The organism is Acinetobacter sp. 802_lipA, from assembly GCF_058242885.1.
The window spans coordinates 2,823,266-2,880,936 of the sequence record NZ_JBZAYP010000001.1; the positions used below are offsets into that span (position 1 = coordinate 2,823,266).

A 57,671-nucleotide genomic window follows, 5' to 3' on the forward strand; every position below is an offset into this window, starting at 1 on the left:
ATTTTAATGACATTTTGATTTTCATCTTTGGCCATTTGAATGACTTGTAAAACTGCGACACGGGCTTCTTCAACGGTGCAACCATGCAAGTCGACTGCTTCAAACCAACGAATGTTACCCGCTTTTAAATCTTCAAATACTTTGTGTTGTAGTGTAGCAATGCGATAACTGAGTGTGGCTTGGCTCGCTACAGGGTTGAGCATCGCTTGAGTATCGGACAGCTCAGTTGCATCTGTATGCATTGGGCCTTCAGCCGCTGCACGTTTTGCTAAAGTTTGTGCATCGATTTTTTTCTTTGGATTTTTTTCTATTTTGGCAATGTTCGCGGTCTCCATTTTTTGGACACCTTGCATTTGTTTTTGAAACAACGCGAAATCATCTTCTGGCTCGGGCGGAGCAACTTGAGCTTGGGCTTCAGACTGTTTGATGGCAGTCGAATGCGGATTGGTGATTTGCTTTTTAAAGTCTTTCAGTAAATTAAACTGTTCTTTAGAAAGCGATGAATCATGTTTGCTCATAGTGTCAGAAAAATACGCAAAATAAGAAATTAGGCGATAATTATAGTCTGATTTTCCCTATATTTGAACTGAATTGCATTCATAGAGATTTGCAAAAAATTGCATGTCAAATGGTGAATAGTATTCTGCGCGGTGCTCAAGAGCACTGCTGTTCTGGAAGAACCTCAAATGATTGAACCCGAGCAACCATTCTATCTAGAGAGACAAATGATGTACTCGGGTTCAGGTTTGGCATGCTAAGTCAGTCGTGACTTAACTTGCACGTAAATTACTGAGAATTTTATCCAGTTTCTTGTCGATTTGACCACGGAAGGTATTCGGTAGTAAACGCGATACTTTAATAAGAAGACGTACTTGTGTACCTAGAATGATCATGAAATCAGAAGATAAAATACCGTTGTAAATTTCTTTAGATGCCTTATCTAGAGGCATACTACCACCCAGCTGTTTCAAAGCAGCTGTTACAGGCGAGCCGTGTTTACGCTCTTCAGTCACCAACGGCGTATCAATTTCAGGTGGGCATACCACGGCAATATCAATGTTTTGGCTGCGTAGCTCCATACGGAGTACTTCAGCTAGGCCAACCACACCAAATTTAGAAGAACAATAACCTGTATAGCCATAACAACCGAGCAGCCCAGATGCTGAAGCAATGAAGACAACTTTAGGGCGTCTGCCTTGTTGGGTAGTTTGTTTTAAATAAGGTAATGCAGCATGAGCAACATTGCGACTACCAACAAGGTTAATATTGATTTGGCGTAAAAACTCTTCAGAACTCATGTCTTCAAAAGATTTTGCAATCACAATACCAGCAGAATTGATTACAAGATCAGGTGTACCTGCTGCAGTAACTACTTCAGCAAATGCCTTTTCCAAATTACTTTCATTTTGTACATCAATTTCAAAACCATGTACCGATGGTGACTGTTTTTTTAATTCAGTTACTGCTTGCTCAATCCCCGCATGGGCAAAAATACAAACCTGATATTTATCTTTTAGTAACAGTTTGCTTAATGCAAGACCGATACCGCTGCTGCCGCCTGTAACCCATGCTGTTTTCATATTTTTTTTCATCACAATATCCTTTTGAATGTTTCGAATGAGCCTTAAACAACTTCTTCTTTTAGCAAAACATCGCTAAATTTTGTACGAAGTTCAGCCTTGACAATTTTGCCTGTGCCATTGACTGGCAGTGCATCTACAAAAATGACTACGTCCGGAATCTGCCAGCGTGCAATTTTATTTTCAAAATAAGCTCGGGCTTCATCTTCAGTCAGTGTTGAATTTTCCTGTTTTACTACAATTAAGATTGGACGCTCGTCCCACTTTGGATGACGTGCTGCAATTGCGGCAGCCATGCGAATTTCAGGATGTCCAACTGCAATTTTTTCAATTTCAACCGAAGAAATCCATTCACCGCCTGACTTGATCAAATCTTTAGCACGGTCACAAATGGTCATATAGCCGTCTGCATTTAATGTTGCAATATCGCCCGTGTCGAACCAACCATCGGCTGTGGTGGCACTTTTTTCTTGGTTGAAGTAATGATCAACAATCCAAGGCCCGCGGATTTGAAGATTACCTTGAGTATGACCATCGTTTGGTAAAGGATTTAGGCTATCGCCATCCACGATGCGAAGTTCAACGCCAAAAGGCGGGCGACCTTGGGTTAAGCGTAGTTTTTCAAAGTCTTCAGCGCTTAAAGCTGAATGTTTTGCTTTCGGTTGGTTGATCGTGCCGAGTGGACTGGTTTCAGACATCCCCCAAGCATGAATGGTGTCGCATGCATAGTTATCTTTGAAATCGCGAATAATCGACGGTGGGCACGCAGCGCCACCCACAACATTGCGGTTCATACTGTCTAAGGTTGTGCCACGTTTTTTTGCAGCAGCAAGTAAACCTTGCCAGATGGTTGGCACACCTAAAGCGATGGTTACTTTATAGTCATCAATTAAGCTGGCTAAGCTATCACCATCCAGATTTGGCCCTGGAAGGACAATAGTACAGCCCACCATTGCTGCTGAGTAAGGAACACCCCATGCATTTACATGGAACATGGGTACGACAAGCATGACGATATCTGATGCAGACAAGTTGAGTGAGTCTGGGAAACACGTTGCCATGCTGTGTAATAAGGTTGAGCGGTGGCTATACAACACCCCTTTAGGATTGCCTGTAGTGCCAGAAGTGTAGCAAAGCGAACTTGGCGTTTCTTCGCCGAATTGCGGCCAGTTAAATTCAGCAGATTGGTTTTGAATTAAATCATCATAGAAAATAACATCTGGAAGTGCTGCAATGACTTTTTCATCACGCGCACCGTAACAGATAAATTTTTCAACGGTTGGTACTTTGCCTTGGATTGCGACAATTAACGGTAGAAAAGTTGAATCAAAGAAAATCGCTTTATCTTGTGCATCGTTAATAATGAACACCAGTTGTTCTGGGAATAAGCGAGGGTTGATGGTGTGGCAAACATAACCACTCCCTGAAATAGCATACCAAGACTCTAAATGACGGTGGTTGTTCCACGCGATCGTTGCAAGACGATCACCTTGGTTAAGATTAAATGACGTGAAAGCATTGGCTAAACGTTTGCTATTCTGTTGGACCTGTAACCAATTGGTGGTGGTCATTTGACCATTTACTTCACGTGAAAAAATAGAAGTATCTGCGTGGTACTTTGCCGCATGTTCGATTAAATTACTAATCAATAAAGATTGGTGCATCATTTTGCCAAACATTTCATTCATCCTTGGTGGCTATTTTTCTAATAAAAAAGGCTATTAGCCGAGGCCAAAAGCCTTTTGGAATTTATTTGTCGCTAAATACAACATACGAGCCCGGTTTAATATAACGCGGCATTTTTTGCCCTGTATGTTCAGCCACGACGTGAAGAGTGCGCTCGATCCAACCGGCATCCATAATAAACATCAGTGAATCATCATCATTTAAGTTGACGTTCGCACCATTAATGACCATAAAGCCTTCAGCACCTTCTGGGGTTGCTAAAGTATGGATCGAACCTGCTGGTTCAAATAAATAGCTGCCAGCCGTTTGAACATCTTCAGGATATTCGACATAATGCCATGAACCTGCTGTTGTATAGAAATGTACAACACCGGTATGGAAGTGACGTGGAAGTATAGTACCTGGTTCAAAACGGGCATGAATGACCCAGACGCCATTATCGGGGTCTAAAAAGCAAGGTGTGACATGCACACCCGGTAGTGCATTTTTGATTTCGCCATCTTTGATGTTAATCGTTAATAATCGATCCTGATGTTTAACTGATTGTGCGATGCTCATGACAAACTCCTTGTATGTCTTGGAATCAGAATATGATATGAGATATCAATATCTAAGATTTACTTAAGCCTGAGCATAACAATGTTTCAGAAAATGCAAACCACTCGAAAGAATGGAATTCACATTGTTTGATAAATGCGCGAATGAACAGTTTAAAATAGGGATTGGAATGGTTTTTGATGCTATTTCATATTGCTTAACTGCGGTGCCCCTACTAATTTATAAGTGTTTTAGACTGATGAATGGCATAACATGATTCGTAGAGGATGATGTTTTGCCAAATGCAAAATTCAGGGAAATGAGTGTTGCAGATGTAATTGAATAAAAAGATTGGATGAATATACATGCAAGTGTTGAAGACTAAACTCAGTCGTCCGAGCATGCTGAATGGCAGGGCAATGCAACGTCCCCAACTGTTAAGTCAGATCGTGGACTATTGTCAGTCTTCTTTGGTTTTTATTCACGCTGCGGCGGGTTATGGAAAAACCACGCTGATGCATTAACTTTCAGAGTCTCTTTTAGCAAAGGGAAAGAAAGTCTGTTGGTTAACTTTGGATGATGATGATAATGATCCGATTCGACTCTATCAATACTTGCGTTTAGCGCTTTTGGATTTAGAACCGCCGCATTCGATCTCTTATGGACAGATCCATAAACAACACATCATTGATCTGACGCAAAAAGTTGCAGAAGAGGATGCTGACACAGTTTTATTTATCGATGAGTTTGAAGCATTAACAAACCCAGAATGTTTAAATATCTTTTGGTGGTTATACCAGTCTTTACCTGAAAATTGTCATTTGGTGATTGCTTCAAGGGTCAAACCCAACTGGAGTTTCGCGAAAGAATATCTATTAGGTCGTTTAAAATGGGTCACAGAGTCTCAGCTGAGTATCAAACAGCAAGAAAGCAGTGCGCTTATTCAGTTTTTACAACAACAAAACTTTGACCAGCTTGCTTTAAGCACTGAGCTTGCAGAACAACTGATTGATAAAACTGAAGGCTGGTTTACAGGCATTCAGTTCACCAATTTATATTTGAAAGAACATCAAGATATTCATGGCTTTATTCAAAAATTAAGTGGTGCGCACCATCAGATTGTAAATTACCTCAGTGAGCAGGTTTTTTACAACAAGACCCTGAAATTCAGCAATTCTTATTGCAAATTAGTGTACTGAGAAAAATTAATCCAGCTTTGGTCATCGCTTTAACGGGTAATCCTGCTGCACAGCAAATTCTCGATGTCATCAGTCAAAAAGGTTTGTTCATTCAAGCGATAGATGAACAGCGTACATGGTATCGCGTGCATCATTTATTTCGAGACTTTTTACAATCGAAGTTTAAACTTTTACAACCTGATGCATATCAGAAAATGCATAGTAAAGCGGCAGAATGGTTCAAACAACAGCGTTATCTGATGGAGGCGATTTATCACGCCCAACAAGCAGAAGATCAGCAGTTGATTTTGTCATTGCTTAACTCGGTGTGTCGTGAACTGATTTTAGAAGGCCGACACTATACTTTCTTGGAGTTGGTCAAACAGATACCAGATTCTGTTTTGGTGCAAAATCCAAATTTGCTCTATGACATTATTTGGACCTTGGTGCTGACCCATCAAGTGACCTTAGCCAATCATTATCTACAGCTCTGGCATAGCGTGGATCAACATGAAACCTTATTACAACATGAGGACCAATTAGGTTTAGCCCCTCTCATTGCAGTTTTAGAAGACAAGTTAGATGTGGCTTATACCTTAGCGCAACAAAACTTAGCACAACTGGCAAGTACGGCTTATTTTGCGCGTGCTCCACTCATAGGAATTGTGGGGTTGTATCACATTTGTTTGGGGCAAATGAGCGAAGCACGAAAGTTGCTGCTACAAACGCGTATTATCTATTTGCAAGGGCATAACCTATATGGTTTGGCAATGGTCGATTGTATTGATGCCCTATGTGATTATTTATTAGGAGATTTGACTCTCGCAGCAGAAAAGTTTGCACAAGTTGGGCAGAGCGAGGAATATCGTAAATTAGGCTTAGATGATGATAATAAAGCAACCATTATGAATATTCTGAGCAGCTTTAAAGCAGACTTGTATTATGAAATGAACCAAATGGCTCAAGTTGAAGCTGCATTATTGGATTTTAATGGCGGCGATCATTTGGCTATGCCTGATATGGTGGTGGTGGGCTATATCTTACAAATGCGTTTAGCTACGTTGCATCAAGATCAAGCCGCGATACAAGTGTGTTTGCATCAAGCCCATACCCGCAGTAGTCAATGGTCGTTACCTCGACTCGCACAAACTACACAAGCCTATGCGCAACAAGCAAGCCCGCTTTCTGCATTAGCTGATACTGTACAGGCAGCATTTCAGCCGTATTTAAATTTCACCCATTTGCTGCGTGGCGATGATTTAATGGTGGTGCGTCAGCAAATTTTCATGGGGCAAGCCGAGCAAGCCAAAGAATATTTAAGCCAGCAGTTAGCATTTTTTAAGATTTATCCGATACGTTTTGCGCGTGTTCAAATCTTGTTTGCACTGGCCCTGTATCAGTTGAAACAGCATGAACAGGCTTTTGAAACGCTACAACAAGCACTTGAAACCCTCATGCCAACTCAAGCGGTGCGGGTGATTCTAGATGAAGACCCTTTAATTTGGGATATGTTAAGTCATTTAAGTCAACATTTAAGTCGACAGAAGCAAAAGCATACAGTTGTATTATTGGATTATATTCAACAACTTCAAAAGCTTAATCAAGTTGAAAACAGCGATGACGTTTTGATCGGTAGTTCTGGCATTGAGGCCTTATCAAAACGTGAAATACAAATTTTAGAAAAATTAAGCCGCGGTTGTACCGATGCTGAAATATCTGAGTCAATCTTTTTGTCCATCAATACGGTGAAATGGCATCTACGTAAAATTTATAACAAGTTGCAAGTTCGTTCTCGAATGGAAGCGGTGAATGAAGCCAAGAAACAGGGTTTAATTGAGTAATTTAAGATTGAATAATTTTTTATGTGTTGCTGTTTAACGAGATCTTCAACAGCTTTTTGAAAGGATATATCACAAAGTATTCAGGGCAAGGGCATGCCTTACCCTGAATATGCCATTAAAGTGATTTAGGTGTTCCAAATAGCTCAGTAAAAGCGTGGTCTGGACGTGGCTGTTTCATAAAACTTTCACCGACCAAGAAAGCATGAATGTCATGCTCTTGCATCATTGCCACATCTGCTGGGGTCGCAATGCCGCTTTCAGTTACCAGTAGACGAGATGGTTCAAGCAGTTTTTTCAGTCGAATCGAGGTGTTTAAGTCCACATCAAAGGTTTTTAAGTTACGGTTATTGACACCCAATACGCAACGCTCAGATAGACGCAAAGCACGTTCAAGCTCTGCTTCATCGTGTACTTCAACCAAGACATCTAAATTCTGCTCAAAAGCCGTTTTAGACATTTCTTCGAGTTGTTGATCGGACAAGCATGCCACAATCAGAAGAATACAGTCCGCATGTAAAGCACGTGCTTCAATCACCCCATAAGGGTCAATCAGAAAGTCTTTGCGTAATGCAGGCAGAGCACAGTGAGAGCGTGCAATTTGAATATTCTCATCGGCACCTTGGAAAAAATCGACATCGGTTAAAACCGATAAACATGCTGCACCTGCGGCTTCATATTGCTGCGCGATTTCAGCAGGATCAAAGTTTTCACGAATAATGCCTTTAGATGGTGATGCTTTCTTAATTTCAGCAATTACACCCGGTTGTTTGCTCAGTAAAGACTTTGCAAAACCACGTACAGGAGTTGCCTCAAGTGCCCATTCTTCAACATCTTTATAGCTACGTTGTTTGAGGCGTGCAGCAAACTCTTCCTGCTTGCGATCCACAATTTTGCCTAAAATCGTATTTGCGATATCTACCATGACAAAATCCTGTCTATCAAGCGTCGTATTGTTTAAGGGTTTTGCTGAATTCAGCAAGGATGCTCATCTTTTCTAAAGCTTGTCCGCCGTAGATGATGTCATGTGCTAAAGCCACGCCTTGTTTATAGCTGGTACAAAGTCCAGAGACATATAAACCGGCACCTGCATTTAAAGCAATCATGTTGGCTGCTTTTTCGCCTTTATCGGATTTGTTTTTACCTAAGGCATCTTTGATTAAGCTTAAACTTTCAGCAGAATCTTGAATGATTAAACCTGTTAAAGTTTGCGATTCGATTCCGACATCTTCAGGTTGAATTTCCCACTCGGTGACGTCGCCATTTTTGAGTTCAGCCACATAGGTGCTTGATGCAAGGCTAATTTCATCTAAACCATCTTTCGAATGAACCACCATGACATGTTCTGCGCCCAGTTGTTTCATCACTTCTGCAATAGGACGGCACAATTCAGTCGAAAACACCCCAATCACTAGACGTTTTACTCCAGCCGGATTCGTAAGCGGGCCAAGTAAATTGAAAATACTGCGAATGCCTAATTCACGACGCGGGCCTACCGCATACTTCATCGCTTTATGATGATTCGGGGCAAACAAGAAACCGACACCCATTTCGCGAATACAGCGTTCAGTTTGTTGCATGTTCAAGTCAAGTTGGATGCCTGCTTGTTCTAACAGGTCCGAGGAACCCGATTTGGTTGAAACACCACGGTTACCATGTTTAGCAATAGTTGCGCCTGCCGCTGCAATCACAAAAGCAGATGCAGTCGAGACGTTAAATAAGTTCTGACCGTCACCACCTGTACCGACGATATCGACTAAATAAGGCACATCACTGACATCAATTTTGATGGCAAACTCGCGCATGACACGAGCCGCTGCGGTAATTTCATCAATACTTTCACCTTTTAAGCGAAGACCCATCATCAGTGCACCAATTTGGGCATCTGTTGCTTCACCATTCATGATGGTGCGCATGACGTCTTCCATTTGCGGCTGCGTCAACTCAATATTTTTAGTGATGTTATTTAAAGCTTGTTGCATATTCATTTTTCACTGCACTCATTTATGCGTAAATTTCTAAAAAGTTCTTAAAGATTTGATGGCCATGCTGACTCAAGATTGATTCAGGGTGAAATTGCACGCCTTCAACGGCAAGCGTCTTATGCTTTACACCCATGATTTCTTCAATTGAGCCATCTGCTTCATTGGTCCAGCAAGTCACTTCTAAGCATTCAGGCAAGCTTTTTTGATCAATCACCAGTGAGTGATAACGCGTTGCTGAAAACGGAGAAGGGAGGTTGCTAAAAATGCCTTTATTCGAGTGGTGCATGTCAGACAAACGCCCATGCATCACTTTTTTGGCACGAATGATTTCGCCGCCAAAAGCCTGACCAATGGCCTGATGTCCTAAGCACACCCCTAATAATGGAATTTTTCCAGCAAAATGCTGAATGGCTGGAATGGAAATTCCTGCTTCCGAAGGTGAGCATGGACCAGGGCCAATCACAAGATACTTAGGTTGCCATCGCTCAATATCCTCCAATGTCACGGCATCATTACGTACTACTTTTACTTCTTGATTTAACTCGCCAAAATACTGGACGATGTTGTATGTAAAAGAGTCATAGTTGTCGATCATTAAAAGCATGAGCTTAACCTATTGAAATTTATGCACATAAATGTGCTTGAAGAGTCCCGTAGTATTCGTGCGATTACATTATAAAGCTATAAGTAAATTATTTTTCTCATTCAATGACTTGAATGGAGGCACAAAACCGAAATTATCATAGCAAAAAATACACAGCTAGGGCGCGACATTTTTTTGTGGGTCTAAAAATTACAATGGGTTTTGTTACTAACTGATATAGAGTTTATGAATATCTCAGATTCAAATCCTAACGAGAAACCTCGTGGACTATGTGTAAATGTCATGAAGCATGCACATTCAAGGAATATAAAAGAATATTTCTTAATGCAGTGAGCCAAAAACTCCCCTAATGTCACCAAAACAGAGCATCTTTATTTGCTTGCTCACATCTGAGATGTCGGCTTTATATTTAGTTTGAAAGGAGAGGTTTTTTATTTTTTAAAAATCAAATAAAAACAGTTAATTATGCTGCTTATATTTGATTTCAGGTATATCGCTCGCCGTGATATGAGGTGTTGAAGTCAAATCAAGGCGAAAATAACAGCTTAAACAGCGCTCTAATTTATAAAAAACGGGTGGAAATTGCACAGTGAAATTTAAAAATGCACCATTATGATCCACACTCAAAATCTTTTAGATTAAATGTGAAGAAGCATGCTTGAATATGGTGCATTTACTTTTTAGCTCAGTATAATAGAGCCAAAGCAAACAGCTTAAAACTGTTATTCTGATAATGAATTCAATATTTTAGCTAAGCTTTTTAAAGTTGGTACGGTAATTGCTTTAGAACAACCAACTACTAACACGCACTAAAGAGTGCAACAAAAATTCATCGGAGCAAAATGAGCATGGCGAACAAGGTCCTACAACTCATCCAAGAAAGTGGCGCAAAATGGGTCGATTTCCGTTTTACGGATACTAAGGGTAAAGAACAACACGTAACTTACCCAGCAGATACTATCGACGAAGATACTTTTGAAGACGGTAAAATGTTTGATGGTTCTTCTATTGCTGGTTGGAAAGGCATTGAAGCATCTGACATGATCTTACGTCCAGATGCTGCAACTGGTTTTATCGACCCGTTCTTCGCTGAGCCGACAGTAGTTGTTACTTGTGACGTTATTGAGCCATCAACAGGTCAAGGTTATGACCGTGACCCGCGTTCGATTGCTCGCCGTGCTGAAGAATACCTAAAATCGACAGGTATTGGTGATACTGCATTCTTTGGTCCAGAACCAGAATTCTTCGTATTTGACGAAGTAAAATGGGAAATTGATATGTCTGGCGCGCGCCATACATTGATTGCTGAAGAAGCTGCTTGGTCAACAAACAAAGACTACGAAGGCGGAAACTCTGGTCACCGTCCACGTGTTAAAGGCGGTTACTTCCCAGTTCCTCCAGTTGACTCTTCACATGACATGCGTGCTGATATGTGTGCGCGTATTGAAGACATCATGGGCCCAGGTCGTGTAGAAGTACATCACCACGAAGTAGCATCTTGCCAATTAGAAATTGGTGTAAGCTTCAACACAATGGTTCGTAAAGCTGACGAAGTACAACAGTTCAAATATGCTGTTTGGAACGTTGCGCACCAATATGCAAAAACTGCGACTTTCATGCCTAAGCCAATGGTTGGTGATAACGGTTCTGGTATGCACGTTCATATGTCAATCTCTAAAGATGGCAAGAACTTGTTTGCTGGTGATGAATACGCTGGTCTTTCAGAAATGGCGCTTTACTTCATCGGTGGTGTAATTAAACACGCTCGTGCATTGAACGCAATTACGAACCCATCTACAAACTCGTATAAGCGTTTAGTTCCACACTTCGAAGCGCCGATTATGTTGGCTTACTCAGCACGTAACCGTTCTGCTTCTATCCGTATTCCTTACGTTTCTAGCCCGAAAGGCAAACGTATCGAAGCTCGCTTCCCAGATCCAATGATGAACCCGTACTTAGGTTTCGCAGCATTGTTAATGGCGGGTCTTGATGGTATCCAAAACAAGATTCACCCAGGTGAAGCAGCTGACAAAAACTTATACGACCTTCCTCCTGAAGAAGAAGCGAAAATCCCTACAGTTGCGCACAGCCTAGATATGGCTCTTGAAGCGCTTCAAGCGGATCACGAGTTCCTTCTTAAAGGTGGTGTATTCACTAAAGAAATGCTTGATGCATATATCGAACTTAAAACTGAAGAAGTGCGTCGTTTGAACACGACAACTCACCCAGTTGAATTTGATATGTACTACAGCTTGTAATTCTGAACTGAATTTCACTGCAAAAAACCCGCGCTAGTCGCGGGTTTTTTTGTATCATCTGTTTAACTTGAAAAAAATTGATGAGAGCAATGGCACAGCGTAAGAAGCACACCAGTTTTTATCCTTGGATTGACCCTAAAGATCACGACAAAGGATTTAAGCTAAATTTTTCGATGGTGACTTATATTGAAGTTGGTCGCAGCCCTGAAGGTTACAAGCAGGCAGAATTTGTTGCATTGAAAAGCCCAGAGTTGGCACTGGGTTATGATTATCCTCAAAGTTTTTATTTGAGTGCTGAAGGTTTTATTTTGGTGAAAACTCCGCAAGGTAAATTTGAAACCATTGCAAAAACAGATAATTGCTAAAGTTTTATTTTACAATTGAATAAATTCTTCATAACTCAAAAAGCGTTTAAGCGCACAGTAAATCAATGGTACAGGTAGGCTTATGCAGCAGATTCCCGCTGAACTGAAAACATGGTTATATGCTTCAGGTTCACTTACTCAGCAACTGACGGATTTGGCTGATGGGGCGTTTAGGGTTCAACCGACCAAAGAACATTTTCAGCGTCTTCAGTTTATCGATGCAAAATGGATGGGCATGCCGTTTCAGCATACGTCATGGGTACGAGAAAGTTTTTTATATGGCAGTGATGCAGAGCCTTGGGTTAAAGCCAAAAGTATTTTCCCGATCTTAAGTTTGCAAGGCCGCGCTCGGCTTTTTAAACATATTGGTAAAAAACCGATTGGTTGGTTCTTGTTTCAGCGCACCAATCCAGCATGTGAACGTCGTGTGATTTGGCTAGAAGATGGCTGGACTAGACAGAGCTGTTATACTTGGCACGGCTGCAAGTTTATTGTTCAAGAAACCTTTTTGGCGAGTTTTGAGCAATTTTTGCAAAAGCAGAATTCAGCATCTGAAGGACAGTTATGACAACTGCACATCAAATTACTTGGCGTGAACGTTTAGAAGCCTATTATTATTTATGTCGTTTTGATAAGCCTGTTGGCACAGAATTGGTGTTCTGGCCTACCATGTGGGCACTATGGATTGCAGCAGAGGGCATACCGCCAATGGGTATTCTGATTCCGATGGTACTTGGCACGATATTTATGCGTGCGGCTGGGTGTGCAATTAATGATTTTGCTGATCGTAAAGTCGATGCGCATGTAGAGCGCACTAAAACGAGGCCTTTAGCAACAGGGATTATTACGGCCAAAGAAGCCATTTATGTGTTTCTAGCTCTAGTCTTTGCTAGTGCTTGTATGTTGTTGTTTCTACCGATTGAAACGTTTTATTGTGCTTTAGGTGGGCTTTTTCTCGCATTTATATATCCTTTCATGAAGCGCTATACCCATTTGCCTCAGGTTGTTTTAGGCATGGCTTTTTCGTGGGGAATTCCGATGTCATTTACGGCCATGGGCAAACCATTAGATTTAACCTGTTGGTTGCTGTATTTTGGCAATCTAGCTTGGACTGTGGCATACGATACTCAATATGCGATTACCGACCGTGAGTATGATTTAAAAATTGGGGTGAAGTCGACAGCCATTTTGTTTGGTCGTTTTGATATTCAAATTATTTCATTTTTACAGGCGATGAGCGTGGTTTTGATCGGTGCGGCACTTTACCTTGAAAATTTATTGATGCCATTGGGTTTAATCGCATTGCTTGTAGTTGTGGCTGATTTTATTTATCAATGGTCAAAAACCAAAGACAAAGATCCACAGCGTTGTTTTTGGGCATTCCGTCACAATCGTTGGGTGGGACTTATTATTTTTACTGGAATCTTTTTAGAATTAATTATTTAAAGTGATTGTTTGGTTGGAAAGCGTCCTATACAGGGCGCTTTTTTTATGTCTTAATAAAACGGCATGTAGTTTCATGCTTAAAAAAACAACGAATAAAAGGATATTTTATGAAACGCTCGAAAATAGCATTAGCTCTTACAGTTGCCGTTTCAATGCTGTCTTTAACTGCTTGTAATGACGATGATGATTCGCCCGCTTCAAATCAAAAACAGACCTATGTTTCTGAAAGTGCCTATTCAGAAGACACATTAACCACTGCGGCTTCTATTAAGGTAATGACGTATAACATGGAAAATGTTCAAGGTCAGACCGCTAAAGCAACGGCGCTGGTGATGTTCCCTAAAGTAGCACCGCCTACAGATGGTTATCGCGTAGTGGTTTGGGAGCATGGCACGGTTGGGGTAGGTGATAGTTGTGCACCAAGTAATAATATGATTCACCCACGTTTTAAAATTTTAGCAGACAGTCTACTAGCTGCTGGTTATGTGGTTGTTGCGCCAGATTATGAAGGTTTGGGCACGCCAGGGATTCATCCATATTTAAACTTTTCTAGTGCTGCGAAGTCAGCGCTTTCTGCTGTACAAGCAGCAAAAGATCATTATGGTAAGCAGTTGAATGGTGCGTGGATGTCTGTGGGACAATCTCAAGGGGGGCATGCCTCATTAGCGACCGCAGAATACGCAAATACAGATACAACCTATAAAGGTGCTGTGGCAGGTGCACCAGCTTCGAGTTTGGGCAAAATTATTCTTGAGGTTGCGCCTGCTGCATTGGCAGATATTGAAGCACGTGAAACGGCAGCTAATATCCCTCTAGAATTTCGAACATCGGTGGATACTTATGCAACTTTATTGGCTTATGCAGCATTAACAGGGGTGGGTATTAAAGCGTATGAGCCGCGATTTAATTATCAAGATATTTTCCAATCACGTGCCAAATCTTTGGCTGAGTTTGCAGAAGGTTCAACAGGGGATAATGGTCTGTGTTTAGACAATGATAATGACCCAAGTCTAAGTCTAATTAATAAATTTAAAGACGATATTATTCAGTTTATGACAGCAAATTCTGATAAAAAAGTCATGGATTATTCAGGTTTGGATACCAGTGTGTTTGCGACCAATGAAACCGTGAAAAACTTCTTAGTAAGCAGTCAGCCAGGTACTAAACGAATTGATAAACCAGTTTATGTAATACAAGGCACAGCAGATACAAATGTACCCTATCCAATTACCCAAGCTTTGGTTGCAAACTTGAAAACATTGGGTTCACCAAATATCACGCTTGATCCAGTTATGGGTGCATCTCATACTCAAGCCATAGTTTGTCGGAATGCAGAGGCTGTAGACTTTATTCAGACCTATATGTCTGCAGGTACAGGTATTGTATTAACTGATGCACAAAAAGATGCCAGCACCAATGAAAACTGTACAGGTAAAGCACCGACATAAAATGAACCATTTAAACTGAAGACAGAGTCTCATGATTGAGGCTCTTTTTTTGTTATAGTATTGGCCCATCAAAATCTAGATATTGGAAATAGGCTGGCTATGACGAAATCAACTCAAAAACTAACGCCGAAAGTGATGTTTTTGGCGAGTCTTGGTATTGTGATTCCATTGCTTATTTTAGGGATTGCTTTTTTAGCGGTAAAAAGCGATGCAAAAAACCAAGCGGAATATCAGCGTATTAAGGAAGAACAACAGCAGCGTATTCAAGAAAAGTTGGCTGCCGAAAAGCAATTCACACAGCAGGAAGCGAGCAGCGCAGTCTCAAAATAATTCAAGCACGCATTGCAGGCGTGATACCAATGTGTTTATGCAGTTGGCGAATGCTTGGAATTTCAGTAAAACGCAGAACGATGTAACCTGCTTCATTGAGCATGGCATCACGTTCTGCATCTTCTTGTTCTTTGCCGATATGGGAAGGATCATCGAGTTCAATAATCACCACAACCGCTAATTGTTCATCTAATAAAACGAAATCGGTGACTTTACGGTTAAACTTGGCCCGTATTTTATAGTGGTCACTGGTAATCAGTGAGCTAAATGAAACTTGAGCTAGAACATGATGGCGTGGAAAGGCTTCTTTTAAGCGAATAAACATTTTACGTTCAAACGGCGTAATGACGTGTTTGGCATAAAACTTTTGTTTACGGCGAAACAGGTCAGGATAGACCATCATCACTAAAGTAATAGTGGCAAAGCAGCCGATGATAAAAAAGATGATTTGACTCAGATCGAACACAATATTTTCTAGCACAAAGAAAAAACCCACTCGCATGGAGTGGGTTTTTAGAATTTTGGCTCTCCAACCTGGGCTCGAACCAGGGACCTGCGGATTAACAGTCCGTCGCTCTACCGACTGAGCTATTGGAGAATCTGCACGCATTCTATGTGGCAAAGCTCAAAGGGTCAAGTCTTTGGCCTGATATTTTTATATAATCTGCTTTAAATGATTTAAAAATAAACGGTTTAGTTTTTATTGGTGCGATTTGATTCAGTCTTTTTGGTTTTCCATGGAGATATTTGGGAGATTCAAGCTGAGAAGAGCCTGTATGGAAAGCTGCTTTGGAGTGATTTTGAGAGATTGGTTTTACGTATGGGTGAATGTCGTTTTTATAGATAGAAAAAAGCCCAAGTCATAATGCTTGGGCTTCTTAAAATTTGGCTCTCCAACCTGGGCTCGAACCAGGGACCTGCGGATTAACAGTCCGTCGCTCTACCGACTGAGCTATTGGAGAATCTGAAATGCAGTATAGAGAAAATTACACATCGGTCAAGTTACAATGCTAAAAAAAGTCGAATTTTAGATTAAATGTTTTTTTTATAAACAATTTGATATGTCATAGCTGTATACCAGAAGGGTATAGGGTGTGGATCAAAGCAATGAGTGATAAAAAAAGCCCAAGTCACGATGCTTGGGCTTTTTAGAATCTTGGCTCTTCCACCTGGGCTCGAACCAGGGACCTGCGGATTAACAGTCCGTCGCTCTACCGACTGAGCTATGGAAGAATAGTGGCTCTCCAACCTGGGCTCGAACCAGGGACCTGCGGATTAACAGTCCGTCGCTCTACCGACTGAGCTATTGGAGAATCTGATGCGCATTTTAGGGAGGAAAGGAAAATGGGTCAAGCAAAAAATATTGAGAAATGAATTGTTTGCTTTATAAATATGCGTTTAGGCCGCAAAAACAAAAAAACCGCTCAAAAAGAGCGGTTTTTTAAACAAGACGAATCTTATTTTTCAACGCCAGCAGCTTGGCCTGCATATTTCGCGTTTGCATAATCCCAGTTTACAAGACTTTCAAGGAAAGTTTTGATGTAAACAGGACGCGCATTACGGAAGTCGATGTAGTAAGCATGTTCCCAAACGTCAATGGTTAACACTGCAACTTTACCGTGTGCAAGTGGAGTGTCTGCATTTGAAGTTTTAAGGATAGAAAGGTTGCCATTTACTTCGTCAGCAACTAACCAAGCCCAACCTGAACCGAATTGAGTTGTAGCCGCAGCAGCAAATTCTTCAGCGAATTTTTCGTAAGAACCGAATGCTTCATCAATTTTAGCAGCTAAAGCACCTGTTGCTTTACCACCACCGTTTTTAGCCATACAGTTCCAGTAGAATGTGTGGTTCCAAACTTGTGCTGCGTTATTGAAGATACCTGCTTTAGATGCATCACCAGAAGAAGCTGTGATGATTTCTTCTAAAGTTTTACCTTCAAGGTCAGTACCTTTGATTAGGTTGTTTAGGTTAACAACATAAGTATTGTGGTGTTTGTCGTGGTGGAATTCTAAAGTTTCTTTGCTAATGTGCGGAGCAAGATCTTCGTAGCCATATGGAAGTGCAGGTAAAGTAATGGTTGTCATGTTTCATTCCTTGCAGATTTGCTGGGTTTTACTTTAAGTGCATTTATTGTAAATGATTCTATAGACAATAGGGCAGTCTTTTAATACACAAAATATGCAAAAAACTTCGCAAGGAGACATATACGATACACAAGATATCGTTAGAGTCTTTCGTACAGAATATATTCATTTTAAAAGACTCTAAGCTGTAGATGGATTGAGGTGGGCAATTAATTTTTAGTCTGCAACGCAGCATGGTAACGGCGATTTACTTCATCCCAATCGACCACATTATAAAAGGCATTGATATATTCAGGACGGCGGTTTTGGTATTTGAGATAATACGCATGTTCCCATACATCTAAACCGAGAATAGGGGTGTGACCGTGTATAAGAGGGGAATCCTGATTTGCACTGCTTTCAACAATCAGCTGGTGTTCAGGTGTCACGCTCAGCCATGCCCAACCACTGCCAAAACGGCTAATCGCGGCTTTGGTAAATGCCTCTTTAAAAGTATTAAAACCACCGAGTTGCTCATCAATAGCTTTTGCCACAGCTCCAGTTGGTTGCCCACCACCTTGTGGACTCATGACTGTCCAAAACAGTGAGTGGTTGGCATGGCCACCTGCATTATTGATCACCATATTTTTAAGATCAGTAGGGACTTCATTGACTTTGGCAACCAAATCTTCCACAGACAGTTTCTCCCATTCTGTGCCTGCAATCGCGCCATTAATGTTATTGATGTAGGTTTGATGGTGTTTACTGTGGTGAATTTCCATCGTTTTCGCATCAATATTGGGTTCGAGTGCATCATAGGCATATGGAAGAGCGGGTAAAGAATAAGCCATGTGTTTGATTCCTTTAATCATCAAAATTGTTTTATTGGGATTTCTTAAAGCAGTTTCATTATTCACTTAAAAGTTAATGAGAATCAATATGTTTATTATTTTCAATTTTAAGGTGGAAGGTCGCAAGTTTTATTGTTCATATTGGGTTGGAAGTTCAGCAGGTATAACAAAGGTGAGATGCACAGATTTTTTGAGCTGATGCTATATTTTGAGCTAAAAATTTGAAAGGCTAGGAATAATATTTTAGAAATTAATCATTTGCTGAAATGGAAGTGATGTCGGATGCCGTGCGATGTAAGCGCATTGAAAGGACTGGGATGAAAATAGTCTCATCCCAGTAATTGCTTAGATCGGGTTATTTAACTCGAAATAAATATATTCAATATCAAATTGTTCTGAAATGGCTTGACCTAATCGCTGCACGCCATAGCGTTCAGTCGCATGATGTCCGCAAGCAAAATAATGTACGCCTAATTCTTTAGCTTCATAGAAGGTACGTTCACTGACTTCGCCTGAAATATAGGCATCACAGCCCTGTTCAGCGGCTTTTACAATAAAATCTTGTGCACCACCGGTACAAAAACCGACTTTTTCAATCATGGTCTTGTCCGCAGGAAGATGGGTGACATCAAACTTTAATGTCTCGGACACAAACTTTTTAAAGTCTTCCACAGGCATAGGCTGGTTTAAATAACCAATATTGCCAATAGGATGACGCTCAGATGGGTCAAGAGCTTCAATACGTTCTAGTTCGAGTAAATCTGCAATCGCTGCATTATTTCCAAGACTCGGATGGCTGTCGAGGGGGAGGTGATATGCCAACAAAGAAATGTCATGTTGAATCAGACTCTTGATCCGTTTACCGCGCATACCTGTGATGGGATAGGCTTCACCTTTCCAAAAATAACCATGATGCACCAGTAAAAGATCCGCATTTTCTCGGATCGCGGCATCTATGGCATCTTGCGATGCAGTCACCGCAGCTAAAATTTTATGCACTTTGGTCTTTCCTTCAATTTGAAGGCCATTCGGTGCATAGTCCTTAAACTCAGGTGATTTGAGGGTTTGATCACACCACTGAATAATGTCTTGTAATTTTGCCATATCGACTTAAAAACTCTTTTAAATTGATTACATCGGAACCTATTGTTTATTGTAACTAAAGCATGACAAAACTCTTGCTTATTTTTGTGCTTCGGCTTGAATTTCGTTTTACAATAGGCATAAATTACTTAGTCATCAATGAATTAAAACATTTTAGAGGGTGAAATCGTGCGCAGGACCTTTTCCTGGTTACCTTGGGTATTACTCATTTTAGTCATTGCTGGATTTTTTGCTTGGCAGCAGTATCAAAAGCCAAAAGCGCCTGTGGCGTCCGATGGGATTAAGATGCCTGCTGAAAAGGTGGAGCCTTTAATTAACACCACGCGTACAGGTGGGGTGGTTTCTTATAGTGCCGCCGTGAAAGTGGCTGCGCCAGCAGTAGTGAATATTTTTACCACGCAAAAAGTCAAACAACTTGACCATCCATTACTCAATGATCCTGCGTTCCGTGAATTTTTTGGCAATCAAATTCCAGATCAGTTTAGCCAAAATAAAAATGAAAACAGTTTGGGTTCAGGTGTGATTGTTCGCCCTGATGGTTATATTTTGACGAATAATCATGTGATTGCTCAAGCCGATCAAATTGTTGTGGCATTACAAGATGGCCGTCGTGCAGTGGCAAAAGTGATTGGTACCGACCCCGATACCGATTTGGCTGTGATTAAAATTGAGCTGGCGAATCTGCCTGTTTTACCCTTTAAGCTAAGCGGTAACGAAGTGGGTGATGTAGTTTTGGCCATTGGCAACCCATTTGGTGTAGGTCAAACGGTTACGCAAGGTATTGTCTCTGCTACAGGACGCTCTGACCTAGGTATTAATACTTATGAAGACTTCATTCAAACCGATGCTGCAATTAATCCAGGTAATTCTGGTGGTGCTTTGATTGATGTGGCGGGTAATTTGATTGGGGTTAATACAGCAATTTTCTCTCAGTCAGGTGGGTCTTTAGGTATTGGTTTTGCCATTCCTGCAAGAATTTGCCAACAAGTACTGAACTCTATTCTTAAAGACGGTCGCGTGGTACGTGGTTGGCTAGGTATCAGCTTATTGCCTGTTGAACAAGTCAATATCTTAGAGCCTAAAGGGCCAGGTGTGGTTGTCGCGGATGTGTTAAAAACGGGACCTGCTGCAAAAGCTGGTTTAAAGAAAGGCGACAAGATTGTGAAAGTGAATGATGAAGTGATTACTTCAACCTCACATTTGATTAATTTTGTGGCTTTACAACCGCCAAATAGCACCATTCAGATTTTACTTGAGCGCGATGGCAAACCTTTAGATGTTGCTGTGGTTGTTGGGGAAAGAAAAGAGCAAAATCAGGACTCTCAATTTATTCCATTACCAGAATAAGACTAAAAAACGTAAATAAAAATGCCTCTTATATAGAGGCATTTTTTTATGAGTAGATGATTTACAGTGTAAATATTAAATGCAGAGCATGATCAATAGAAAATGCTGTGCATTTTAAATGCCTAAGATTGGTAAATGATGATCTCAGTTTGAGTCGAAAATCAAAGCTCACTTATTTTGAGATATTGCCCAATGGCATCAAGCATTCATAACGCGATGAACTTATTTGCGTGGAGGTATAGGTCGAAGCTAAAAGAAGGCGTGTGATTGAGGATGCATTGTACAGCCTTTCATTACGCTTCTTATTTAACATAGATGTTACAGGAAATGTTGAGCGTAACTTTTAGGACAACCATTGCTGTTATCGTTTTAAATGGTGTTTTTGTTTAAGCGAGTCGTTGATGGCTAGGTTGAATCGACAGGAGGATTTATAAGCACAAAAAAACAGCAACTGAAGTCGCTGTTTTTATATATCTGGAAATTACGCTTCTTGTTGGATACCCGCAACGAGCCAGTCTTGGGTAGAACCTGCAGGTTTTACAAAGTGCCAAACTTCAGCAAAAGGTTGCGGTAAGCTGTTGAGGTCTTCACTTACTGTACCAGTAAAACGTACGCTAACCACGTATTGGCCATTTTCTGTCGCAGAGTCCGCAACCATCGCATTAAGGTTTGAAAACTCAGCTACATCTTGATCTTGGTTTGCCATAATGTCTTGATACATAGACTGGTAAAGATCATGTGTTAAGTAACGTTGAATTTCAGAGATGTTACTTGCCGTGTTCATCGATTGAATATGATTGAAACGTTGACGAGCAATACGTAAGAAAGCCGCAGGTTCTGTACCGTCTGGCAGCTGACTACCACTATTGGTATAGGCAGCGCCAAAAGGTGCGTTGTTTTGTGGTGCAGCAGCTGAACCACCTACAGACTGACCAAAAATATTGCTATTGTCATTTGATGTACGTGGTGCAGCTTGTTGGCCAAACGGTGCTTGAGTTGAACCATTGTTTGGCGCGTATGGATTAGCTGCTACTTTTTTTTTTGCGCCCATTTTACGGAAAATGAAGAAGGCAACAGCAGCGGCAAGAAGAATCCAAATCCAGCTCGGAATACCACCTTTTTCTTCCTGTGCTTGCGCTTGAGAAGCAGAGTTGTCATCTGCCAATGCATTTGCAGCAACAGCACCAATTGCAGCACCAGCTACACCAGCCGCAACCATACCGCCGACGCCTGGACCAGATTTAGCTGGAGCCGTAGCAGGCGCGCTAGGTTGTTGAACTGGAGTTGCTTGACGAGGTTGTTGATAAGACTGAGTTGGTGCAGCTTGACGGCTCATGCCGTGGCTTTTACCACCACCCGCACGTTTAGCTTCTGCGGCTAAGGGTGCAACTAAAAGAGCCGCTGTTAAAAAACCAGCAATCAAACCACGCTGTCGAACTTCCATCAAATTTTCCTACTCTATAAAAAATAAATTTTAACTCTACCTTTATGCAGTCTTTCATCCTAAATTTCAATAAAAAACGTGTTTATTTTATGAGAAATCCAAATGAATGGAATTTAGCTTAGTTGAGTTCGTCACTTAAGCTCATGGCTTCAGTGAGTGCTTCATGTAAGCGCGCTACGGCAATTACCTTCACCCCAGCAATGTCTTTTTGCGGTGCGTTGCCTCGCGGTAGAATAATGTATTTAAAACCATGTTTAATGGCTTCTTTTAAGCGTTCCTGTCCATTGGGGACTGGGCGAATTTCCCCAGAGAGTCCTACTTCACCAAAAACAGCCAGTTGTTGTGGCAGCGCTTTACCTCGCAGGCTAGAGGCACAGGCCAATAGGACGGCCAAGTCAGAGCCTGTTTCCGTGATTTTTAAACCACCGACAACGTTGACATAGACATCTTGTCCAGATGTTTGCACGCCACCATGGCGATGCATTACCGCCAAGAGCATATTTAAACGGTTTTGTTCTAAACCTAAGGCGACTCGACGCGGTTGACCATGTGCATCATCAACCAAAGCTTGAACCTCAACCAACAGAGGACGTGTGCCTTCACGGCTGATCATCACGATTGAGCCTGCAATGGCTTCATCATAACGGCTTAAGAAAATGGCTGAAGGATTCGCCACTTCTCTTAAGCCTTTATCAGTCATGCCAAAAACCCCGAGTTCATTGACTGCACCAAAACGGTTTTTAACAGCTCGAATCATCCGATAACGTGAGTCGGACTGACCTTCAAAGTACAGAACACAGTCCACCATATGTTCAAGCACACGTGGACCAGCCAGTGCACCTTCTTTGGTGACGTGTCCGACGATAAACAAGGCTGTGCCACTATTTTTAGCAAAACGTGTCAGTAAAGCTGCAGATTCGCGAATTTGAGAAACGCCGCCCGGCGCTGACTGGAGTGTTTCGGTATACAGGGTTTGAATGGAATCTAAAATTGCCACGGCTGGACGCTCATGGGCAAGCATTTCACATATTCGCTCGACACAGGTTTCTGCCATGACTTTGAGTTTATCTGTAGGCAGATCAAGACGATTTGCACGTAAAGCCACTTGAGAGAGTGATTCTTCACCTGTGACATACAATGCCGCACTGTTGGCTGCGGCCATATGCGTTGCCGTTTGCAATAAAATGGTCGATTTCCCGATGCCCGGATCACCGCCAATCAGCACCACGGAACCCGTGACGAGACCACCGCCAAGCACACGATCAAACTCACCAATTCCTGTAGCCAGTCGAGTCTCATGTGAAACTGAAATTTGATTTAAGGTGCTAATAGCAGCAGCTTGACCTGCATAGCCGCCCCCCATTTTGGGCTGCGCACGATGTGTGACTGCAGGTGCAATATTGACTTCAACCAGACTATTCCATTCTCCACATTCAGAACATTGACCCGCCCATTTTGAATGGTCAGCGCCACATTGTTCACAGCGGTAAACACTTTTTGCTTTTGCCATGCTTTATTTGATGCACTATTTGGAGTATTCGATGGTTCAACAGCATACAGAGGATTGGATTTGAAATGAATGCTCTGAATCAAAAAGCCACCCGAAGGTGGCTTAACTATTGAAGATTTTAAAAATGTGCTTTGAAAATAACCTTAGTACAACTCACCTGATTTACGCTTTTCGACAAAATCACGTGACTCTTTCACAATCACCGTCGACAGCAATAACAAGGCAATTAAGTTTGGAACCGCCATTAAACCATTAAAGGTGTCGGCAAATAGCCAGACTAAATCAAGAGATGCCACGCAACCAATAAAGACTGATGCGATGTAAATGAGACGGTACAACAGAACATACTTTTCACCGAGTAAATAAGTACAGCATTTTTCGCCGTAATAGCACCAACCTAAAATGGTGGAGTAAGCGAAGAACACAATACCAAAAGTCACGATCCAGCCCCCGACACCTGGCAGTAATTGGTTAAAAGTATGGGTGGTTAATACCGCACCTGTTTCACCACCAAAACTATTGCCCGCCATAAGAAAGCCCATAACCAAAACGATCCCTGTAATACTACAGACGATAATGGTATCGATAAACGTACCTGTCATTGAGACTAAGCCTTGACGTGCAGGGTGGTCGGTTTTTGCAGCAGCGGCGGCGATCGGCGCCGAACCCATACCAGCTTCATTTGAGAAGACGCCACGAGCGACACCGTAACGAATGACGGCACCAATTGCACCACCTGCTACAGCTTCACCCGTAAAGGCATCACGGAAGATCAGTTCAAGTGCAGGCATGACGAGTTCAAGATGGTTGAAGATAATAATGAGGCCACCGAGGACATAGCCAATCGCCATAATCGGTACGATGAAAGAAGCGGCTTTAGAAATAGATTTAATCCCGCCTAAAATAACCAAAGCGGAGAATACCGTAATGACGATACCTGTGATCCATGTCGCAACTCCCGTACTGTTTTCAACAGCGAGCGCAACTGTGTTGGATTGTACTGAACTGCCAATCCCAAAAGACGCCAAGGTGCCAAATAGTGCAAAAATTAGTGCCAACCATTTCCATTTTAGGCCGCGTTCAATGTAGTACATTGGACCGCCAGACATTTCACCTTTTTCATTTTTGATTCGGTATTTAACTGCCAGTACGCCTTCACCATATTTGGTTGCCATACCGAACAGTGCTGTCATCCACATCCAAAACACCGCACCTGGGCCACCAAGGACACAAGCGGTTGCAACACCGGCGATATTACCCGTACCAATGGTGGCAGAGAGTGCTGTCATGAGGGATGCAAAGTGCGAGATATCTCCTGCATGAGAATGTGCTTGGTCATGTTTGCCAAAGACTTGTTTAAAGGCCAGAGGCAACATGCGAATTTGCCAGAAGAACAAGCGTAATGTGAGGAATATCCCTGTTCCGACAATGAGGACCAACATATAGGGTCCCCAGACCCAACCACTGATGGTTTCCATAAAAGTTTGTAAACTTTGTGTATTCATTTTTCTTTTAGTCCTCTATGTTTTAAAACTTGAAATTTCTAGAAAAATTTTGAGTTTTATTAAGCAATTGATATGCCACAGTCATGCTTCCTGCACGATTTTTTATTGATTTTTAGTCTTGTTGTATTTGTTACACGGAAATTTATTTTTGACAAGTGTTTTGCTGATTTTTTCAACAGGAACTTTTACGTGTCCTTTGTCGTGTTAAATATAAGAAAAATTAATTAACTTTTCAAAAGATGTTGAAAATATAGATTAATACAATTTTATTTTTATTTTTTTGTTCTTTTCGGGTAATTTTGGCGACTGGAAATAAAAGACGACATCAAGAATGAGTTTAGAAAATACAGAATCGACCTCTGAACAAGGTGATTTAAAACGGAGTTTATCCAACCGCCATTTACAACTCATTGCAATTGGCGGTGCGATTGGTACGGGTTTATTTATGGGGTCGGGGAAGACGATTAGTCTCGCTGGGCCATCTATTTTAATCATTTATATGATTATTGGTTTTATGGTGTTCTTGGTCATGCGCGCGCTTGGCGAATTACTGCTGTCTAACTTGAAATACAAATCGTTTATCGATTTCTCTACCGATTTGATTGGGCCGTGGGCAGGCTATTTCGTTGGCTGGACCTATTGGTTATGTTGGATCACGATTGGTATCGCGGACTTATCCGCGATTATTTATTACCTTCAGTTCTTTAATGGAGGGATGCCGTTCACACCTGGGGAAGGGGTGATGATTAGTGTTGCGGCCATTGTGTTCATCATGGGCTTGAACTTGGTCACGGTGAAACTGTTTGGTGAGCTGGAGTTCTGGTTTGCACTGATTAAGATTATTGCCATTGTGGTGTTGATCGCCGTTGGTTTATGGATGATCTTTACAGGGTTCACTTCAACGACGGGTGAAATTGCATCATTTAGTCATCTTTGGTCACATGGCGGAATGTTCCCAACAGGCGTGACGGGCTTCTTAGCGGGTTTCCAAATTGCGATCTTTGCCTTTGTGGGTGTAGAGCTGGTTGGTACGACAGCTGCTGAAACCAAAGACCCAGAAAAGAATTTGCCTAAAGCGGTGAACTCGATTCCAATTCGTATCATTATTTTCTATGTACTGTCTTTAGTGATTGTGATGTCAGTGACACCATGGAACGTGATTGATCCTGCGGTTTCGCCTTTTGTGAACTTGTTCAGTCAAGCGGGTATTGCAGCAGCAGCAATCATCATGAACTTGGTGGTATTGTCTTCTGTGATGTCATCAATGAACAGTGGTGTGTTTTCAACGTCGCGTATGTTGTTTGGTTTGTCACGTGAAGATCAGGGGCCAAAAGCATTTGGGCATTTAAACAAGCGTGCTGTTCCTGCAAATGCATTGTACTTTTCAGCAATTTGTTTACTGTTAGGTGCTGCACTGCAGTACTTTGTACCAAATACTGTTGAAGCCTTTACTTTGGCAACTACACTGTCGACGATTTTGTTTATCTGCGTCTGGATTATGATTATCTGGAGCTACATTGTGTATTACAAAACACGTCCAGAGTTACATGCAAAATCGACCTTTAAATTACCGGGTGGTCTGTTTACCTGTTGGTTTGTGATTGTTTTCTTCATTGGCGTGATCTATGTGTTATCACTAGAAGCCGATACCATGAAAGCTTTAATGGTGAGTCCGATTTGGTTCATCATTTTGATTATTGGTTATTTTGGTTTCTACAAACCGAAACATAAATAATCGATGTGATTGAGAAAAACGCCAGTCTTTAACTGGCGTTTTTTTTTAACTCACTATAATCTTTAGCGCTTAGTGGTTTGGTCATGTATGTTGATCAGGTTATACTTCTTCAAAATATCAAATAGGTGATCAGATGCGTTCTGTCATTTGCTGCATCAGTGTCTTGGTGATGAGTACTGCATTCGTCGGTTGTGGTCAGTCTGGTACATTACATATGCCAAATGATCCAAACTACGACAAGCGAGCGAAATATTTGCTTTATAAAGACGCAGCATCTAAGCCGTCTGCACAAAAGGAAGATACCGTGCCCGTGAAGCAAGAGTTTGCTGCACCTTCAGTTGAAACCAATCAGCCTTAATACCTTAAACGCTTCATAGAAAGGATACATTCATGAGTTTTACCCGCAATCATGGGGTTTTGCATGCTGAGCAATGCTCACTGCAACAGCTTGCGCAGCAATTTGGTACACCACTGTATGTTTATTCAAAAGCGACTTTTGAAAAACACTTTACAGAGATGGATCGTGCTTTTGACTTTATCGATCATCAAATTTGCTTTGCGGTTAAGTCAAACTCAAACATTGCGGTATTGAATGTCCTTGCGAAGCTCGGTGCGGGTTTTGATATTGTGACCGGTGGAGAACTGGCTCGTGTACTAAAAGCGGGTGGCGATGCTTCTAAAATTGTCTTTTCGGGTTTAGGTAAAACTGAGGTTGATGTTCAAAAAGCATTAGAAGTGGGTATTGCATGCTTCAATGTAGAGTCTCACGCAGAACTGGATCGTATTCAAAAAGTTGCAGCGAAGCTCGGTAAAAAAGCGCCGATTTCATTGCGCGTCAATCCAGATGTAGATGCGAAAACGCATCCTTACATTTCAACAGGTTTGAAAGAAAATAAATTTGGGATTCCGTCAGATACGGTGTTTGAAACCTATCAATATGCTGCAACGCTGCCGAATTTAGACATTATTGGTATCGACTGCCATATTGGTTCCCAACTGACTGAAACACAGCCTTTTGTGGATGCTCTAGATCGTGTGATTGTGATGATCGATCAGCTTAAAACCATGGGTATTCAACTGAAACACATCGATATTGGTGGTGGTTTAGGTGTGACCTATAAAGATGAAGTGCCGCCTACCGTTTTTGAATATGCCAATGCAATGAAGCCCGCTTTAGAAAAACTGGGCTTGAAAGTGTATATGGAACCGGGACGTAGTATTTCGGCAAATGCAGGAGTACTCCTGACCAAAGTAGATTTACTCAAACCGACTATTCACCGGAACTTTGCGATTATTGATGCAGCCATGAACGACTTGATTCGTCCTGCATTGTATGAAGCATGGATGGATATTCAGCCCGTTACCCCGCATTTAGATGTCGAGGCAAAAGAGTGGGATGTGGTTGGTGCAATTTGTGAAACAGGTGATTTCTTAGGTAAAGAGCGTGTGCTTGCACTCAAAGAAAATGACGTACTGGCTGTATTGGGTGCTGGCGCTTATGGTTTTGTCATGAGTTCAAATTACAACAGTCGCGGTCGCGCCGCTGAAGTGATCGTGGATGGTGAAAACGCACATTTGATTCGTGAGCGTGAAACCATTGAGTCGCTTTGGGACAAAGAACGTTTATTGCCTGAAGGATAATTCAAGATGTTATTAGAATTTACCAAAATGCATGGTCTAGGCAATGACTTTATGGTGGTTGATTTAATCAGCCAAAGAGCATTCCTTGATACTGTTACGATTCAGCGCTTGGCGGATCGCCATTTCGGCATCGGTTTTGATCAGTTGTTGATTGTTGAGCCACCTGATTTACCCAATGTCGACTTCAAATACCGAATTTTCAATGCCGATGGTTCTGAAGTAGAGCAATGTGGTAATGGCGTGCGCTGCTTTGCACGGTTTGTACATGAGCGTCAGCTCACTACAAAGACTAAGATTAAAGTACAAACCAAGGCTGGAATTGTAGAACCCGAACTTGGTCAAAATGGCTGGGTACGTGTGAATATGGGTTATCCAAAGTTCTTGCCGCAGGAAATTCCATTTATTGCGGATGCTCCTGAAGCATTGTATGACATTGCTTTGGCGAACAATGAGCAATTGACCATTGATGTGGTGAATATGGGTAACCCTCATGCAGTTACAATCGTTCCCGACGTGATCACAGCTGATGTTGCACGTCTAGGACCTCAGGTTGAATCGCATGAGCGTTTTCCTCAGCGTGTGAATGCTGGGTTTATGCAAATCATTGATGAAAAGCATGCGCGCTTACGTGTGTTTGAACGGGGTGTAGGCGAAACCTTGGCCTGTGGAACAGGAGCTTGTGCGGCTGCGATTTCAGGTATGCGCCGTGGTTTACTCGATTCATCTGTTGAGATTGAGCTAGCAGGTGGTAAGTTGCATATCGAATGGCGTGAAGGTGATGTGGTTTGGATGACGGGCCCAACCTCAAATGTCTACGAAGGACGTATCGATCTGAGTTACTATCAAAACTAAGTTTAGCGTCACACAAGAAGCACTGATTCATCAGTGCTTTTTTTATGAAAAATGAAATAGGCATATAAAGAGCTGAGACAGTGCTACTATACAAAAGCCAATTAATTTTTCACCGAATAGAACTATAGAGGCTGACTTGTGACTTTTGAGCCGATGCAACTGCTCGCGATGTGGTTAAAACAACGAGAAATACAAAATCAGTCTGCCCATACTTTGCAGGCTTATGAACGAGATGCGTCTGATTTTTTATTGTTTTGCGAACAGAAAAAGCTTGAGTTGGGCGATGTTGAAGCCACTGATTTACGCGAATTTATTGCGCAAAAAGTTGAATATCAACAGTTGAGCTCTAGTAGTTTACAGCGGATGTTGTCCTCTATTCGTCAGTTTATGAAATGGGCTGAGCAGGGGCAACATTTGGCTTTTAATCCTGCCGATGACTTTCAACTTAAACGTAAACCTCGTCCTTTGCCAGGTCTAGTGGATATTGAAACCATCAATCAAATTTTGGATCAGGCCTTGCCTGAGAAAGAAGTCGAACAGCAAATGTGGTATCGAGACAAAGCTTTGCTTGAGCTGCTTTATGCAAGTGGTTTACGCTTAGCGGAAGTGCAAGGCTTAAGAATTAAAGATATCGACTTTAACCGACAGTTACTGCGTATTACAGGTAAGGGGAATAAAACTCGGGTTGTGCCTTTTGGTTCTAAAGCCAAAGATGCGGTAATGAAATGGCTGACAATTTATCCGCTGTGGAATGGTGACTTTGTTCCCGATGCACAAGTTTTTATTACTCAAAAGGGCAATCCTTTGGGGATGCGCCAGATTGAAAATCGGGTTAAGTTTCAAGCACAGCGTGCAGGTGTAAATATTGATCTGCATCCGCATTTACTCCGTCATTGTTTTGCTAGTCACATGCTATCAAACAGTGGTGACTTACGTGCAGTGCAGGAAATGTTAGGTCACAGTAACTTAAGTACCACCCAAATTTATACCCATGTCGATTTTGACAGGCTGGCTCAAGTGTATGATCAGACACATCCACGAGCACAGCAAAAGGTGAAAACTTAGTTCATTCATACTTTAAAAATAGTGTCACATAATGCATGCACTATAGCGCTGTGTTTTAGGTTAAATGCCAAAGGTCAGAACAAACAGCGTAAACACATTAGCGGATATCTATGAAAGCGCTAGGGCGCTCTGTGAGATTCGGCATTATTCTTGCTTTACTTACTCTTGCTTGAATCAACTTGATCAATAAGTAGCAATGATCGCTCACTTTTGTTGGAAAAAGTGTGATTATGAACTTTTGTAGAATAATAAATCGGCAAAAAATAGAGTATAAACTTAAAAGAGGATGGGCTTAATGTTCCAGTTTAATGAAACGGTAGATTTAAGCTTATATTGAAGATGACAAATGCGAAAATAGGTCAGTATATGATTTCAGATATACAAGCAAAGTATGATCAACTCAGCTCCGCGCAAAAAGATATTTTTGCTGGCTATGGTTTGCGTCAGGTCAAACACTTTGTTGAAATTAGTTTAGCCAATATTGAACCTGTATTGCCTGAAAATGCATTTGTTCAAGGCGTCAATGCAGCAGGTAAAGTTCAAGCTTTTAATGCAGATACTGGGCAATACTATTTATGGATTTCCGATTTACAGTGGCAAGAGACTGCACAGCCCTCAAATAGCATTGATTTGAAAGATGACTTTCTTGAAGTCTGGAAACTTTTTAATCTTGGACAATATGAATTGATTGATTTAAGTCATATTCATCGTGATTTTTTAGAAAGTCAGTTGGCTTAATGGCATAGAGCGTATGTCGAAGCAGTGGGCTATTTTGATCGAGTTTAGGATGATTAAAATAGCCACGATGTTACATGCCGAGACGTTTCATTACCGCTTCAGAAGCCCTATTTTGAACTGCGGTAAAAGCAACAACTTCATCCAGTTTTAAAACCGAAAAAGCAAAATATAGGCAAGCCTGTGCAGCTTCTGTGGCATAACGCTGATGCCAAAACTTCGAGTCCAATCGCCAACCAATTTCGACACAGGGTGAAATATCAAAGCACTCAGGTTGAGCATGTAAGCCTGTAAATCCAATGAACTCCTGACTATGCTTTAGTTCGACTGCCCAAAAGCCCCAACCATTTTGATTGATGAATTGCTGAAACGTTTGCACAAGGGCATCGCTTTGTGTTTGTGTGAGTGGACTAGGAAAATAACGCATCACTTGAGTATCGGCATTTAACTGCGCAAATGCAGGAAAGTCATCTGCGCGCCAAGCTCTTAGACGTAAACGCGCCGTTTCTATCGCAAAATTGAAATGCGCTGACATTAGATTTCATCAAGCGGCAGTTGGAAACTTTGTTTAATGATTTGACTTGGCAAGTCTGTTTTGACACTGGTAATGCCATTCTTTTTGGTCAAATGTGTGGATTGGAACTCGCGATAACTTTCTAAATCAGGTACTACAACTTTCAGCATTGCATCGCATTCCCCTAAAATAATGTAGCATTCCATGACTTGAGGGAGTTCTTTCATGGCTTCAATAAAGGTGTCGATGGTTTCGGCATCTTGACCGACCAGCCAAATACGCGAGAACAGAATCAGTTGAAGGCCAATTTTTTGTGGATCGACCACTGTGGTATAATTTTGAATGACGCCTGCTTCTTCTAATAGTTTGACGCGTCTTAGGCACGAAGACGGTGATAGACCGATTTCTCGTGCTAAGTCATTATTTTGAATGCGGCCATTGTCTTGTAAGTGGCGAATGATATTTTTATCAATACGGTCAAGTTTTATGCGCACAGAATTTGGTGATTGTTTCATATCTTAGAATATAATTTGAAAAATACGTTTTATTATAGAATAAATTGAAAGCCAATTTTGTATTATTTCGCACATACTAATTTTCACTTTCTAATGGATGAAAGGGGAAAGGAAATGTCTGTATATGTACTCTTTGCACTGACCGTGCTGCCGCTGATTTTTACACCTGGGCCAGATATGTTATTTATTCTGTCTCAAGTTATGGGCAAAGATGCAAAAGCAGGCATGATGGCGACTATCGGCGTATGTACAGGCTATTTACTACATTCAATTTTAGTGGCTTTGGGTATTGCTGCCATTATTGTGTCTTTCCCGCTTTTGTTTGAAACCATCCGCTGGCTGGGTATTGCCTATTTGTTGTATTTGGCCTTTGGTTTATTAAAGTCGGTTTTTAGCACTAAAAAATTGCAACTAGACCGAAAAACGGAAAATAACCCGATCAAAAAAGGCTTTTTTACCGCACTATTAAATCCTAAAGGTATGCTTATCTATTTTGCAATCTTGCCGCAATTTATCGATAAATCTGCCAACACTGTCAGTCAAGGTTTGATTTTATCTTTACTCTTTATCGCGATGATTTTTGTGGTCTACTGTAGTTTGAGTCTGGTTTTTGCAAAACTGACACAGAAGGCCCCAATAGATGAACGTAAGCAAAAATGGATTGATGGCACTTCAGGTGGGCTGTTGGCATTGGCCGCGACATGGCTGATTGCCAATTAAACTCAGAGAAGCATGTCAAAATGGCATGCTTTTTTTTGAGGAAGTTTTTTAGAGTGGTTAATAAAGTAGCAATATTGTGTCATCCTATGTCTAGAATAATGAGTATTTGAATCTAAGGCTGCGTGATCTATCTTAAATGACAGATTTGTGAAGCCTGATAAAGATGTGAACAGACAGTCAATAATCTATTTAATGGTGAATATTAGAGAAAAGAAATCAAATCTTTGAATAATGTAAATCAAATAAAAATATAATAAAAATCATAACTTAATCTGAGTGCGATTTTGTGCAAATATAGTGCGTACAAAAAAGTATGAACGCGTCGTTCAGCTAAATTTACGCATTTTTACAGCTCTTTGGTGAATTGTGACTTGACCGAAATGCCGTACACATTGCAAGATAGGGCACCTAAAAAAATTTAAGTGAAGAGTTAAACTAACTTTTCTCAACATTTACATTTGCTAAAACAGCCGAGGATTACATGAAGGCTCTTGTTGCTGTAAAACGTGTGGTTGATGCCAACGTTAAAGTTCGCGTTAAGCCGGACAACAGTGGTGTTGACTTAACCAACGTTAAAATGTCAATTAACCCATTCTGTGAAATCGCAGTGGAAGAAGCGGTTCGCTTAAAAGAAAAAGGAACTGTTTCAGAAATCATCGTTGTTTCTATTGGTCCTAAAGAAGCGCAAGAGCAAATCCGTTCTGCTATGGCGCTTGGTGCTGACCGCGGTATTTTAGTTGAAGCTGATGACAGCCAACTGGGTGCTTTAGAAATTGCGAAAGTGTTGAAAGGCGTTGTTGACGCTGAACAACCTCAGTTGATTCTTCTTGGTAAGCAAGCAATTGATGATGACTCTAACCAAGTCGGCCAAATGCTTGGTGCGCTTCTAGGTGCAGGTCAAGGTACTTTTGCTTCTGAAGTTAAAGTTGATGGCGACAAAGTACAAGTAACTCGTGAAATCGACGGTGGTTTACAAACTGTTGAACTTGCACTTCCAGCGATCATCACCACTGACTTACGTTTGAACGAGCCACGTTATGCTGCTCTTCCAAACATCATGAAAGCGCGTAAAAAACCGCTGGATACGAAGTCTCCTGCTGATTTTGGTGTTTCTACGACAACTAAACTTAAAACAGTTAAAGTTGAAGCGCCTGCTGAACGTAAAGCAGGCGTACAAGTGAAGTCTGTAGACGAACTTGTAGAAAAACTAAAAAATGAAGCGAAAGTGATCTAATACAGAAGGATAAAATCATGAGTATTTTAGTTATCGCTGAGCACGACAACAAAGCACTAAATGGTGCAACTTTAAACGTTGTTGCTGCAGCTCAAAAAATCGGTGGTGATATCACTGTATTAGTTGCTGGTTCTGGCGCTCAAGCTGTTGCTGATGCTGCTGCAAAAGTTGCGGGTGTAAGCAAAGTATTACTTGCTGACAACGCAGTTTACGCAAACCAATTGGCTGAAAACGTTGCAGCTTTGGTTGCAGATATTGCTAAAGGTGGTTTCAAACACGTATTGGCTGCATCAACTACAACGGGTAAGAATATTCTTCCACGTGTGGCTGCACTTCTTGATGTCAGCATGATTACAGACATCATTGCTGTTGAATCTGCAAATACGTTCAAGCGTCCAATCTATGCAGGTAACGCGATTGCAACAGTTCAGTCTGATGAAGCAATCATTGTTGGTACTGTACGTGGTACAGCATTTGACCCTGTCGCTGCTGAAGGTGGTTCTGCTGCGGTTGAAGCTGTAAGCGAAGCAAAAGATGCTGGTATCTCTAAGTTTGTTGCTGAAGAGATCGTGAAATCTGAACGCCCAGAATTAACTGCTGCGCGTATTGTAGTTTCAGGTGGTCGTGGTGTGGGTTCAGGTGAGAACTACCATACTGTTCTTGATCCATTGGCTGACAAATTGGGCGCTGCTCAAGGTGCATCACGTGCTGCGGTTGACGCTGGTTTCGTTCCAAACGACATGCAAGTAGGCCAAACAGGTAAAATTGTTGCACCTGATCTGTATATCGCTGTAGGTATCTCTGGTGCGATCCAGCACTTGGCAGGTATGAAAGACTCTAAAGTGATCGTTGCGATCAACAAAGACGAAGAAGCACCGATCAATGCAGTAGCAGATTACTGGTTAGTAGGTGATTTGAATACCGTTGTTCCAGAGTTAGTATCTAAAATCTAATTCCTGACAACGTTTCAAAAAAACGCTTTTGTGCAAGCAGTTTAAGCAATGCTTAACTGCGATGTGCAGGAGCGTTTTTTATGTGCGTAAATCAATCTCAATATTATAAAAAATCAAAATCACTCGATATTTATTTTGTTATTTTAAGTCCTTGTATTTTGCAAATAATAATGAAAATTTAAGCATTTCTTAAGATGAGTGTGCATCTGAATATTCAGATTTATGATACTATTTGCCATCCATTTTTAAGCTTAACTTACACAAAACATTTTTTGTTAAGTTGGGAGTTGTAATCTTGCTGATTGATACTCGCGTATCTTGGTCAGTTCTGATCCTTGCTGTTCTGTGTCTAATTTTTCCATTTTTAGCTGATCTACAGTTCCCACTTTTAGGTGGTGCTGTTGTACGTGGCGTGGAAAATATTCAAGCGTTACTTTTATTGATATTTGCTGTATTTAGCTATTTTTACATGCAACCGATGCATCTTCCTGAGGGTAAAAAGTATTTTTGGATCTGGGCTGTACTGTGGTGGTTGCTTCTATTTGGTCGTAGCACCAGTTGGGGTAGAGACTATTTCCCTGAAGTCCCCAAAGTATATTTTCGTGGCAGCTCGGTGGTTTTGATTGGTTCAGTTGTATTTATGTTGTTGGTTAAACCACTGCGCGATGAGATTGCGATAAAAATGAAGAATATGGCGATACCTGCTTGGGCAATGCTGCTCACAGTGTTGGGATTGATTATTTCTGACGGCATTGAGCACAGCCGTATTTATGGTGGAATTTTCTTACATCAAATTGCCTATAAAGACCTTATGGAGGAGCTGCATGAGTTTCCTTTAATACTGGGTTTGTTTATGGTTGCATTTCACATTATGCAGCGCGATAAGCAGGACATTGATCATTAAGTCCAAAGATAGGCGAGACATGACTTAAAGCTCTCAAAAATGAGGGCTTTTTTGCATTTTATGCGATGTTAATAGGGAATGTGATGGAGCTGTAAATGTACATACTATACATGTGTAAAAAATAACCCCTAAATTAAAGAAAATTAACGAGATTAACTGTGGTGACGTGACACAAAAATCAGAGTGTTTATGCTATAATTTGCGGCTATATTTCAGTTTTTAGTTCAGTATTTTGAACTAATAATTTTGCAAGTTTTACGACATATAAATGCAAGCGGTTTTACGTTTGTAGAATAAGGAGTATGCATGAGCGTATCGGAAATCAGACCGATTGCGATTGAGGATGAACTCAAGAACTCGTATCTTGACTATGCAATGAGCGTGATTGTTTCTCGTGCTTTGCCAGATGTTCGAGATGGTCTAAAACCTGTTCATCGTCGTGTGCTTTATGCAATGCACGAATTGGGTAATGACTACAACAAAGCTTATAAAAAGTCTGCCCGCGTGGTTGGTGATGTGATCGGTAAATATCACCCACACGGTGATTCTGCTGTTTATGAAACCATTGTTCGTATGGCTCAAGACTTTAGCTTGCGTTATCAATTGGTTGATGGTCAGGGGAACTTTGGTTCGGTCGATGGCGATAGCGCAGCTGCGATGCGTTATACCGAAGTTCGTATGCGTAAGTTGACTCATGAAATTCTTGCCGATCTTGAAAAAGATACGGTGGATTGGGAAGATAACTACGACGGCTCTGAACGTATTCCGCAAGTGATGCCAACGCGTATTCCGAACTTACTGATTAACGGTACTACAGGTATTGCTGTGGGTATGGCGACCAATATGGCGCCGCACAACATGACTGAAGTAGTGAACGCTTGTTTGGCCTATGCTGAAAACCCAAATATTTCAATTGAAGGATTGATGGAATATATTTCGGGTCCAGACTTTCCTACTGGTGGAATTATTTACGGTAAAGCGGGCATTGTTGATGCTTACCGTACGGGTAAAGGTCGTTTGCATATTCGTGGTAAATACCACTTTGAAGAAGACCAAAAAACAGGTCGTACCACGATCGTTTTCACAGAAATTCCATATCAGGTCAATAAAGCAAAATCCATTGAACGTATCGCTGAGTTGGTGAAAGAGAAAAAACTGGAAGGTATTTCAGAGCTACGTGATGAATCTGACAAAGACGGGATGCGTATTGCCATTGACTTAAAGCGTGGTGAAAACGCTGAAGTTGTGGTAAATAACTTATTCCAAAACACGCAGTTGGAAAACTCTTTCAGCATTAACATGGTGTGCTTAGACAACGGCCAGCCAAAGTTAATGAACTTGAAAGACATTGTTGCGGCATTTATTCGTCACCGCCAAGAAGTGGTGACGCGTCGTACCATGTTTGAGTTGCGCAAAGCACGTGAACGTGGCCATATTTTAGAAGGTTTGACGGTAGCATTAGCAAATATTGATGCGATCATTGAAACCATTAAAACTTCTGCAAACCCAGCTGAGGCACGTGAGCGTTTACAAGCAGGTGAGTGGGCAGCAGGGAATGTAATTGCATTGCTTGAAAAAGCAGGTTCTGTTTCTGTACGTCCCGACGAAATTGAAGGTGAAGATCCAAGCCGCCCGTTTGGTTTAGATGGTCAGATTTATCGTTTATCGCCTGCGCAAGTCGGTGCGATTCTTGAGCTTCGTTTGCACCGTTTAACGGGTCTTGAACAAGACAAGTTACAAGCTGAATATACTGAAATTTTAGGTCAAATTGCTGAACTCACAGCTATTTTAAATGACTTCAATTTATTGATGGCAGTGATTAAAGAAGAATTAGCTTTAATTTTGCAACAATACGGCGATGCTCGTCGTACCGCAATTGTTGAGTCTCGTATTGACTTCTCGCGTGAAGATTTAATTCCTGAAGAGCAAGTGGTACTGACTGTTTCAAAAACAGGTTATGCGAAAACACAACCGCTTTCAGACTATGCTGCGCAGCGTCGTGGTGGACGTGGTAAATCTGCGACCTCGATGAAAGAAGATGATTACATCCAGCATCTGATTGTGACATCTAACCATGCCACAGTGTTGTGCTTTACCAATGTTGGTAAAGTCTATCGCCTGAGAGTGTTTGAAGTGCCTCAAGCATCGCGTGGTTCAAAAGGTCGCCCAATGGTGAACTTATTGCCACTGGATGCCGATGAGACAATCACAGCAATTCTTCCTGTGATTGATGCGCCGAAGAAATTTAAAGAACGCTTAGCTGAGTTCAAAAACTTTGTGCGTAGCAATGTCGCGACATTACGTGAAAATAGTATTATCGACGCGCATTATGAAGCATTAAAAGCTTCATTCGATGAGTTGGCTGAAGATGCTGATGAACTTTCTGATGCATTACGTAAGCAATTGAAAGAGTTGGGTGTTGAGCTTTCAGCAACTGATTTAGACAATGAAACAGTTGTTGAATTTGCTGATCTTGCAGAGAAAATGCGTAAGAACTTCTTTGTATTTATGGCAACAGCATCTGGTACAGTCAAGCGTGTTGAATTAGAGCAATTTAGTAATGTTCGTTCAAACGGTTTACGTGCAATTGAGCTGAAAGAAGAAGATACTTTGATTGGTGTTGCAATCACCGATGGCGAACAGCAAATCATGTTGTTCTCAAATGAAGGTAAAGCAATTCGCTTCTCTGAAACTGATGCACGTGTGATGGGACGTACTGCAAAAGGGGTACGTGGTATGCGCGTCACTTTAGCTGCAGCTCAGGCCGAAGATGATGTTGAAACTGACACAGATTCAGATGATGAAGAATCTTCTGATTTAAATGTGGCGAGCCGTATTGTTTCATTAGTTGTTGTACCTGAAACTGGCGAAGTACTGTGTGCTTCTGCAAATGGTTATGGGAAACGTACGCCTGTTGATGACTTCCCAACCAAGAAACGTGGTGGTAAAGGTGTTATTGCCATCAAAACATCTGAACGTAACGGTGAGTTGGTCGGTGCGGTTGCCATTGATGAATCTAAAGAGCTGATGTTGATTTCTGATGGTGGTACTTTAGTTCGTACTCGTGCCTCTGAAGTTGCTAGAACGGGTCGTAATGCACAAGGTGTACGTCTGATTCGTTTAGGTAATGAAGAAATCTTGGTCGGTGTCGTTGCTGTTGAAGCCGTTGAAGTCGAAGATGATATTTTAGATGCTTCTATGGAAACAACTGAAGAAACTGTGGTTGACGATGTAAATGTAGATGCATCTGAAAATACAACAGATACCAATACATCGAACGAAGACTAACTGAATGAAAAAGAAAAGGGCGCTTCGGCGTCTTTTTTCATATTGGCGATGACCTAGTGGTGGATAAGATTTTATGAAAGCAAAATTACTGGTTTTGAGTTGTGCGTTGGCTTTAACAGCGTGTGATAAATTGGGACAACAGGCATTGGATTCGATCCCAAATCCGAGTCCTGCTCAAGAGAAAGCAGCTCAGCAAGCTTATCAAGCCTTTACTCAGGGTGATTTTCCGCAGCTCTATACTTATTTTGAGCCAGAGTTACAGCGTGAATTTAAAATTCATGAAAAAGACATGCGCAAATTTGCAAAATCGATTCCTAAACAAGCCATTACGACTCAAAAAATTGTATCAAAACACATTGAAAAATCGACAGAAAAACCAAGTTTGTATGCAGTTACCTATGAGTATGCTTATAGCAATAAAAACCTAGTTCAATACGATGTTGGTTTTGACAAAGCAGGCGGAAGCACAAAAATTCGCAGCTTTGATGTCAAACTTTATGGGGCTTCAACGGATTAAATGGGTAGGATTGCTATCAATACGTTCTAAAATTTAGTGATGCTTGAGACGCCAATAAGCAAATGCTGCGCAAGCTATACCAAACACAAAGAGATAGAGTAGTTTCGGCAGAATAAGTGCAGTCGGTACACCCATTTGGTTCAGTTGAATAAAGATTTGAATCCCTTGGGTCGATGGCAAAACATTGCCCAAGTATTGCATCCAAGCGGGCATTGCGGCGTGTGGCCATGCTGTTCCTGAAAGTAGAAATAGAGGAATAGAGGTAAATACAATGACATGTCCTGCACGCTCAGGCATATCGAAAAATGTTGAAATTAACATGCCTAAAGCCACGATACAGCCTATAAAAATTGGCACGGCCAGTAACATGCCACTAAAATTTCCCCCATGTGGGTAGTCATTTAACCAATAAATAAAGCCAAATAAATATAAACAACCGAGCATACCAATGGTCAGAATGGCGCAAAAAATCGCAAAAAATTCTGTCGTCGTTGGTCGCCATTTCTGTTCGCGGTATCCGGCCAATAACATCCCTAAACCGAGCACGATGGTTTGATGAATAATCAGCGGGGCAATGGCGGGGAAAATATAACTGCCATAACCCGACATGGTGTTAAAAAGCGGCGTTTGATGAATGGAAATGGCTGGAGAAAAGTGCGAAATATTGCCAAATTTTTCCACGTGCTCGCGTACAGCATTTTCAATTGAGGTAGCGAGACCTAGTCCAATTTGCTTGGTTTTTAAGAAGTTTGCCGCGCTGAGATAGAGCCCAATCCCACCGACTTCGCCATGCCGAAGACTATTGGAAAGATTTTCGGGTAAGAGCAAAATACCATCGGCTTGCTGTTGTTTAATCATATTTTCAGCATCGAGGAAATTACCCGTCACAGCTTTCACTTCCACATTTGGACTGAGCGAAACTTGCTGAATGATGTTATTGGTCACGATACTTTGTTCTTCATCCACAATCACAATGGGCAAAGCTTCTGCTTGTTGGGCTTTGTAGGCAGTCGGATAGAAAACACTATAGAAAATCACCGAGAGGATGAGCGTGGTTAAAATCGACTGATTGGCGATAATGTCTTTAAATGTCTTGATGTAATAGTGCAAAAATGACTTCATGACACTGCTCCTTTGATTCGTTTTTTGAGGAGCAGGACAGAGGTCACAGCGTAAAAGACCACATAGAGGATAAGTATGAGTAAAGGCAACAGTGATGAACTGATTGGGCTACCAATGACCCATTGTTCGGTTTGTAGTTTGGCATAAGGTGTGTAAGGGATAATATTGGCCCAAAATTTGGTAAACAGTGGTGCGTTATTTAAGGGGAGAGTCACTCCTGCAAAACTGAGCGAAGAGCCGCCATACACAGCAATTAAACCAAAGGTTTTAGATAAGTTGTTGGTGGCTAAAACAATGGTGCTACTGATCAAGGCATAGGCGCTATAAAATAAAAGCTGTGCCAACATGATCAACCAAAGCTGACCTGCAACAAACCAACCGCGAATCTCAATCAGCCAAAACATCCACGCCCATGTCCATAAGCTAAAAATTAGTACATAGGTCAGGTTTTTAGTGAGGATGGCTTTAAAAGCAGATTGGTTGTTTAGCCAGTTTTGTGTTGTATCAAACTTAAATTCCTGACCTACTGAAAATGCGACACAACAGCAGAGCAATAAATGCAAAATCGCAGGAATCATAAAGGGTTCTAAATAGAACTCATAACTCAAATTTGGGTTGTATAAGGTCGAAATTTTAACGTGTGGTGTAGGTACATCTAAATAAGGGATCGTATTTTCTAAATAGCTTTCACCAGCATAGTCCGCCATGGCTTCAACTGTACTGAGTAACATGGCTGATGAAATGGTGTTACCCACACTAAAGTAACTTTGGTTATAGGCAATGCTGATTTCAGCATCTTTAGCTTGAACAAAACGTTGTTCGGCGCCATTGGGGATACTGACGTAACCCCAAACTTTGGTTTGGTTCAGCAGCTTTTCAACTTCGGTATTTTGATCACTGACGATGGCGACATCTAAGGTATGGTTGAGTCTTAAGTAGCGCTGTATGTTTTGGCTTAGCTCACTTTGGTCTTGGTCAATAATCGCAATAGGCAAATGTTCAGGCTTGCCTTGGGCAAACATGCTGGAAAACAGCACGATAATAAACAGTGGGGCAAGCGTGACTAAACATAGATCCCACTTATGTTTGAGTAAATAGTTCAGTTCCCGCAGTAGCCCGCTTAGCATTATTTGCTCTCTTTGACTTTAAACAACACACTCATGCCAACTTTTAGGTCTGGAATGGCTTGCGCAGGCGTCAAATGAACTTTAAAGCTACGAATGTCATAGCCTCCTGTTTGGCGTGTGGTCTTAATGGTGGCAAATTCGCCTTCGGCATCAATATTCTTAATATTAAAGTTTGTATTCAGGTTTAAGGCTGGAATAAAGCCTTCAATTTGTTTTGCTTGATAGATGTTGGCGTATTGGTCTTCACGAATATTCAGTGATACCCAAAGCTCGCGATCTTGAATAATACTGATAATCGGCACACCCATTGCTACTAGCTCGGAAGGCTTGCCATAAGTTTTAGAGACGATACCGTCAATGGGTGAGAGTAGTTTGGTTTCAGCTTCAAGTGCATTGACTTCAGCAACAGCTGCTTTTGCAATTTGCACTTGCGCATCTGCTGAACTTTTTTGCTGTGGGGTGCTGCCACGTTCAGCCCGAGCATATTGTTGATATGCTGCTTCTGTCATTTGAGCGGCTGATTGTGCCGCGGCTTGCATTTCATCGCGACGTTGGCGTGAGATGACACCTTGTTGGTACAAGTTTGCACCACGTTGATAGGTGGTTTGTGCCAAAGTTTGCTGTGCTTTCAGTGCTTGCCAGTTGGCGTATAAACTCGCAATATTTTCTTCCTGAGAGCCACGGTCAGCAGTGGACTGGAGTGCTAAAGCAGCCTGTAAGCTGGCCAGTGCTTGCTGTTTTTTGGCATCGACTTCAGGGCTATACAGTCGAACGAGTTCTTGGTTTTTGCTGATCTTCTGTCCGTCATGTACATAAATTTCATCAATTCGACTTGGCACTTTGGTGCTAACATGGATCGTTTCTGCTTCAACTCGACCTTGGATTTCAACCGTTTTCGGTTGATAGGCCTTCCACAGTCCAAAAGCAATCACGATGAATAGAATAATGAGAGCAAGGCCTCCAATCAGCTTGATTGCTTTGGACTTTTGCTCGGTGTTTGTATTGGCTGATGCTGGCTTAGTCTGTTCGGTCTCAGCTTGTACCTGCTCTTGAGTATCATTTGTGGTTAATTCCTCTGTTGATGGCACCGCTTGATCTTCTTGTTTTTCAGGTTTTTGCGGATCAGATTGGTTTTGATCTTGATTCATTAAATGGCTCTCATCAAAGAATTAACGAATAAATCGCGTATTGGGTTGCAGAAGATAGGTTTGGAACTGATGGATTGAACCATGACTTTGTAGAAGCGTCGCCAGTGACATGACATATTTATAGGCATTTAGTGCGGTTTCTGCTTTTAAAGTGCCGAGCATATTTTGTGCATCGATCACTTGTGTCGCCGTTCCCATATCTTCTTTAAAGGACAGTTCTTGTATACGTAAATTTTCTTGCGCTGCTTTTATATTTTGTTGTAACAATAGATCACTTTGCTGCGCTGTGGTGGCTTCGCTATACGATTTATAAATCACATTTTCAATTTCTTGTTTGGTACGTGCTGTCATCAGTTCAGAAGCGTAGCGTTGTAACTCTGCTGCTTGGACATTTTTGTTTTTATCAATGCCTGAGAACAGATTGTACTGTGCGGCTAAGCCAACGATCCAGTTATTTTTATCGTCTAGACTGTATTCACCAAAGGCAAAAATATGTGGTTTCTTGGCGGCGTTTTGTGCGGTGACATTGGCTTGCGCCAGTTGGGTGTCCATTTGCAGTTTTTGTACTAAAGCCGATTGATCTGCATATGACCTGAGTAGGGTATTCAGATCTTGGTTTTGGGTACTGTTAATAAAGAGTGGTGTGGTGAGCTCAGTAATTTGGCTGCTTTGCAAAAGGTTATTCAGTTGAAATAAACTGGCTTTTAAATTGGCCTGACTGGCTTGTTCACTGCGCTGTGCATTGTTTTTTGCCACTTCAAACTGCATGCGCTGGCCTTTACTAATAAAGCCCTGTTGTTCAAGTTTAAGTGCATTGTCATAGTGTTTTTGCATTGCATGCCAATTATATTGGCTAGACGTGAGCAACTGTTTTTGCAGTTGAACATTGAAATAGGCTTGAATCAGCTCAAAGCGTTGTAGGTCTTGCTGTTGTTTTGTATTGAGTTCGCTACGTTTGGCTTTGATATTGGCGACTTGTTTCGCACTTGAGGTTAACCCACCTGTATAAAGCGGCATCATTGCAGAAATCGTCGGGCGTATGACTTGATCTTCTAAGGTGATTTGCGAGCTATTCGGAATAAGCCCGACACCATTATGGATGGTCTGATTAATACCTTCTTTTAACGGGTCAGAAATATTAGGTAGCAGATTTTGTTGATTTATATGGTCATTAATGTTTTGAGAAAGTGTGTGTTCTAAATTATTTTTGAGTGCACCAAGAGGCACATCAAGTTCATTATGAAAAGCATAGGCACGTACGTTCAGATCGATACGGGGGAGCCCCAAACCTTTGACCGCTTCAGCTTCTAGTTTTGAGGCTTGTTGTAAGGCTTGGGTGGCCTGTGTGCTATACGAGTCTTGTAACACACTTTGCTCAGCTTGTTGATAGCTGATAGATGCAGCAAAAGTCGTCGAGCTGATTCCGAGACTGAGACCGAACATGCTTAATGACAAGATTGATGGCAGTGATGTACGCAATAAGAATTTGTTGGCTGGTGTATTAAGCATGTTGAATAGTCTTTGTGGCATGAGCACGACTCTTTTCTATATTTTTGCACATTATACGCATAATCTAACTGTTCTGAATGCTGACTCAGTTACTGAATTGTTTAATTTGCAAATGTATATCAATAGATTAGCGACATTTTTAAGCAAAGGAAATGCTTTCGTTTGAACTTAGGTGAATGGGAAAGTGTTGCTGTAATTGATTGAGCAGTGATGAGTTCAAACTGGATCGTTGATCTTGATTGAGTTTTTGACTGTAAAGGTGAGATTACATTGAAATATTTTCAGTTGAATTTACTGCAAGCACTGGCTATCTGTGGTTAAATGCCATCATTTTATTGTGTTTCACTTTGAAAGGAAAAATCATGCGCGCGTACAACTTCTGTGCTGGTCCTGCTGCATTACCTACTGCCGTTTTAGAAAAAGCACAAGCTGAAATGCTTGATTGGCAAGGCAAGGGTCTTTCCATCATGGAAATGAGTCACCGTAGTAAAGACTATGTTGCTGTGGCTGAAAAAGCAGAAGCAGATTTACGTAAACTCATGAACATTCCAGAGAACTATAAAGTCTTGTTCCTTCAAGGTGGTGCTTCACTTCAGTTTTCCGCGATTCCTTTAAATTTGTTGGGTAAAAACAGCAAAGCGGACTATATCCATACTGGAATTTGGTCTGAAAAAGCACTGAAAGAAGCGCAGCGTTATGGTGATATCAACGTCATTGAAGCGGGTACGCAAATTGATGGAAAACTTGCCATTACAGACTCAAGCACTTGGAACTTATCTCAAGATGCGGCTTATGTGCATTATGTTGACAATGAAACGATTGGTGGTCTTCAGTTTGCGGCTATTCCAGAAACCAATGCGCCATTGGTTGCAGACCTGTCTTCAAGTATTTTGTCTGCACCTGTTGATGTGACTAAATTTGGTATCATCTATGCAGGCGCGCAAAAGAACATTGGCCCAGCGGGTTTAACCTTGGTTATTGTTCGTGAAGATCTGCTAGATCAAGCCAAACCTGAAATTCCAAGCATCTTGAAATACGCTTCGCAAGCGAAGAATGATTCGATGGTCAATACACCGTCGACCTATGCTTGGTACTTATCCGGTCTAGTATTTGAATGGTTGCTTGAACAAGGCGGTGTTGAAGCGATTCATAAAGTGAACCTTGAAAAGGCGAAACTACTTTATGGTTATATCGATGCAAGCGATTTTTATGCGAACCCAATTGCTGTGCAAAACCGTTCAATTATGAATGTGCCCTTTACTTTGGCGAATCCAGATTTGGAGAAACTTTTCCTCAAAGAAGCTGAAGAAAACCATTTGTTGAACCTTGCAGGTCACCGCTCAGTTGGTGGGATGCGTGCAAGTATTTATAACGCAGTTCCACTAGAAGGCGTTCAAGCCCTAGTGGATTTTATGGATGACTTTGCGAAACGCAATGCTTAAGTCATAGAAATAAAAAAAGCCCATCAAACGATGTAATGCCAGTCAGTTAAGAAATTGACTGGCATTTTCTTGGATATTTTTGTGCTTTAATTTTCACTACTCGCGGACATTGCCTTTGCCTTTTTTCAGGTAATACAAATATTTTAGATTGTTCAAATAATTGCGCTAAATGTTTGGGTAGGTTTCCTGCTGATTCTAAAGGTGTGTGCCTTAAGATATTGATAATACTCATAGATGCAACATGGAAACTGATCCTTAAAGGACTCACCTTTGCATGTTCAGCGATAAACCTCATCTGTCTTCTTAAGATATTATATGCAATAAATACCCCCCACAATTCTTGATAGACCAAATCAGGTTGTTTGCTTCTTAAAATCCTTGCATCCTGTAAATCACTTTTAATTTCCCGATAACACATTTCTATTTCCCAACGCTGGATATAAAGCATTGCAAGGTCTTTGAATGGATAAACTTTAGAATCTGTTAATGATGTAATGTAACGTCTTATTTTTCCTGCATATTCAACTTCAATTAAACGTGCTTCCCAATAGTCACCCAATGACGGATTTATCTTTTTTGCTCTTGCTGAAACAGGCATTTTGATCTGAAAGTCATGGGCCGCATTATGATGAATCACTTCATAACGCAGGTTGTCCTTTGCTCGCATCAACCAATGACTCTCTTCTGCCTGAGATTGCCAGCTCACTAAAAAATCAGCAGAGAAGTAAGCACGATCAAATAGGGTAATACTGCGAACTGGTGCTTTTAATTGACTGGCTAAGGTTAATTCACCTTGATCCATACTGCCCATTTGGGCATCAATCATTTCATGGGTATTGGTATTCACCAGGCAAGTCGCTCTAACTTGTGGGTAAGGTGCAGCTGCTGTTTTGCCTTTGGATGAACCAAAGTGCTTAAAGTTTTCTTCTGTATGAGGCATAGACCAAACCACACCATCTACAGCACAAACGCATAGACCGTGAAAGTTGCTATATTGTTGTTGTGAGTCTTTAAACCATGCCTGACTTAATGTCGAAAATAAAGCACTCATGGGTTCTAAGCCTAAGCGTTGTCTTGCTTGTACGGATGCACTCGGTACACAGTATTCTGCCGTACCGAAAACAAGTTGCAATTGTTGAACCACATACCAAATCGGTTGATTTCGAAATAGAGCAAGTCCGATTACCAGCCAAACAACATGTTCAGCAGGCAGTTTTCTTTTTCGAATTGATGCTTTACCTGTTTGGTCTAAGCAATCTTCAATCCAGTTTAAATCAATCAATTCACTGAATTGTGAAAGTGAAGGTAAGGTTTGTTTTAATGTTAAATCTAGATTCTGAGATAAATTCATAAAAAAAGAGCGTATTTACATACGCTCTTTTTACAGCATTTTAACTTTTTTTGCTTAACTGACTGGCATTACATCAAACGATGGGCTTTTTTATTGGTTTTTTAACAGATTATCTAAAACAATCGTGACATTTTGGTGTCATACCAATAAATCATTCATTTTATTTATCGCTTAGTAAGGACGCCCACCTGCAAGACTAATACGTTTGAGTAAGCGACGTTGATCGACCGGAAAGGGGCGACGTGAATGTAGTGTCACCTGATTATCCCAAAAGATAATATCTCCAGTTTCCCAGTGATGTTCATAGCGAAACTCAGGTTTGAGGATATGCGTACGAAGTGCAGCAATCAGTTCACTGCCTTCGCTATCATCGACATTGAGTAATTCAACTTCCGAACGGGTATTGAGCCAAAGCGCTTTACGCCCAGATTCTGGATGTGTGCGGACTAAGGGATGCGGATAGGCATGACCTAAAATGGGTTGATCTTTAAAGCGATAATAAGGGCTGTCGCCATAACCCGTATTGCCTGTATTACTTTGCGCACGGACAAATGGGTTATAAGTAATTTGCTGTAGCTGGTCGATCTGCTTTTTGACGTTATCGGGAAGCGCATCATAGGCTTTGATGGTATTGAACCAAGAGGTTTGTCCACCGTCTTGAGGAAGCTCAAGGGCATAGAGCAGAGAGCCAAAAGAGGGAATAGGTGTCCACTGGTGATCGGCATGTGGGGTGAGTTCGCCATGACCAGTATAGTCGCCTTGACCGACCGCATTGGAAACAGGAACCACATCGGGTGGAACACCAGTATCAGTCTGGCTAGCCAGTACAGGATTGTCTGCACTTGGGCGGAAAATGGAACCAAAATAGCGGGCAAAGGCTAAATATTGCAAATCATCCAAAGTTTGGTTTTTAAAAATTAAAATCAGATGTTCAGCCAAAGCTTGTTTTAAGCGATAGATAGTTTCTCCTGCTTGGGCTTTACGGGCATCTAAACCAAAAACCACAGCACCTAAGGCTTCTTCCGCCAGTGGGATAATTTGAATTTCTTCTGGATTTTGAAATTGTTCAGGTTGATGCCAACGCGGGGCATCATGAATCGCTTGTGAAAGTTGGGTTAATGCGGTCATTTTGATTATTTTCTCTAGATATGGGGTCTAGAGAAAATGTAATCAAAATATGTGTAATCTTAAAATTAAAAGAAGTTCTAAACTTATGAAAAAATTTAAAAAATACTAAGCTAATGATTGTATTGCTTTTCTTTTATAATGAAATATTGAGCTCAAAATATACAGATTTAATGTGCGCAAAACGCCTGATTAAAATACTCAAACAGGTCAGGCGTATTCAGCCAAAGGCTAATCGCCAGAGCAAACAAAGCAACGATGCTAATGCCGATACCACACTTGAGCCATAAAAATGAATTAGTCATGGACAACCGCCTTTTCATCGACAAAGAAATGTACCAGTACGCCAAAAACACTCAGAATAATGGAAAACAGCCAAATCAAGTCATAATTACCTGTCACGTCATGGTTCACACCACCCAACCATCCACCGAAAAATGAACCAACTTGATGGGTAAAGAACACGATGCCACTCAGCATGCTGAGGTATTTAATACCAAACATATTGGCCACAATACCATTGGTTAAAGGCACTGTAGATAACCATAATAAACCCATCACCACACCAAAGCTATAGATGGTGACTGTGCTGAGCGGTAGCATCAAAAAGGCAATAATCGCAATGCCTCTGAGCCCATATAAGCCCATCAGTAACTTTGGTTTAGAATATTTCCCACCTAGCCAACCCGCAGTGTAAGTGCCAACGATATTAAATAAACCGACCAACGCTAAGAAAACAGTTCCTGTGGTTGCATTAAAACCATGGTCAATCAAATAGCCAGGTAAATGGATACCGATAAAGACCACTTGGAAGCCACAGACTAAAAAACCGAGTGATAGGAACCAAAATGGTTTATGGTTTTTCGCAATCACTAAGATATCTTTAAAACTGAGCTGAACTTGGTTGGTTGAAGCATTCGGTATAACAAAGGCGGGAGCTTTGAGCATCCAAGCCAGCGGAACAATCATCGCAATTAAAAGTGCACTAACGACCAACGCCGCAGACCAGCCAAAGTTTTGTAACAGCAGTAAGGTTGACGGCAGCATAATAAACTGCCCAAAAGAACCCGCTGCACTGGCAATACCCATAGCAAGGCTACGTTTTTCAGGCGGTGCAGCACGACCCACCGCGGATAACAATACAGAAAAAGAGGTCGCTGATAATGCTAGGCCCAAAATAAGACCGACACTTAAGTTGAGTAACCAACCCGTAGAGCTGACTGCCATAAGCAGCAAACCGATGGTATACAACACACCACCGACGGTAACCACGATCTTAGAGCCATATTTATCTGCTAATGCACCTGTAAAGGGCTGTGCAGCGCCCCAAATTAGGTTTTGCATTGCAATCGCTAGACTAAAAACATTATGTCCCCAGCCAAACTCATCACTCATCGGCACCAGGTAGAGTCCAAAGCCATGTCGGACACCCAGTGATAATGCCAGAATTATTGCACTTCCAATGAGCATGTAAATCAGCGGTTTGGAAAAATGAGTTTCTGACATATTTCAACCAAAAAATGAGCTTAGAGTTCGCTATATTAAGTGAATTATTTGCTGAAAGCGATGATAAAAAATTGACTATTTGATCAATAAAAACAACGAATATTCATGAAAAAAGACGACTTGGTGTCGTCTTTTTTGTAGTTCTTTTAAAGCTTAGAACCGGTAGCCGACACCTGCATACGCCAGAATGGGGTTAATTTCAATATCGGCTGTGGATTTAATCAGTTCACCGTGCGTAACATCTGTGACGGTGATCGTGGTTTCATTTTTAAGATGGGCATAGGACACAGAGCCGACAGCAAACCATTTATCATTAAAGTCATAGGTGAAACCGACAGTTGCAACAGGCGCGAAGGCATCGGTTGCTTCTAGCTTAACTTTAGGATTGGCTGAACTCTTTTTCCCCTCAAGTGATGCACCCGCATTTTCTTCTTTAATATTGGCAATCATATGACCTGCCGCAATTAAATCTTTTTCAGTTTGTGGGTTAATTTCCAACTCATTAAAGTAGGCATACATCATTCCAACACCGACATAGGGGCGGAATTTATTCACACCTGTTTTACCAAAGTGATATTGGAACTCGAAAGCAGGTGTCCATGCACGTGCAGATGCCGCAGGGCCGTATGCTTCCAAATCGGTAATGAAAATATCATTTTCAAGTTCTAAATTTCCTAAAGCTCCGCCCATAGGTGTTGCAGTTGCTGAAAAAGGCGCATAAATTTTTCCTTTACCTTGTAAATCGACTTTTGGTGGAATCCCTGCTTTCATTTCAAAAGAAATATTGTCGGTAAAAAAGTAATTGGTCATGATGCCCAATGTAGTGACATCATCGGCTTCTAAACCCGTACCTGGATTATCCCATTGACTGAGTCCACGGATTTCAGCAGTCCCACTTAATGCTGAGGGGACATCAGCATTAATTAAAGCAAGCCCATCAAGAGTAGCCTTTAAGAGAGGATTGACGCTACTTCCTGGCTTGATATTGTCGAGCACCGTTTGTGCTTTGATATCTCCAACTTTTGCAGTTTCGCCTCCTTTAACCGATGTGTTAACTCGGAAGGGTTGAGCTTTACCTTGTGGCATGACGTGTAAAGCACCGACCGATACAGAAAAGCGTTTAAATCCATCACCATCTTGTAGACTAAAATAAGGTGAATCTGCATGTGTGAGCACAGGCAAGGCAGCAATAGACGTTGCTACACAAAGCAATGTTTTTTTCATTCTGGGACTCCATGTCCAAATTAGCTATTCGTTTTTATAGAGCGTATTATTAAGGTTGCTGCTACGATAAAGCTGTTGTTTTTGAAGGACATGTGTTTTTTACATTTGTGAATGTCAAAACCTGTTTTGTGTGATCGTGTTACTAGCTTGCAATCTTTGTTACAGATGAATGAATATAATAGAGCGCTACTGTTGAGTATTTTTTGATTCTAGCTGTTTGTAAAATAAAGAAAAAATTTCAAATCCAATATTTACTTAGTCATAAAAAAGACCACCAGTAGGTGGTCTTTTTGACAGATGGCATCATATTTTATGCCAATGACAGCATTTAAGACTGAAAACGTGATAAATCTTCTTCAGGACGTGCAGTTAAAACTTCAACCCCGTTTTTAGTGACCAATAACGTATGTTCATACTGTGCAGACAAGCTATGGTCTTTGGTCACTACCGTCCATTTATCCCCCAATAATTTAGTTTTCCAGTCACCACCATTGACCATTGGCTCAATGGTAAAGGTCATGCCTTCTTCTAAAATCATGCCTGAGTTTGGCTGACCATAGTGTAAGACTTGAGGTTCGTCATGGAACACAGTCCCAATACCGTGACCACAGTATTCACGCACGACACCAAAACGTTCCGATTCGACATATTGTTGAATGGCATGACCAATGTCGCCAATGGTTGAACCCGGCTTCACTGTTGCTATTCCACGGTACATTGCTTCTTGTGCCACTTTACATAAACGATTCGCAATAATAGAAGTTTCGCCACCCACGATGTACATCATGTTGGTATCGCCGTGGAAACCATCTTTAATGACCGTCACATCAATATTTAAAATATCGCCTTTTTTCAACACTTTTGCATCTGAAGGAATGCCGTGACAGACCACATGGTTTACAGAAGTACAAATCACATGTTGGAAAGCAGGGCGACCCGGTGCTGCACCGTAACCTAAACATGCTGGAATTGCGTCTTGTTTATTGACAATATAATCGTGACAAATCGTATCTAACTCAAGTGTAGTCACACCTGGTTTAATATGTGGCTTGATCATATCCAAGACTTCAGCCGCCAGTCGTCCAGCCACACGCATCTTTTCGATGTCTTCAGCGCTTTTGATGAGTCGACGGGGTGCTTCGTAAGTACTGTTCATGATCTCTAAAAACTTTTGGAAATTTGTGTGTGACTATGGTATAAATAGCCGCCCATTTTATCAAATGCTTTTTCGTGAATAAATTTCACGGGCTTTGTGCGATGGGGCAATAAAATCCGCACATATATCGACACATTTCTCTGGGTGCCCGTTAGGGTGGAGGATGCGGATATATGGAGGCCTAACCCAAACTTTAAGGTAAAGAAAATGGCAGATTACAACGTAAGCATGCGCGACCTTCTTCAAGCAGGCGCACACTTCGGTCACCAAACACGTTTCTGGAACCCAAAGATGCGTCAATACATCTTTGGTGCGCGTAACAAAATTCACATCATCAACCTTGAGCACACTGTTCCTGCGTTAAATGATGCTTTGAACTTTGTTAACAACCTTGCTAGCAAAAAGAATAAAGTATTGTTTGTTGGTACGAAACGTGCTGCTTCTAACATCATCCGTGAACAAGCACAACGTGCTGGTCAACCATATGTTGATCACCGTTGGTTAGGTGGTATGTTGACGAACTGGAAAACACTTCGCCAATCTATCAACCGTCTTAAAGATCTTCAAACTCAATCTCAAGATGGTACTTTCGCTAAGCTTACTAAACGTGAAGCTTTAGAGCGTACTCGTGAGATGGAAAAACTTGAACGCGCTTTAGGCGGCGTTAAGAACATGGGTGGTTTACCTGACGCATTATTCGTAATCGACGTTGATCACGAAGCAATTGCAATTAAAGAAGCTAAAAACCTTGGTATTCCTGTAATCGGTATCGTTGATACAAACTCTAACCCAGACAACGTAGACTACGTTATCCCGGGTAATGACGATGCGATCCGTGCAGTTACTTTGTATGCTTCTGCTATGGCTGATGCGATTCTTGCTGGTAAAGAATATGCTCAATCACAAGCAAATGCACAAGCTAAAGTTGAAGAAGCTAAAGAAGCTCCTGAGGCTTAATGCGTTTGACGTAAGCTTGTCATTTTTGCGACATGTGATGGTGGCAAAGTAAGCGTCATGTATGCAGACGGCCCAAGAGACAGCTCTGGGCCGTTTCTGTTCTAAAAAGAATTCATTTTCTACCGTATTTAGGAGATTGACATGACTGCAGTTACAGCAAGCATGGTTAAAGAATTGCGTGATCGTACTGGTCTTGCAATGATGGAATGTAAAAAAGCATTAACAGAAGCGAATGGTGACATCGAATTAGCGATTGATAACCTTCGTAAATCTGGTCAAGCTAAAGCGGCTAAAAAAGCGGGTAACATTGCAGCTGATGGCGCAATCACTATCGCTCAAGACGGTAACAAAGCGCTTCTTTTAGAAGTAAACTGCCAAACTGACTTCGTTGCTAAAGACGAAAACTTTGCTGGTTTCTCTGCTCAAGTTGCTGCTGCTGCGTTAGCTGCTGGCGAAACTGATGCTGCTAAAATTGCTGAATTGAAACTTGAAGATGGTGCAACTGTAGAAGAAGCGCGTATTGCTCTTGTTCAAAAAATCGGTGAAAACATCCAAGTTCGTCGTGCTCAAATCATTGAAGGCGAAAACCTTGCAGTTTACAAACACGGTTTAAAAATCGGTGTTGTTGTATCTTACACTGGTGATGCTGCGACTGGTAAAGGTATTGCAATGCACGTTGCTGCGTTCAATCCAGTTGCTGTCTCTGCTGAAGGTGTATCTGCTGAACTTATCGCTAAAGAGAAAGAAATTGCTGAAGCTAAAGCAATCGAATCTGGTAAGCCTGCAAACATCGTTGAGAAAATGGTCACTGGTTCAGTTGAGAAATACTTGAACGAAGTTGCTCTTGATCGTCAAATGTACGTAATCGACAACGACAAGAAAGTTGCTGACGTTCTTAAAGCAACTGGTACTACAGTTGTTCAATTCGCTCGCTTTGAAGTGGGTGAAGGTATTGAGAAAAAAGTTGAACTTTCTTTCGCTGAAGAAGTTGCTGCTGCTCAAGCTGCTGCAAAATAATTGAAAAATTATTTTGAGTAAAAAAAGCCCCTTTGGGGCTTTTTTTATACAATTAATAAAAATAAAACGAGGAGGTAGATAAGTGGCCAACAAAACCAACCTGAGTATTGGTGCGGTGATCGTACTTTTGATTGCTGCATATTTCGGAATCGATCTTCAAGAAAATCAATTACAAACATCGACACCATCAGTCGCGGTAGAACCCACTACACAGACCAGTAAACCGCAAAATCAGGTGCTTGATGGCACAACAAAAATTGCCCAAGCGTTTCAAAGCCGGAAAAGTAATATTCAAGTTCAATCACAAGGGCGTGTTGTGGCTGTGCTTAAGGATGATAATGATGGTTCTCGTCATCAAAAATTTATTGTAGAACTCCCTAATGCAATGACGGTTTTGGTTGCACATAATATTGATTTGGCACCACGCATTGAACGCTTACAAAAAGGCGATACCGTTGGTTTCAATGGTGAATACGAATATAGTGAAAAAGGCGGGGTGATCCACTGGACACATCACGATCCACAACAGCGCCATGAAGGTGGTTGGTTAAAACACCAAGGGAAAACCTATCAGTAGTAGAGCAATTTTGTTCTATACGTTTTGCTGAATCGCAGTATGCTGAGTGTTCAGGAGAGGCCAACTCATGCACGAAATCAGACCCAGTGAATTTGTAAATTACCATCATGTTCAAGAACTTGATGGTCTTGAAATGTTAAAAGCCTCCTATCAGCATACGCAGTTTTCAAAACATACCCATGAAGGCTATTGTATTGGTTTAATTGATGAAGGTGCACAGTCCTTTTTGCGCACAGGAAATCAGCATATTGCACCGCAAGGCGACATTATTTTAGTGAATGCTGATGAGGTACATACGGGTTCTTCTGCTGTTGAAACTGGTTGGTGTTATCGGGCAATTTATCCGACCCCTGAAATGATTCAAGAAGTGAGTCAAGATTTTTTTCATGAAGCCGGCACTATGCCGTGGTTTCCGCAAGCTGTAGTTCATGATGAAGGGTTAGCCGAACAATTGAATTTGCTATTCGATTTGTTGTTACAACCAAAAAATACACTGTTTAAACAGAGTTTATATATATCAACTTTGGCTTATTTATTAAGCCGTTATAATCAATCTAAAAAAATATTAAAAGACTTGCCTGAAGCACAGCGTAAAGTAGTCTTGGTACAAGAACTACTTGCTGCGGAACCTGAAAGAGAGCATCAACTGGCTGAGCTCGCCGCTGTCGTCGGGATGAGCCCATGGCATTTACTACGTCAATTTAAAAAGTTTACTGGACTTCCACCTCATGCATGGTTGGTACAGTTTCGTTTACGTAAATCTTTATATTTACTTAAACAAGGCTGTGAGATTGCGACAGTAGCACAACTCTGTGGTTTCTCTGATCAAAGCCATTACACTCGTCATTTTAAAAAGTCTTTGGGCTGTACGCCTGCGCAATATCTGGCACATAAAATTTAAAATAACAGCAATTTCATACAAGAAAGCCATCTAAGGTATGCCGCATATTGACTCTAGCGAATTGAAAAATGGAGTCTGCTGTGCAGTCGCAATTGATCCAACAGAAAAGTTTAAGCTTTTTCCGTGGTGTACAGGATATGTTGCCGCTTTCTGTCGCGGTTATTCCATGGGGAATATTGGCAGGCTCAGCAGCGATTAATGCGGGCCTGAGTGTCATGCAAGCTGTAGGCATGTCAGCGTTAGTGTTTGCAGGTGCGGCACAATTGGTCAGTTTGAGTATGCTCATGACGGGTGCATCTTTACTGAGTATTCTGATCACCGTATTTTTTCTAACCAGTCAGCACTTTATTTATGCACTGAGTTTAAGAGAGGAGGTGAAGCCATGGTCACTCAAAAGAAGACTGAGCATCGGCTTTTTGCTAACCGATGAACTCTACGCCACCGCGATGCTGAACGAAAAGCCGTCTTATGCCTATATGTTGGGTGCAGGATTCAGCTTTTATGTCAGTTGGGTGCTGTTTAGTTTAATAGGTATTTTACTTGCGAATACTGTGCCTGATCTTTCAAATCTCCACTTAGAGTTTTCAATTGTGGTGGTGTTCTTGGTTATGGCAGTGATGCTGATTCAAAATAAAGCCGCAATTTATGGTGTTGTGAGTTCCTCGATCATGGTGCTGATTTTGAGTTGGTTAGAAATAGGATCAGCTATTTTGCTGGCTGGGTTTAGTGGGATGTGGGTTGCTGCGCTCTTTGATCAAGCGGAGGACTAAAACATGACCTGGTTATTTGTTTTGAGCTTGACCTGTGTGACCTTTTTTAATCGGTATTTATTTTTAGAGCCTAAAACTCAAATTCGCCTGCCTAACTTTGCGACACGCATGCTGAAATATGCGGCGCCTTGTCTGATGGTTTCGATTTGTTTGCCACTGGTTTTTTTCGAAGGCGGGCACTGGAAAGGGATACTTCAAAATAGTTATTTTTATGGGGCAATTTTTACGTTGTTAATCACTCTTTTGACGAGAAAATTATTGCTCAGTATTTTGCTGAGTTTAGGATTTTTTTACGGTCTGAATCTGTTATTCGATTTCTAGCATTTCATCAGCAAATAGGCCCATAAAATACCGAAAAAAGCATGAAAAGGTGCGAGAGCCCGATCTTTTTCATTGCTTTTAAATTTGTGTTGCCCTAAATGCTCACCATTTGCGATTTTTTCTATGTCTATCAAATTGGCGTAGCTTTGATTGGGGAACTAAAAAAGTTGAATATAGAGCAAATGAGGTGGGGTTTGAGAACTTTGAAGAAATAAGAAGGTTTTCTTTTGAGTTTTGGTCCATAGAATGGACTCAATTATATAAAAACATGTAGGGCAATAGTGAATCCAATATCCCCAAAATGGCGCTCAATTTACTAGGTAATTCATAAAATCATTTGAATTTGACGAATGGATAAAACTACAGTTCAAGGTGGGTAGAAAAATTGGCTTTGATCAGATAAGAATGAGCTGAGAAAATATTTAATTTTGCTAGTCTTCCACCGCTGTAAAGATGTGAGCACACTCACTTCAAAAAATCGGATCGATTAGATTTCGCATCTTATTCAAACTAAGCATCTGGGAGGGATCAAATGATGGAGATCGAGCTGTTTACGATTGTGTAAAACATTAGGCAAAGATAGGACAATAAAAAAGCCACATTACTGTGGCTTTGCTGTCAAATGCGTGCTGTAGGAAAGAGTCTTAAGAGTTTGGTCCATCAATA

At 41.3% G+C, this 57,671-nt stretch carries 55 protein-coding genes, 4 tRNA genes and 1 pseudogene (2 of these 60 running past the window's edge); 29 read left to right on the top strand and 31 right to left on the bottom strand.

The annotated features are described in order from the left end of the window. The 4 genes from AC4CU3_RS13985 to AC4CU3_RS14000 form a co-directional block, all read right to left on the bottom strand. Positions 1 to 518, bottom strand: partial view of a Smr/MutS family protein gene (locus AC4CU3_RS13985; protein ID WP_279043624.1) — the 5' portion only. The gene continues 169 nt to the left of window position 1, outside the view; the window shows 518 of its 687 coding nt (coding positions 1-518); the start codon lies at positions 516 to 518; its stop codon lies beyond the left edge, outside the window. 252 nt (positions 519 to 770) lie between these two features. Next, entirely contained in the window at positions 771 to 1,592 is an 822-nt protein-coding gene (locus AC4CU3_RS13990; protein WP_490738327.1) for an SDR family NAD(P)-dependent oxidoreductase, read from the bottom strand. 32 nt (positions 1,593 to 1,624) lie between these two features. Continuing rightward, positions 1,625 to 3,259 (bottom strand): long-chain fatty acid--CoA ligase, encoded by a 1,635-nt coding sequence (locus AC4CU3_RS13995; RefSeq protein WP_279045021.1) that lies wholly within the window; start codon positions 3,257 to 3,259, stop codon positions 1,625 to 1,627. 70 nt (positions 3,260 to 3,329) lie between these two features. Further along, positions 3,330 to 3,824, bottom strand: a complete 495-nt coding sequence (locus AC4CU3_RS14000; protein WP_279045019.1) for a 2,4'-dihydroxyacetophenone dioxygenase family protein — start codon at positions 3,822 to 3,824, stop codon at positions 3,330 to 3,332. A 344-nt stretch (positions 3,825 to 4,168) separates the two neighbouring features. Here AC4CU3_RS14000 and AC4CU3_RS14005 point away from each other — a divergent pair, with 344 nt between their 5' ends. The 3 genes from AC4CU3_RS14005 to AC4CU3_RS14015 are packed head-to-tail and all read left to right on the top strand — an operon-like array spanning position 4,169 to position 6,822. Beyond that, positions 4,169 to 4,327 carry a hypothetical protein gene (locus AC4CU3_RS14005; protein WP_279045018.1) on the top strand — a complete coding sequence of 53 codons (159 nt, stop codon included), beginning with the start codon at positions 4,169 to 4,171 and terminating at the stop codon, positions 4,325 to 4,327. 48 nt (positions 4,328 to 4,375) lie between these two features. Further along, positions 4,376 to 5,002, top strand: a complete 627-nt coding sequence (locus AC4CU3_RS14010) for a MalT transcriptional regulator family protein (RefSeq protein ID WP_279045017.1) — start codon at positions 4,376 to 4,378, stop codon at positions 5,000 to 5,002. Continuing rightward, positions 4,984 to 6,822 (top strand): winged helix-turn-helix domain-containing protein, encoded by a 1,839-nt coding sequence (locus tag AC4CU3_RS14015; RefSeq protein WP_279045015.1) that lies wholly within the window; start codon positions 4,984 to 4,986, stop codon positions 6,820 to 6,822. Before AC4CU3_RS14010 ends, AC4CU3_RS14015 begins: the two co-directional genes overlap by 19 nt. A 115-nt stretch (positions 6,823 to 6,937) precedes the next feature. Here the strand turns inward: AC4CU3_RS14015 and trpC are convergent, their stop codons facing one another. The 3 genes from trpC to AC4CU3_RS14030 are packed head-to-tail and all read right to left on the bottom strand — an operon-like array spanning position 6,938 to position 9,408. After that, positions 6,938 to 7,744 (bottom strand): indole-3-glycerol phosphate synthase TrpC, encoded by an 807-nt coding sequence (gene trpC / locus AC4CU3_RS14020; protein ID WP_062034010.1) that lies wholly within the window; start codon positions 7,742 to 7,744, stop codon positions 6,938 to 6,940. A 16-nt stretch (positions 7,745 to 7,760) separates the two neighbouring features. Continuing rightward, complete coding sequence (trpD, locus tag AC4CU3_RS14025) at positions 7,761 to 8,807, bottom strand: anthranilate phosphoribosyltransferase (RefSeq protein WP_004695696.1); 1,047 nt, start codon at positions 8,805 to 8,807, stop codon at positions 7,761 to 7,763. Positions 8,808 to 8,823: 16 nt separating this feature from the next. Beyond that, entirely contained in the window at positions 8,824 to 9,408 is a 585-nt protein-coding gene (locus tag AC4CU3_RS14030; protein ID WP_279045013.1) for an aminodeoxychorismate/anthranilate synthase component II, read from the bottom strand. A gap of 842 nt (positions 9,409 to 10,250) precedes the next feature. On the opposite strand from AC4CU3_RS14030, the gene glnA reads away from it, so the two are divergent. The 6 genes from glnA to AC4CU3_RS14060 all read left to right on the top strand — a co-directional run bounded on the left by glnA (position 10,251) and on the right by AC4CU3_RS14060 (position 15,255). Next, complete coding sequence (glnA, locus tag AC4CU3_RS14035) at positions 10,251 to 11,666, top strand: type I glutamate--ammonia ligase (protein WP_005400480.1); 1,416 nt, start codon at positions 10,251 to 10,253, stop codon at positions 11,664 to 11,666. Between the two features lie 89 nt (positions 11,667 to 11,755). Continuing rightward, entirely contained in the window at positions 11,756 to 12,031 is a 276-nt protein-coding gene (locus AC4CU3_RS14040) for a hypothetical protein (RefSeq protein WP_279045011.1), read from the top strand. 82 nt (positions 12,032 to 12,113) lie between these two features. Continuing rightward, positions 12,114 to 12,599, top strand: a complete 486-nt coding sequence (locus AC4CU3_RS14045; protein ID WP_234964688.1) for a chorismate--pyruvate lyase family protein — start codon at positions 12,114 to 12,116, stop codon at positions 12,597 to 12,599. Further along, the gene (gene ubiA, locus AC4CU3_RS14050) at positions 12,596 to 13,477 is read left to right on the top strand and encodes a 4-hydroxybenzoate octaprenyltransferase (RefSeq protein WP_259233062.1); all 882 of its coding nucleotides are present in this window, start codon (positions 12,596 to 12,598) and stop codon (positions 13,475 to 13,477) included. The genes AC4CU3_RS14045 and ubiA overlap by 4 nt, the downstream gene beginning before the upstream one ends. A gap of 107 nt (positions 13,478 to 13,584) precedes the next feature. After that, the gene (locus AC4CU3_RS14055) at positions 13,585 to 14,925 is read left to right on the top strand and encodes a lipase family protein (RefSeq protein ID WP_279045008.1); all 1,341 of its coding nucleotides are present in this window, start codon (positions 13,585 to 13,587) and stop codon (positions 14,923 to 14,925) included. A 99-nt stretch (positions 14,926 to 15,024) separates the two neighbouring features. Continuing rightward, positions 15,025 to 15,255 carry a hypothetical protein gene (locus tag AC4CU3_RS14060; protein ID WP_039890041.1) on the top strand — a complete coding sequence of 77 codons (231 nt, stop codon included), beginning with the start codon at positions 15,025 to 15,027 and terminating at the stop codon, positions 15,253 to 15,255. Between the two features lies 1 nt (position 15,256). On the opposite strand, the gene AC4CU3_RS14065 is transcribed toward AC4CU3_RS14060, so the two are convergent. The 8 genes from AC4CU3_RS14065 to AC4CU3_RS14100 form a co-directional block, all read right to left on the bottom strand. Then, positions 15,257 to 15,736, bottom strand: coding sequence for a DUF2726 domain-containing protein (locus tag AC4CU3_RS14065; protein WP_259233059.1), 480 nt, complete (start codon positions 15,734 to 15,736; stop codon positions 15,257 to 15,259). A gap of 41 nt (positions 15,737 to 15,777) precedes the next feature. Beyond that, positions 15,778 to 15,853: transfer RNA gene (locus AC4CU3_RS14070), tRNA-Asn, on the bottom strand. Positions 15,854 to 16,141: 288 nt separating this feature from the next. Further along, positions 16,142 to 16,217, bottom strand: a tRNA-Asn gene (locus tag AC4CU3_RS14075). Between the two features lie 195 nt (positions 16,218 to 16,412). Beyond that, positions 16,413 to 16,488 (bottom strand) — tRNA-Asn (locus AC4CU3_RS14080). A 4-nt stretch (positions 16,489 to 16,492) separates the two neighbouring features. Then, positions 16,493 to 16,568: transfer RNA gene (locus AC4CU3_RS14085), tRNA-Asn, on the bottom strand. Positions 16,569 to 16,712: 144 nt separating this feature from the next. Then, entirely contained in the window at positions 16,713 to 17,339 is a 627-nt protein-coding gene (gene sodB / locus AC4CU3_RS14090; protein ID WP_159127329.1) for a superoxide dismutase SodB, read from the bottom strand. Positions 17,340 to 17,548: 209 nt separating this feature from the next. After that, on the bottom strand, positions 17,549 to 18,169 hold the full coding sequence (locus tag AC4CU3_RS14095; RefSeq protein WP_490738331.1) for a superoxide dismutase: 621 nt from the start codon (positions 18,167 to 18,169) through the stop codon (positions 17,549 to 17,551). Positions 18,170 to 18,514: 345 nt separating this feature from the next. Next, positions 18,515 to 19,273, bottom strand: a complete 759-nt coding sequence (locus AC4CU3_RS14100) for a Nif3-like dinuclear metal center hexameric protein (protein ID WP_279044453.1) — start codon at positions 19,271 to 19,273, stop codon at positions 18,515 to 18,517. Positions 19,274 to 19,441: 168 nt separating this feature from the next. On the opposite strand from AC4CU3_RS14100, the gene AC4CU3_RS14105 reads away from it, so the two are divergent. Next, positions 19,442 to 20,620 carry a S1C family serine protease gene (locus AC4CU3_RS14105; RefSeq protein ID WP_279044451.1) on the top strand — a complete coding sequence of 393 codons (1,179 nt, stop codon included), beginning with the start codon at positions 19,442 to 19,444 and terminating at the stop codon, positions 20,618 to 20,620. Between the two features lie 481 nt (positions 20,621 to 21,101). On the opposite strand, the gene AC4CU3_RS14110 is transcribed toward AC4CU3_RS14105, so the two are convergent. From AC4CU3_RS14110 to AC4CU3_RS14120, 3 genes are all read right to left on the bottom strand, one after another. Beyond that, positions 21,102 to 22,064 (bottom strand): Tim44 domain-containing protein, encoded by a 963-nt coding sequence (locus AC4CU3_RS14110; protein ID WP_279044450.1) that lies wholly within the window; start codon positions 22,062 to 22,064, stop codon positions 21,102 to 21,104. 118 nt (positions 22,065 to 22,182) lie between these two features. After that, positions 22,183 to 23,574, bottom strand: a complete 1,392-nt coding sequence (gene radA / locus AC4CU3_RS14115) for a DNA repair protein RadA (RefSeq protein WP_004695771.1) — start codon at positions 23,572 to 23,574, stop codon at positions 22,183 to 22,185. 143 nt (positions 23,575 to 23,717) lie between these two features. After that, a complete protein-coding gene (locus AC4CU3_RS14120) occupies positions 23,718 to 25,079 on the bottom strand; it encodes an alanine/glycine:cation symporter family protein (protein ID WP_279044449.1) in 1,362 nt (453 codons plus the stop codon). Positions 25,080 to 25,410: 331 nt separating this feature from the next. Here AC4CU3_RS14120 and AC4CU3_RS14125 point away from each other — a divergent pair, with 331 nt between their 5' ends. From AC4CU3_RS14125 to AC4CU3_RS14150, 6 genes are all read left to right on the top strand, one after another. Beyond that, positions 25,411 to 26,814: an amino acid permease gene (locus AC4CU3_RS14125; RefSeq protein ID WP_234950516.1), complete on the top strand. Its 1,404-nt coding sequence runs from the start codon at positions 25,411 to 25,413 to the stop codon at positions 26,812 to 26,814. A gap of 133 nt (positions 26,815 to 26,947) precedes the next feature. Further along, positions 26,948 to 27,172 (top strand): hypothetical protein, encoded by a 225-nt coding sequence (locus AC4CU3_RS14130; protein ID WP_125273268.1) that lies wholly within the window; start codon positions 26,948 to 26,950, stop codon positions 27,170 to 27,172. Positions 27,173 to 27,204: 32 nt separating this feature from the next. Further along, positions 27,205 to 28,455: a diaminopimelate decarboxylase gene (lysA, locus tag AC4CU3_RS14135; protein WP_279044445.1), complete on the top strand. Its 1,251-nt coding sequence runs from the start codon at positions 27,205 to 27,207 to the stop codon at positions 28,453 to 28,455. 6 nt (positions 28,456 to 28,461) lie between these two features. After that, positions 28,462 to 29,307 (top strand): diaminopimelate epimerase, encoded by an 846-nt coding sequence (gene dapF / locus AC4CU3_RS14140; RefSeq protein WP_004695783.1) that lies wholly within the window; start codon positions 28,462 to 28,464, stop codon positions 29,305 to 29,307. A gap of 153 nt (positions 29,308 to 29,460) precedes the next feature. Next, complete coding sequence (locus AC4CU3_RS14145) at positions 29,461 to 30,372, top strand: tyrosine recombinase XerC (RefSeq protein ID WP_279044460.1); 912 nt, start codon at positions 29,461 to 29,463, stop codon at positions 30,370 to 30,372. Between the two features lie 339 nt (positions 30,373 to 30,711). Further along, complete coding sequence (locus AC4CU3_RS14150) at positions 30,712 to 31,110, top strand: hypothetical protein (protein WP_279044444.1); 399 nt, start codon at positions 30,712 to 30,714, stop codon at positions 31,108 to 31,110. On the opposite strand, the pseudogene AC4CU3_RS14155 reads toward AC4CU3_RS14150, so the two are convergent. Together AC4CU3_RS14155 and AC4CU3_RS14160 are read right to left on the bottom strand one after the other, a co-directional pair. Beyond that, positions 31,037 to 31,642: pseudogene (locus tag AC4CU3_RS14155) on the bottom strand (GNAT family N-acetyltransferase). The gene AC4CU3_RS14150 and the pseudogene AC4CU3_RS14155 overlap by 74 nt on opposite strands. Then, positions 31,642 to 32,136, bottom strand: a complete 495-nt coding sequence (locus AC4CU3_RS14160; RefSeq protein WP_279044443.1) for an Lrp/AsnC family transcriptional regulator — start codon at positions 32,134 to 32,136, stop codon at positions 31,642 to 31,644. The pseudogene AC4CU3_RS14155 and the gene AC4CU3_RS14160 overlap by 1 nt, the downstream one beginning before the upstream one ends. A gap of 114 nt (positions 32,137 to 32,250) precedes the next feature. Here AC4CU3_RS14160 and AC4CU3_RS14165 point away from each other — a divergent pair, with 114 nt between their 5' ends. From AC4CU3_RS14165 to AC4CU3_RS14190, 6 genes are all read left to right on the top strand, one after another. Further along, a complete protein-coding gene (locus AC4CU3_RS14165) occupies positions 32,251 to 32,856 on the top strand; it encodes a LysE family translocator (protein ID WP_087013283.1) in 606 nt (201 codons plus the stop codon). Positions 32,857 to 33,337: 481 nt separating this feature from the next. Beyond that, on the top strand, positions 33,338 to 34,090 hold the full coding sequence (locus AC4CU3_RS14170; RefSeq protein WP_005400499.1) for an electron transfer flavoprotein subunit beta/FixA family protein: 753 nt from the start codon (positions 33,338 to 33,340) through the stop codon (positions 34,088 to 34,090). Between the two features lie 17 nt (positions 34,091 to 34,107). Beyond that, entirely contained in the window at positions 34,108 to 35,043 is a 936-nt protein-coding gene (locus tag AC4CU3_RS14175; RefSeq protein WP_004982561.1) for an FAD-binding protein, read from the top strand. 295 nt (positions 35,044 to 35,338) lie between these two features. Then, positions 35,339 to 35,947 (top strand): hypothetical protein, encoded by a 609-nt coding sequence (locus AC4CU3_RS14180; RefSeq protein WP_279044442.1) that lies wholly within the window; start codon positions 35,339 to 35,341, stop codon positions 35,945 to 35,947. Positions 35,948 to 36,253: 306 nt separating this feature from the next. After that, entirely contained in the window at positions 36,254 to 39,235 is a 2,982-nt protein-coding gene (gene gyrA, locus AC4CU3_RS14185; RefSeq protein WP_490738333.1) for a DNA gyrase subunit A, read from the top strand. Between the two features lie 73 nt (positions 39,236 to 39,308). Beyond that, positions 39,309 to 39,752: a DUF3887 domain-containing protein gene (locus tag AC4CU3_RS14190; RefSeq protein WP_279044440.1), complete on the top strand. Its 444-nt coding sequence runs from the start codon at positions 39,309 to 39,311 to the stop codon at positions 39,750 to 39,752. 33 nt (positions 39,753 to 39,785) lie between these two features. Here AC4CU3_RS14190 and AC4CU3_RS14195 read toward each other — a convergent pair whose 3' ends face one another. The 4 genes from AC4CU3_RS14195 to AC4CU3_RS14210 are packed head-to-tail and all read right to left on the bottom strand — an operon-like array spanning position 39,786 to position 44,679. Continuing rightward, the gene (locus AC4CU3_RS14195) at positions 39,786 to 40,874 is read right to left on the bottom strand and encodes an ABC transporter permease (protein WP_279044439.1); all 1,089 of its coding nucleotides are present in this window, start codon (positions 40,872 to 40,874) and stop codon (positions 39,786 to 39,788) included. Further along, positions 40,871 to 42,001, bottom strand: a complete 1,131-nt coding sequence (locus AC4CU3_RS14200) for an ABC transporter permease (protein WP_279044438.1) — start codon at positions 41,999 to 42,001, stop codon at positions 40,871 to 40,873. The genes AC4CU3_RS14195 and AC4CU3_RS14200 overlap by 4 nt, the downstream gene beginning before the upstream one ends. Then, a complete protein-coding gene (locus AC4CU3_RS14205) occupies positions 42,001 to 43,149 on the bottom strand; it encodes an HlyD family secretion protein (protein WP_279044437.1) in 1,149 nt (382 codons plus the stop codon). The genes AC4CU3_RS14200 and AC4CU3_RS14205 overlap by 1 nt, the downstream gene beginning before the upstream one ends. 21 nt (positions 43,150 to 43,170) lie before the next feature. Continuing rightward, positions 43,171 to 44,679 carry a TolC family protein gene (locus AC4CU3_RS14210; RefSeq protein ID WP_490738334.1) on the bottom strand — a complete coding sequence of 503 codons (1,509 nt, stop codon included), beginning with the start codon at positions 44,677 to 44,679 and terminating at the stop codon, positions 43,171 to 43,173. Positions 44,680 to 45,020: 341 nt separating this feature from the next. On the opposite strand from AC4CU3_RS14210, the gene serC reads away from it, so the two are divergent. Beyond that, the gene (gene serC, locus AC4CU3_RS14215; RefSeq protein ID WP_279044436.1) at positions 45,021 to 46,100 is read left to right on the top strand and encodes a 3-phosphoserine/phosphohydroxythreonine transaminase; all 1,080 of its coding nucleotides are present in this window, start codon (positions 45,021 to 45,023) and stop codon (positions 46,098 to 46,100) included. Positions 46,101 to 46,146: 46 nt separating this feature from the next. Here serC and AC4CU3_RS14220 read toward each other — a convergent pair whose 3' ends face one another. The 6 genes from AC4CU3_RS14220 to map form a co-directional block, all read right to left on the bottom strand. Further along, positions 46,147 to 47,451, bottom strand: a complete 1,305-nt coding sequence (locus AC4CU3_RS14220) for an IS4 family transposase (RefSeq protein WP_062032364.1) — start codon at positions 47,449 to 47,451, stop codon at positions 46,147 to 46,149. 171 nt (positions 47,452 to 47,622) lie between these two features. Continuing rightward, entirely contained in the window at positions 47,623 to 48,579 is a 957-nt protein-coding gene (locus AC4CU3_RS14225) for a TauD/TfdA family dioxygenase (RefSeq protein WP_279044435.1), read from the bottom strand. Positions 48,580 to 48,746: 167 nt separating this feature from the next. Continuing rightward, on the bottom strand, positions 48,747 to 48,881 hold the full coding sequence (locus tag AC4CU3_RS14230; protein ID WP_017397043.1) for a hypothetical protein: 135 nt from the start codon (positions 48,879 to 48,881) through the stop codon (positions 48,747 to 48,749). Continuing rightward, entirely contained in the window at positions 48,874 to 50,082 is a 1,209-nt protein-coding gene (locus AC4CU3_RS14235) for an MFS transporter (RefSeq protein ID WP_279044434.1), read from the bottom strand. The genes AC4CU3_RS14230 and AC4CU3_RS14235 overlap by 8 nt, the downstream gene beginning before the upstream one ends. A gap of 153 nt (positions 50,083 to 50,235) precedes the next feature. Further along, positions 50,236 to 51,306, bottom strand: coding sequence for an OmpW family outer membrane protein (locus AC4CU3_RS14240; protein ID WP_279044433.1), 1,071 nt, complete (start codon positions 51,304 to 51,306; stop codon positions 50,236 to 50,238). A 328-nt stretch (positions 51,307 to 51,634) separates the two neighbouring features. Continuing rightward, positions 51,635 to 52,462, bottom strand: coding sequence for a type I methionyl aminopeptidase (map, locus tag AC4CU3_RS14245; RefSeq protein ID WP_279044432.1), 828 nt, complete (start codon positions 52,460 to 52,462; stop codon positions 51,635 to 51,637). 207 nt (positions 52,463 to 52,669) lie between these two features. Between map and rpsB the strand changes: the two genes are divergently transcribed. The 6 genes from rpsB to AC4CU3_RS14275 all read left to right on the top strand — a co-directional run bounded on the left by rpsB (position 52,670) and on the right by AC4CU3_RS14275 (position 57,005). Continuing rightward, the gene (gene rpsB / locus AC4CU3_RS14250; protein ID WP_004982536.1) at positions 52,670 to 53,419 is read left to right on the top strand and encodes a 30S ribosomal protein S2; all 750 of its coding nucleotides are present in this window, start codon (positions 52,670 to 52,672) and stop codon (positions 53,417 to 53,419) included. Between the two features lie 141 nt (positions 53,420 to 53,560). Continuing rightward, complete coding sequence (gene tsf / locus AC4CU3_RS14255) at positions 53,561 to 54,436, top strand: translation elongation factor Ts (RefSeq protein ID WP_078426466.1); 876 nt, start codon at positions 53,561 to 53,563, stop codon at positions 54,434 to 54,436. 82 nt (positions 54,437 to 54,518) lie between these two features. Beyond that, positions 54,519 to 55,013 (top strand): DUF3465 domain-containing protein, encoded by a 495-nt coding sequence (locus AC4CU3_RS14260; RefSeq protein ID WP_078426467.1) that lies wholly within the window; start codon positions 54,519 to 54,521, stop codon positions 55,011 to 55,013. Between the two features lie 67 nt (positions 55,014 to 55,080). Beyond that, positions 55,081 to 55,914, top strand: a complete 834-nt coding sequence (locus AC4CU3_RS14265) for an AraC family transcriptional regulator (RefSeq protein WP_078426468.1) — start codon at positions 55,081 to 55,083, stop codon at positions 55,912 to 55,914. Between the two features lie 68 nt (positions 55,915 to 55,982). Then, the gene (locus AC4CU3_RS14270) at positions 55,983 to 56,684 is read left to right on the top strand and encodes an AzlC family ABC transporter permease (protein WP_279044428.1); all 702 of its coding nucleotides are present in this window, start codon (positions 55,983 to 55,985) and stop codon (positions 56,682 to 56,684) included. Positions 56,685 to 56,687: 3 nt separating this feature from the next. Further along, the gene (locus AC4CU3_RS14275) at positions 56,688 to 57,005 is read left to right on the top strand and encodes an AzlD domain-containing protein (RefSeq protein ID WP_130234928.1); all 318 of its coding nucleotides are present in this window, start codon (positions 56,688 to 56,690) and stop codon (positions 57,003 to 57,005) included. A 644-nt stretch (positions 57,006 to 57,649) separates the two neighbouring features. Here the strand turns inward: AC4CU3_RS14275 and AC4CU3_RS14280 are convergent. Further along, a protein-coding gene (locus AC4CU3_RS14280) for a septal ring lytic transglycosylase RlpA family protein (protein ID WP_004695839.1) crosses the window boundary here: on the bottom strand, positions 57,650 to 57,671 show its final stretch. It continues 587 nt past the right edge of the window; 22 of the gene's 609 nt are visible here — the last part of the coding sequence; its start codon lies beyond the right edge, outside the window; its stop codon occupies positions 57,650 to 57,652.

Excerpts from the sequence above, each read along its gene's own strand:
- AC4CU3_RS13990 (WP_490738327.1), bottom strand. The coding sequence starts at position 1,592 with ATGAAAAAAAATATGAAAACAGCATGGGTTACAGGCGGCAGCAGCGGT.
- AC4CU3_RS13995 (WP_279045021.1), bottom strand. The coding sequence starts at position 3,259 with ATGTTTGGCAAAATGATGCACCAATCTTTATTGATTAGTAATTTAATC.
- AC4CU3_RS14000 (WP_279045019.1), bottom strand. The coding sequence starts at position 3,824 with ATGAGCATCGCACAATCAGTTAAACATCAGGATCGATTATTAACGATT.
- AC4CU3_RS14005 (WP_279045018.1), top strand. The coding sequence starts at position 4,169 with ATGCAAGTGTTGAAGACTAAACTCAGTCGTCCGAGCATGCTGAATGGC.
- trpC (WP_062034010.1), bottom strand. The coding sequence starts at position 7,744 with ATGGTAGATATCGCAAATACGATTTTAGGCAAAATTGTGGATCGCAAG.
- trpD (WP_004695696.1), bottom strand. The coding sequence starts at position 8,807 with ATGAATATGCAACAAGCTTTAAATAACATCACTAAAAATATTGAGTTG.
- AC4CU3_RS14030 (WP_279045013.1), bottom strand. The coding sequence starts at position 9,408 with ATGCTTTTAATGATCGACAACTATGACTCTTTTACATACAACATCGTC.
- glnA (WP_005400480.1), top strand. The coding sequence starts at position 10,251 with ATGAGCATGGCGAACAAGGTCCTACAACTCATCCAAGAAAGTGGCGCA.
- AC4CU3_RS14040 (WP_279045011.1), top strand. The coding sequence starts at position 11,756 with ATGGCACAGCGTAAGAAGCACACCAGTTTTTATCCTTGGATTGACCCT.
- AC4CU3_RS14045 (WP_234964688.1), top strand. The coding sequence starts at position 12,114 with ATGCAGCAGATTCCCGCTGAACTGAAAACATGGTTATATGCTTCAGGT.
- ubiA (WP_259233062.1), top strand. The coding sequence starts at position 12,596 with ATGACAACTGCACATCAAATTACTTGGCGTGAACGTTTAGAAGCCTAT.
- AC4CU3_RS14055 (WP_279045008.1), top strand. The coding sequence starts at position 13,585 with ATGAAACGCTCGAAAATAGCATTAGCTCTTACAGTTGCCGTTTCAATG.
- AC4CU3_RS14060 (WP_039890041.1), top strand. The coding sequence starts at position 15,025 with ATGACGAAATCAACTCAAAAACTAACGCCGAAAGTGATGTTTTTGGCG.
- sodB (WP_159127329.1), bottom strand. The coding sequence starts at position 17,339 with ATGACAACCATTACTTTACCTGCACTTCCATATGGCTACGAAGATCTT.
- AC4CU3_RS14095 (WP_490738331.1), bottom strand. The coding sequence starts at position 18,169 with ATGGCTTATTCTTTACCCGCTCTTCCATATGCCTATGATGCACTCGAA.
- AC4CU3_RS14100 (WP_279044453.1), bottom strand. The coding sequence starts at position 19,273 with ATGGCAAAATTACAAGACATTATTCAGTGGTGTGATCAAACCCTCAAA.
- AC4CU3_RS14110 (WP_279044450.1), bottom strand. The coding sequence starts at position 22,064 with ATGGAAGTTCGACAGCGTGGTTTGATTGCTGGTTTTTTAACAGCGGCT.
- radA (WP_004695771.1), bottom strand. The coding sequence starts at position 23,574 with ATGGCAAAAGCAAAAAGTGTTTACCGCTGTGAACAATGTGGCGCTGAC.
- AC4CU3_RS14120 (WP_279044449.1), bottom strand. The coding sequence starts at position 25,079 with ATGAATACACAAAGTTTACAAACTTTTATGGAAACCATCAGTGGTTGG.
- AC4CU3_RS14125 (WP_234950516.1), top strand. The coding sequence starts at position 25,411 with ATGAGTTTAGAAAATACAGAATCGACCTCTGAACAAGGTGATTTAAAA.
- AC4CU3_RS14130 (WP_125273268.1), top strand. The coding sequence starts at position 26,948 with ATGCGTTCTGTCATTTGCTGCATCAGTGTCTTGGTGATGAGTACTGCA.
- lysA (WP_279044445.1), top strand. The coding sequence starts at position 27,205 with ATGAGTTTTACCCGCAATCATGGGGTTTTGCATGCTGAGCAATGCTCA.
- dapF (WP_004695783.1), top strand. The coding sequence starts at position 28,462 with ATGTTATTAGAATTTACCAAAATGCATGGTCTAGGCAATGACTTTATG.
- AC4CU3_RS14145 (WP_279044460.1), top strand. The coding sequence starts at position 29,461 with ATGCAACTGCTCGCGATGTGGTTAAAACAACGAGAAATACAAAATCAG.
- AC4CU3_RS14150 (WP_279044444.1), top strand. The coding sequence starts at position 30,712 with ATGACAAATGCGAAAATAGGTCAGTATATGATTTCAGATATACAAGCA.
- AC4CU3_RS14160 (WP_279044443.1), bottom strand. The coding sequence starts at position 32,136 with ATGAAACAATCACCAAATTCTGTGCGCATAAAACTTGACCGTATTGAT.
- AC4CU3_RS14165 (WP_087013283.1), top strand. The coding sequence starts at position 32,251 with ATGTCTGTATATGTACTCTTTGCACTGACCGTGCTGCCGCTGATTTTT.
- AC4CU3_RS14170 (WP_005400499.1), top strand. The coding sequence starts at position 33,338 with ATGAAGGCTCTTGTTGCTGTAAAACGTGTGGTTGATGCCAACGTTAAA.
- AC4CU3_RS14175 (WP_004982561.1), top strand. The coding sequence starts at position 34,108 with ATGAGTATTTTAGTTATCGCTGAGCACGACAACAAAGCACTAAATGGT.
- gyrA (WP_490738333.1), top strand. The coding sequence starts at position 36,254 with ATGAGCGTATCGGAAATCAGACCGATTGCGATTGAGGATGAACTCAAG.
- AC4CU3_RS14190 (WP_279044440.1), top strand. The coding sequence starts at position 39,309 with ATGAAAGCAAAATTACTGGTTTTGAGTTGTGCGTTGGCTTTAACAGCG.
- AC4CU3_RS14195 (WP_279044439.1), bottom strand. The coding sequence starts at position 40,874 with ATGAAGTCATTTTTGCACTATTACATCAAGACATTTAAAGACATTATC.
- AC4CU3_RS14200 (WP_279044438.1), bottom strand. The coding sequence starts at position 42,001 with ATGCTAAGCGGGCTACTGCGGGAACTGAACTATTTACTCAAACATAAG.
- AC4CU3_RS14205 (WP_279044437.1), bottom strand. The coding sequence starts at position 43,149 with ATGAATCAAGATCAAAACCAATCTGATCCGCAAAAACCTGAAAAACAA.
- AC4CU3_RS14210 (WP_490738334.1), bottom strand. The coding sequence starts at position 44,679 with ATGCCACAAAGACTATTCAACATGCTTAATACACCAGCCAACAAATTC.
- serC (WP_279044436.1), top strand. The coding sequence starts at position 45,021 with ATGCGCGCGTACAACTTCTGTGCTGGTCCTGCTGCATTACCTACTGCC.
- AC4CU3_RS14220 (WP_062032364.1), bottom strand. The coding sequence starts at position 47,451 with ATGAATTTATCTCAGAATCTAGATTTAACATTAAAACAAACCTTACCT.
- AC4CU3_RS14225 (WP_279044435.1), bottom strand. The coding sequence starts at position 48,579 with ATGACCGCATTAACCCAACTTTCACAAGCGATTCATGATGCCCCGCGT.
- AC4CU3_RS14230 (WP_017397043.1), bottom strand. The coding sequence starts at position 48,881 with ATGACTAATTCATTTTTATGGCTCAAGTGTGGTATCGGCATTAGCATC.
- AC4CU3_RS14235 (WP_279044434.1), bottom strand. The coding sequence starts at position 50,082 with ATGTCAGAAACTCATTTTTCCAAACCGCTGATTTACATGCTCATTGGA.
- AC4CU3_RS14240 (WP_279044433.1), bottom strand. The coding sequence starts at position 51,306 with ATGAAAAAAACATTGCTTTGTGTAGCAACGTCTATTGCTGCCTTGCCT.
- map (WP_279044432.1), bottom strand. The coding sequence starts at position 52,462 with ATGAACAGTACTTACGAAGCACCCCGTCGACTCATCAAAAGCGCTGAA.
- rpsB (WP_004982536.1), top strand. The coding sequence starts at position 52,670 with ATGGCAGATTACAACGTAAGCATGCGCGACCTTCTTCAAGCAGGCGCA.
- tsf (WP_078426466.1), top strand. The coding sequence starts at position 53,561 with ATGACTGCAGTTACAGCAAGCATGGTTAAAGAATTGCGTGATCGTACT.
- AC4CU3_RS14265 (WP_078426468.1), top strand. The coding sequence starts at position 55,081 with ATGCACGAAATCAGACCCAGTGAATTTGTAAATTACCATCATGTTCAA.
- AC4CU3_RS14270 (WP_279044428.1), top strand. The coding sequence starts at position 55,983 with ATGGAGTCTGCTGTGCAGTCGCAATTGATCCAACAGAAAAGTTTAAGC.
- AC4CU3_RS14275 (WP_130234928.1), top strand. The coding sequence starts at position 56,688 with ATGACCTGGTTATTTGTTTTGAGCTTGACCTGTGTGACCTTTTTTAAT.